This is a genomic window from Duganella rhizosphaerae, from assembly GCF_040364205.1.
Classification (GTDB): domain Bacteria; phylum Pseudomonadota; class Gammaproteobacteria; order Burkholderiales; family Burkholderiaceae_D; genus Rugamonas; species Rugamonas rhizosphaerae.
The window spans coordinates 1-56,743 of the sequence record NZ_BPWK01000008.1 but is presented as its reverse complement, the minus strand read 5'-3'; the positions used below and the strand labels follow the sequence as shown (position 1 = coordinate 56,743).

Here is a 56,743-nt window from a genome sequence, read left to right as displayed (position 1 = left end):
ACCGCCGTGTTGATGCTGGCGAAGCCGGTCAGCACCACGATCAACATTTCCGCGTCGTGCTGGTGCAGCATCTGCACGCAGGCCAGTCCGGACGAATTGCCCTTCAGCTTCAGATCCACCACCGCGTAGCCCGGCGAGTGATCGACCAGCAACGCACTGGCTTCATCCACGTTCTCGGCCAGCAGCACCTTGTAGCCGCGCCGCTCGAACGAGCGGCTCAAGGTACGGGCGAAGGCGGCGTCGTCCTCGACCAGCAACAGCACGCGTTCTTCTTCAGTAGTCATATTGATTAGTTTCCGGTTTGATTTCGATTTCCGACAGCGGCAGCGTCAGGCGCACCAGCGCCCCGCCCTGCGGCCAGTTCGACGCCGTCACCGCGCCACCCAGGGTGCGCGCGACGTTCACCACCAGGAACAGACCCAGGCCACCGCCCGGCCGTCCCTTGCTGGAGTTGTAAGGCTTGCCCAACTGCGCCAGGATCTCCGGCGCGAAGCCCGGCCCGGCGTCCATCACCTGCAGCACCAATTGGCCTTCCTCGACGCTCGCCTCCATGCGCAGCCATTGCGGCGACGCCTCCAGCGCATTGTCGAGCACATTGCAGATCATTTGTTTCAGTGTCGAGTCGGACACCACCGGATGATCCGGCGCGATGCGGTTGTCGAATTCAAACGCCACCACCGGCCGCCCCACCCGCCATTCCGCCACCAATTCCGCCAGGAAGGTGTTGATGGTGGTGGCCGCCGACGATTCGCCGCGCGTCTCGCCGGCCGACAGCAAGATCCCGCTGACGATGGACTTGCAGCGCTTGAGCTGGGTCTGCATCTCGACTATCTCCTCCAGCAGCACGGCGTTGGCCTTGAACTCGGGCATGTGCTTCCAGTCGCCCAGGATCACAGCCAGCGTGGCCAGCGGCGTGCCCAGCTCGTGGGCCGCGCCCGAAGCCAGCAGCCCCATGCGGATGATGTGGTCCTCTTCCGCTGCGCGCTGGCGCAGGTCGGCCAGCTTGGACGCCGTCACCCGCACGTTGCGCATGATGCGCGTGATAAACACGACCAGCAGCGCCGCATCCAGCACGAAGCAGATCAGCATGCCCTGCACATACAGGCTGAAAATGCCGCGTCCATGGTCCAATGGCAACGACAATGGTTCGGAGAACAAGGCCAGGCCGGCGATGCAGGTCCCGGTGACGCCGACGATGGTCCAGGTCGACCATGCCTCCAGCAACACCGCGCCCAGGATCACATGCAGCAGGTACAGGAACACAAAGGGATTGGTGGCGCCGCCGCTCAGGTAGAGCTGCGCCGTCAGGCTGGCGATATCGACCGTCAGCGCCAGCAGCAGCTCGCTGTTGGACACCACCTGGTTTTCCTGCCAGCGCAAGGTGCTGGCGATGTTGAAGGCGATCAGGCAGGCCAGCACGTTGAGCATGGCCGGCAAGGGCAGACGCACGTCGAACACCATGGTGGTGGCGAAGATGGTGGTGATCTGGCCCACCACCGCGATCCAGCGCAGCTGGATCAGCTGCTGCATGTTCTTGTGGCCGGCCGCGTGGGTGATGGTGTTGGCCGAAGCGTTCACCGCCGCCAGCGGCTCGATCACCGGGGCATTCGGCCTGCCCCGGTCGTACGGATTGTCGTTTTTCCTGGCCATTTACGCTTTAGTCTGTGATTTGCGCCCGTCGCGGACGACCCATACGGCGCCGCCGACGATCATCAGCGCCAGCGCGTACCAGGTGACAGCATAAACCAAATGGTTGTTGGCGAACGAAACCACGGTCAGGCCGCCGAGCGGCTCGCCCTCGACGACAGCGGCGTCGGCGTCGGCGTCGACGAAATACGGCGCCACGGCCGGCAGCCCGCGCGCGTGGGCGATGGCTTGCACGTCGCGCGTGTACCAGTAGTTGCGGCCCGGTTCATTCTGGCGCAGCCGGCCGGAGACTTCTCCCAGCCGCAGCAGTCCCGTGACCGCGACCGCATCGCCGCCTGCGGCGCAGGCATCGGCCTTGGCGGCCGGTGGTGCGGCCTGTGGCGCCCAGCCGCCGGAACCGGCGCGGATGAAGCCGCGATTGACCATGACGATGGCGCCATCAGCCGTGCACAGCGGCGTCAGCACCCAGTAGCCGATGCCACGGTCCAGCGAGGCCAGTACCTGCGTGTCCGAACCCTTCAGATAGTGGCCGCTGAGCCGCACGCGGCGATAATCGTCCGCCTCGGCGTTCAGCTGCGGCCACAGCGCCACGCCGGGCGCCTCCACCGGCGCCGCGTGCACGCGCTGCTCGACGCGTTCGATCAGCGCCAGCTTCCATTGCAGGCGGAATATTTGCCACGTCCCCAAAGCAAAAAACCCTGCAAACATCAGCCCGGCCGCAATGGCCAGGCTGATGCGCAGGGTGCGGGAACGTGGGCGCGATGCCCCTTCCATCATTGCATGTCGCGCATGTTGTGCACGTCCGTACCCATGGACGGCATCATATTGACGTTCATGTGGTACATGACCCAGATCGAACCGGCCAGTACGATCACCAGCAGCACCAGCGTGAACATGGTCGCCAGCAGCGACCAGCCGCCTTCGATCTTGCCGTTCATGTGCAGGAAGTACACCATGTGCACCACTACCTGAACCGCAGCGAAGGCCAGGATCACCGCGGCGGTGGTGCTGGACTTGTCGAAGGCCTTGTGCATCACCAGCCAGAACGGGATCGCGGTCAGGATCACCGACAGCACGAAGCCGATCGCGTAGTCCTTCAGGCTGCCGTGGGCGCCAGCTTCGTGGCCGTGGTCGTCATGACCGTGGTCGTGACCGTGGTGGTCGTGGTTGTGAGCGCTCATGGCAGGACTCCCATCAGATAAACAAAGGTAAACACGCCGATCCAGATCACGTCCAGGAAGTGCCAGAACATCGACAGGCACATCAGGCGACGATTGTTTTCCGGCGTCAGGCCGTGCTTGGCCAGCTGGAAGATCAGCGTGACCAGCCAGATCGAACCGAACGTCACGTGCAAGCCGTGGGTACCGACCAGCGCGAAGAACGAGGTCAGGAACGCGCTGCGCTGCGGACCGGCGCCTTCGTGGATCAGGTGAACGAATTCATCCAGTTCCAGGTACAGGAAGGCCAGGCCGAACAGGCCGGTGATGGCCAGCCAGACGATGGTGGCCTTCAGGTTCTTGCGCTGCGATGCGATCATCGCGAAGCCGTAGGTGATCGACGACATCAGCAGGAAGCCGGTGTTGAGCGCCACGGTCGGCAGGTCGAACAGCTCGGCGCCGGTCGGGCCGCCCGCGTAGTTGCGGCCCAGTACGGCGTAGGCGGCGAACAGGCCGGCGAACAGCAGGCAGTCGCTCATCAGGTAGAGCCAGAAGCCCAGCAGCGTGCCGTTCTCCGGGTGGTGGTCGCGCACGTAGTAGCGTGCGCTCGGGTCGGCGCTCACGGCGCCGTTAGCGATAGATTCAGACATGGGCTTCCAGCAAACGAGTATGCGCTTCTTCGGTGCGGATGACTTCTTCCGCAGGGATGTAGTAATCGCGCTTGTAGTTAAAGGTGTGCGTGATGATCGCGACCATCATGGCGATGAACGACAGGCCGGCCGGGATCCACATCTGCCAGATCATGCAGAAGCCCAGCGCGAACGACAGCGCCGAGATGATGAAGCCGGCAGCGGTGTTCTTCGGCATGTGGATGGCCACGAAGCCCTTGGTCGGACGCTGATAGTGATTGGCCTTCATGTCGGCCCAGCTGTCGCTCTCATGCACCACTGGCGTGAAGGCGAAGTTGTAGTCCGGCGGTGGCGACGAGGTCGCCCACTCCAAGGTACGGCCGCCCCATGGGTCGCCGGTGACGTCGCGCAGCGCGTCGCGGTTTTTCCAGCTGACGTAGAACTGCACCAGCATCGCGCCGATACCTGCGGCGATGATCAGCGCGCCGATGGCGGCGATCACGAACCATTTTTGCAGCGACGGATCTTCGAAGTGGTTCATGCGGCGGGTCACGCCCATGAAGCCCATCACGTACAGCGGCGTGAAGGCAACCCAGAAGCCCACCAGCCAGCACCAGAACGATACCTTGCCCCAGAACTCGTCGAGCTTGAAGCCGAACGCTTTAGGGAACCAGTAGTTCAGGCCGGCGAAGCAGCCGAACACCACGCCGCCGATGATGACGTTGTGGAAGTGGGCGATCAGGAACAGCGAGTTGTGCAGCACGAAGTCGGCAGGTGGAACGGCCAGCATCACGCCGGTCATGCCGCCGATGGTGAAGGTCAGCATGAAGCCGACGGTCCACAGCATAGGCACGTCGAAGCGCACGCGGCCCTTGTACATGGTGAACAGCCAGTTGAAGATCTTGGCACCGGTCGGGATCGAAATGATCATCGTCGTGATGCCGAAGAAGGAGTTCACCGACGCGCCCGAGCCCATCGTGAAGAAGTGGTGCAGCCATACCAGGTAGGACAGGATGGTGATCACGACGGTGGCGTACACCATCGAGGTGTAGCCGAACAGTTTCTTGGCCGAGAAGGTCGAGACGATTTCCGAGAACACGCCGAACACCGGCAGCACCAGGATGTACACCTCAGGGTGGCCCCAGATCCAGATCAGGTTGACGTACAACATCGGGTTGCCGCCGAGGTCGTTGGTGAAGAAGTTGGTGCCGACCATGCGGTCCAGCGACAGCATCGCCAGGGTGATGGTCAGGATCGGGAAGGTGGCGACGATCAGGGCGTTGGTGCACAGCGCGGTCCAGGTGAAGACCGGCATTTTCATCATGTTCATGCCTGGCGCGCGCATCTTGACGATGGTGGCGATCAGGTTGACGCCCGACAGCGTGGTCCCTACCCCGGCCACCTGCAGCGACCAGATGTAGTAGTCGACCCCGACGTCAGGTGACGCGGCGATGCCCGACAGCGGCGGGAAAGCCAGCCAGCCGGTGCGGCCGAATTCGCCGACGAACAGCGAGACCATGGTCAGCATGGCGCCGAAGGTGGTCATCCAGAACGAGAAGTTGTTCAGGAACGGGAACGACACGTCGCGCGCGCCGATTTGCAGCGGCACCACGTAGTTCATCAGGCCGGTAACCAGCGGCATCGCCACGAAGAAGATCATGATCGTGCCGTGGGCCGTGAAGATCTGGTCGTAGTGGTGCGGCGGCAGCATGCCGGCGTTGTCGCCGAAGGCGATCGCTTGTTGGGCGCGCATCATCAGCGCGTCGGCGAAGCCGCGCAGCATCATGATAATCGCCAGCACCATGTACATGATGCCGATTTTCTTGTGGTCTATGGAGGTGATCCAGTCGCGCCACAGCGGGCCCCACAGGCGGAATTTGAACATCGCGGCCAGGAAGGCCAGGCCGCCGATCGCCACCATGGCGAAGGTGCCGATCAGGATGGGCTCGTGGTATGGAATTGCTTCCAGCGACAGCCGCCCAAAGATCAGTTTGGTCAGGTTGAGATCAGACATGGTCATTCTTTACGGAGTGGTTGGGCCGTGGCGGTGGCGACTTTAGGCTCGCACACATCTTTCGGCAGTTCTTTCGCGGCGGCGGCAGCCTGCATGCGCATGGCGTCCTGCTCCATCTGCGCGTTCATGCAGACCGAGCCTTCGGCCACGCAACGGTTCAGCACCAGGTCGTACAGGCCTTTGTCGACGCTGCCGAAGTGCATGATCGGATGCTTGATGGTCGGCTTGTCCAGGTCCAGGTAGCCGGCGCGGGTCAGCGTGTTGCCGCCCTTGCGGGTTTTCTCGACCCAGGCGTCGAAGTCGGCCTGGCTGACGCCGTGGTACTTGAACTTCATGTCAGAGAAACCGGCGCCGCTGTAGTTCGACGAGAAGCCGTCGTACACGCCCACCTTGTTCATCACCGCGTTCAGCTGGGTCTCCATGCTGGGCATGGTGTAGACCATGCCGGCCAGCGCAGGGATGTAGAACGCGTTCATCACGGACGACGACGTCATTTTGAAACGGACCGGCACGTCGATCGGGGTCACCAGCTCGTTGACGGTGGCGATGCCTTGTTCCGGGTAGATGAACATCCATTTCCAGTCCATCGCCACGACCTGCACTTCCAGCGGCTTGACGCCGACGGCCACCGGACGGTTTTCGTCGATGCGGCTCAGTGGGCGGTATGGGTCCAGCAAGTGGGTGTAGATCCAGGTGATCAGGCCCAGCACGATGATGATCAGCAGCGGAGCGCCCCAGATCAGCAGTTCGAGCTTGGTCGAATGGTCCCAGTTCGGTTTGTATTCAGCGGCAGTATTTGACTTCCTGTAGCGCCAGGCGAACAGACAGATCAAAAACATAACGGGTACGATAATCAACAGCATCAGCAAGGTTGACACAACGACAAGGTGCGCCTGCTGGGCTGCGATATCACCGGACGGGTTCAACACGACCGTGTTGCAGCCTGCTAGCCACAACAGCGGTGCGAGGAACAGTCCACGACGCGCGAGAGGAGGAATCATGAGGTAATCTACGTTACAGTATGTGGATGATGTGTTACTGTACCAATCACGGAATGTTCTAGCCATTGGACACTTTGTCCTAGGAGCCGGGACATATACGTGATAAAAATATCAACGTAAAAGAGACAGAGATTATGGCCACTACGACTACACCAAACGGCGTGCATGTTGGCGCCCAAGAACCATCTCAGGCCGGTAATGATGCACGCAACATCAATGCACGGGACGACGATCACATCTCACCCGGCGAAATAGCGGTCGGCGTCGTCATCGGGCGCGCTTCCGAGTATTTCGATTTCTTTGTCTACGCGATTGCTTCCGTACTCGTGTTCCCTTCTCTGCTGTTCCCGTTCGACGGGCGGCTGGAAGGCACTCTGTACGCGTTCACCATCTTCTCTTTTGCCTTTATTGCAAGGCCTATCGGTACCGTGATCTCGATGGCCGTTCAGCGCCGCTACGGGCGTGAGGCCAAGCTGACCGGGGCGCTGCTGCTGCTGGGCTCGACCACCGCCGGCATTGCCTTCTTGCCATCTTACGCCGACAACGGCTTTTACTCCATCGTCATCCTGTCGGTGTTGCGCATCGGCCAAGGCCTGGCGCTGGGCGGCTCGTGGGACGGTTTGCCGTCGCTGCTGGCGCTCAACGCCCCTGAAAACAAGCGCGGCTGGTACGCCATGCTGGGTCAGCTGGGCGCGCCGGTCGGCTTCTTCATCGCCGCCGGCCTGTTCTGGTACCTGATCGGCAACCTGAGCGACCTCGACTTCATGGACTGGGGCTGGCGCTATCCGTTCTACGTGGCCTTCGCCATCAACGTGGTGGCGCTGTTCGCCCGCCTGCGCCTGACCTCGACCAGCGAGTACGCCAAGCTGCTGGAAGAGCGCGAGCTGCAACCAACCAGCGTGATCGAAATGGCCAGCTCGCAGGGCCGCAACCTGATCATCGGCGCCCTCGCCGCCCTGGCCAGCTATGCGTTGTTCCACCTGGTGACGGTGTTCCCGCTGTCGTGGATCACGATTTACTCGCCGCGCTCGGTGACCGGCTTCCTCGGCACGCAGATGGTGGGCGTGGTCTTGATGGCGGTGGGCGTGGTGGCTTCCGGCGTGATCGCCGACCGCATCGGCCGCCGACGCACGCTGGGCTCGCTGGCCATATTGATCGCGGTGTTCAGCGGCTTCGTGCCGATGCTGCTCAACGGCGGTGAAGGCGCGCAGGATGCCTTCATCATGCTGGGCTTCGCCTTGCTGGGCCTGTCGTACGGCCAGGCGGCCGGCGCGGTGACGGCCAACTTCCCGGCGCAGTACCGCTACACCGGCGCGGCCTTCACGTCCGACCTGGCATGGCTGGTGGGCGCGGGCTTCGCGCCGCTGGTGGCGCTGGGCGTGTCGTCGCAGTTCGGGCTGGCGTATGTGGGCCTGTACCTGCTGTCGGGCGCAGTCTGCTCGCTGGCGGCATTGAGCCTGAACCGCGCGCTCGACATCCGCAACTAATCAGTCGCCTCAGACGCCCCCCTAACCGCGGCGGGGTCTGACCCCGTACGGGGTCAGACCCCTGTGGCGCTTTGCGGGTCAGGCGCCGTACACGACGCATGTACTTCTGCTAAGCTTTCATTCTTTACCCCTCCCGGAGTATCGAATGAAGGTATGCATAGTAGGCGCCGGCGCCATCGGCGGTTTTATCGGCGCCCGCCTGGCTGCGGCGCAATCCAGTGATCTGAGCGCGTACGCGCGCGGTGACACGCTCGCCGCGCTGCGTCAGCACGGCTGGCGCCTGCAACAGGGCGACACGCTGATCCAGGCGCCCGCCCGCGCCAGCGACAGCGCGGCCGAACTGGGACCGCAAGATGTGGTGATCATCGCCGTCAAGGGCCAGGCACTGGCCGCCGCCGCCCGGCAGATCGCACCCCTGATCGGACCTGAAACCGTCATCCTTCCTGCCATGAACGGCGTGCCCTGGTGGTTTGGACAAGGCGTGGCCGCCATCGGCGACGAGCCGCTGGCCAGCGTCGATCCCGGCGGCCTGGTCGCGGCAGCGCTGCCCTACCGGCAAGTACTGGGCTGCGTGGTGCACGCCAGCACCTCCACACCGTCGCCGGGACTGGTCAGCCACAAGATGGGCAACGGCCTGATCATCGGCGAACCGGCCGGCGGCGACTCCGAGCGCGCGCAGAAGCTGGGCGCCCTGCTGCGCCTGGGCGGCTTCGACGTCAAGGTAGCGGCCGATATCCGTTACGACATTTGGTATAAATTATGGGGAAATATGACCCTGAATCCGGTGTCGGCCATCACCGGCGCCACGGCGGACCACATTCTGGACGACCAACTGGTGGCCGAATTCTGCCGCGCCGCCATGCGCGAGGCGGCCATCATCGGTGAACGTATCGGCTGCCGCATCGTCGAAACGCCGGAGCAGCGCCACCTCGTCACGCGCAAGCTGGGCGCCTTCAAAAGCTCCATGCTGCAAGACGCCGAGGCCGGCCGCATGCTGGAGCTGGACGCGCTGGTAGCCGCCGTGCGCGAGATTGGCCAGCGCTTGCAACTGGCCACCCCGCACATCGACGCCTTGCTGGGACTTACCCGGCTGTTCGGCCGCGTGCACGGCCTGTATCCGGCCTAGCGCTCTTCGCGGTTGCCCCGCTCATCGCGGCTGCCCGACTGGCGTTGGGCTGGATCGCTGTTTTCCTTGTTTTTCGTATCGCGGCTGGTGTCCACGCTCTGCTGCTGGCTGCCGCCGCGCGTACCGCTCTGCTGCGAGCCCGGCGTGCCGGATTGTTTGCTGGTGTCTTGTGGCTTTTGATTCTGAGTCATGATCATCTCCTGTCAAAGTGTGTAGACCGGCGTTGCCGGTGATGCATCATGTTCCAGGCGGCCGCGACGTGGTATAGGCGCGCCACCCCATCCCGTGTAAGACAGCGCTGAGTTCCCAGCGAACATAGCGTTGCGCAAATGCCTCAATGTTGCAAATGGGGCCATATCCGTTTCTCTCGTGATCACTCTGGATGACTCGCGCAGCCATGCGTTTGGCTTCCAAAGCCACTGCAAAATCGCCAGTCACTCCCCGGTTTCGCTCTAAGATCGGCTCATTGCAGTAATGACACCGTTTCTGAGAAGCCCCCTATGAAACCAGCATTGAACGTACACGCAGCACTGTCCGGTAAGCGCGTACTGATTACCGGCAGCACCGGTTTTCTCGCCAAGGTAGTGCTGGAAAAGCTCATCCGCAGCGTGCCGGACATCGGCCGCATCGTGCTGGTGATACGCGGCGGCCGCGGCAAGAAGAACGGCGACGCCCGCACCCGTTTCGAGCGCGATATCGCCACCTCCTCCGTCTTCGACCGCCTGCGCGCCGAACGTCCGGCCTTCCTGGCCGAGTTCTTCGCCGAGCGCATCGAGTGCGTGACCGGCGAAGTGACCGAGCCGTGCTTCGGCCTGTCGCTGGCCGAGTTCAACGCGCTGGGACGCCGCATCGACCTGGTGATCAACGCCGCCGCCAGCGTCAACTTCCGCGAAGCCCTGGACGTGGCGCTGTCCATCAACGCCCTCAGCGTGCAGAACGTGGCCGAACTGGCCCGTGCCGCCAATGCGCCGCTGGTGCAGGTATCGACCTGCTACGTCAACGGCTACAACCGCGGCGCCATGCTGGAGCAGAACGTCACGCCGGCGCGCGCCGCCATCCCGCGCCACGCCGACGGCCATTATGATTTATACGGTTTACTCAAACACCTGCAACACCGCGTCGCCGCCATCAAGGCCGAAACCACCGACGCCGAGCAGCTGACGCGGCGCCTGACGGAGCTGGGCATCGCCGAAGCCAACTACCATGGCTGGAACGACACCTACACCTTCACCAAGTGGATGGGCGAGCAGCTGGCGATGCAGGCCATGCGCGGCAAGACGCTGACCATCGTGCGCCCGTCCATCATCGAAAGCACCTTGCAGGAACCGGTGCCCGGCTGGCTGGAAGGCGTGAAGGTGGCCGACGCCATCATCCTGGCCTACGCGCGCGGCAAGACCAGCTTCTTCCCGGCCAAGCCGAACGAGATCGTCGACATCGTGCCAGCCGACCTGGTCGCCAACAGCATCATCCTGGCCGCCGCCGAGGCGCTGGCCGATCCGGGCGCGACCCGCATCTACCAGGCTTGCACCGGCTCCGCCAACCCGATCTCGGTCGGCCGCGTGATCGAATTGTTCCAGACCGAATCGCAGCGCAACTGGCGCAACTACGAGCGGCTGTTCTACAACGAGCCGAAACACGGCTTCCGCGTCGTCAGCCGTCCGGTCTTCCTGGTCCTGTTGAAGGCCATGAGCCTGGGCGCGACCGCCTGGAGCGGCGTGCGCCGCCTGCTGGGCGCGGGCGAATCGCCCAAACTCGAAGCACTGCGTACCACGCAGCTGCTGGCGTTGACGTTCTCGTTCTACACCGCGCCGCGCTACGTGTTCCATAACAAATCGCTGCTGGCGCTGGCGCAGCGCTTCGGCAGCGAAGACCGGGCGCGCTACATGGTCGACCCGACCGTCATCGACTGGCCGGACTACCTGTGCCGCATCCACATGACGGGCCTGAACCGCTATGCGTTGCGGCCGCGCTCACCCAAATCGCTGGAGGCGGCGGCGGCAGCGGCGCCGGTTCCAGAGCAGGAAACTGAAGCACGACCGGTAAAAATATAAACGGACGTCGACCAAGATTCGACGCCGTACCAGGAGACAGCATCACATGAGCAAACCCACTGCAGCACCGGCGGCAATGACACGTCGCGACTATGCATGGCATCGCATGGACACCGACAAGAACCTGATGGTCATCAACAGCATCCTGCTGTTCGAAGGCGCGGTCGACATGGAGCGGCTGATTTCCACCATCGGCCTGCGCCTGCCCAACTACCCGCGCTTCACGCAGAAGGTGGTGCAGCGGCGCGGCCGTCCGCACTGGGTGGAGGACGACCAGTTCAACATCGCCCAGCACATCAAGCTGGAACAGATGTCGCAGGAGGTAAGCCGCGAAGAACTGCAGGCCCACATGACCCGCATCGCCCACCTGCCGCTGGAGCGTGACCGGCCGATGTGGCACATGACGGTGCTGGACCGCGTCAACGGCGGCCACGCCATCGTGTTCCGCGTCCACCACTGCATCACCGACGGCCTGGGGCTGGTGCACGTGCTCAATCACCTGACCGACGATAACGGCGTGCATGGCCGCACGCCCTCGCCGGTCGGTCATCCGCACCGCGCCACGGTGGCGCACAACGCCGTGTGCTCGGCGGTGGCGCGCGGCGTCTCCTGGCTGAAGATTGCCTTCCACGTGGCGCGCCTGTCGGTGCTGTGGCCGGACGCGCCGAGCCAGTTCAAGGCGCCGATGACCGGCGCCAAGCAGCTGGTGTGGCTGCCGCCGCTGGAAATGGACCGCGTGCGCGCCATGTCCAAGCGCATGGGCGTGACCTTGAACGATGTATGGGTGGCGGCCGTTTCCGGCGCGCTGCGCCAGTACCTGGGCGAACGCGGACAGCGTCCCGATGGCCGCGCGCTGCGCGCCGCCGTCACCTTCAACCTGCGCGAGAAGGCCAACGCCTTCCAATTGGGGAACGAGTTCGGCCTGGTGGCGGTGGAGCTGCCGACCAACGTCGACGACCCGTGCGTGCGCCTGCGCCAGTCCAGCGAACGCATGACAGCCATCAAGCGCTCGCACCAGCCGCGCGCCACGATGGCCTTCCTGTCGATCGCCGGCTGCCTGCCGACCGCCCTGCAGCACTTTGCGCTGAACCTGTTCACCTCCAAGGGCTCGGTGGTGCTGACCAATATCGAGGGACCGGGCAGCCGCCGCTACCTGGCCGGCTCGCGCATGACGGACCTGATCTGCTGGGTGCCGCAGGCGGGCAAGCTGGGCGTGGGCCTGGCCTTCATCTCGTATGCGGGCCAGATCCAGCTGGCCCTGTTCGTCGACACCGACCTGGTGCCGGATCCGGAGCGCCTGATGGCGCTGACCTACGACGCCTTCGAGGAACTGGAGCTTGCCACTCGGGCAGTACCTGCCGAAGCGCCGGCGGATGCCACTGACACCGAACTGGCAAACGCCCGGATGGCCGCAGCCCGTTAATCACCGGCTGCCGCCACCATGTGCCTCGCTATAATTCCTCATAGGAAATTAACTTAATTTGCAAAACAAGTACCGCAAATGCACACGCAATAAGGATTGAATCGGGAAAACCAACCACAAATTTTTGATAGCGATTAAATAGTGCCGACGCAATGAGAAAAGCAGGAAATACGTAATTTGTTGCCTGCCTCTTGATTCTGAGTTTGCTTGCGCATACAGGGCATTGAATAGTCCTTCGACCAAAAGAGCTTAGGTGATCAAGAAGAGTAATCGCGTTATTTTTACAATGCGGACATTTATACATGGCTGCACAGTTAAAAATTGTCCCAGTCGATAAACTCCCTATCAACCTCCTCGTCCGGAGTGCTGATAAAGGATTCAATTTCCACCATCGCCAACCGGTACGCATCAACACCTTTCGCCGACTCACCCATCTGCGGGTCCACATACAGAGCATCGAGATGTTCCGCCAAGGCCGCAGCGCAAAGGCATTGGACGGCAAAGTCAACCGTAGTGCGGCCACTGGCAGTGCTGAAGCCAAAGCCATCTTCATCTGTCCAGAACTCAAAATATGCCGACGCAGCCACGTTGACGTCCAGCCGTGTAAGGCTGGCTGGCGAGGACAGCACTTTGATAATCAATACGCCAGTTTTACACTCGGATGAAAAGTCCGGCGGAAATTCTGCCGTTATGCCGCGCTTGGCTAAGGCAGGTATCCAAATCGCAGGCAAGTTGGCGGGGCGCAGGTTACTCTGAACTTCTAGTGAAAATGCCATCTCTGTTCCTAAATTAGTCTGATTGAAGAACTATACCGTGACGTCCAAATAAAAATGTCACACATTGTCACTTTTGACAATGTTGCCTTGGCCGTCGTCATACCTCCGTCATATTCGACAAGTACATTCAGCTACCGCGCGTGATGTATTCCGGCGCATTTTCTGAACCAAGGATTTATCATGCGACTGAATGAAACCGATTTGATGGAACGCGTACAGCGCGAACTGACCGACAGCTATGACGAAGAGCTGGAGATGGAACTGGAAGACCGCGAGATCGATCCAGTCACCCGCGAAGTGCTGGTGAACGAGCGCAGCGAAGAAGCCAAGGAAGCCCGCCGCCAGTACTTTCGCGAGCTGTTCCGCCTGCAAGCGGAGCTGGTCAAGCTGCAAGACTGGGTGGTCCACACCGGCCACAAGGTGGTGATCCTGTTCGAAGGCCGCGACGCCGCCGGCAAGGGCGGCGTTATCAAGCGCATCGTGCAGCGCCTGAATCCGCGCGTGTGCCGCGTGGCCGCGCTGCCGGCGCCGAACAACCGCGAACGCACGCAGTGGTACTTCCAGCGCTACGCCTCGCACCTGCCGGCGGCCGGCGAGATCGTGTTGTTCGACCGCAGCTGGTACAACCGCGCCGGCGTCGAACGCGTGATGGGCTTCTGCACCGACGACCAGTACGAGGAATTCTTCCAGACCGTGCCGGAGTTCGAGCGCATGCTGGCCCGCTCGGGCATCCAGTTGATCAAATACTGGTTCTCGATCTCGGACGAGGAGCAGAACGCGCGCTTCCTGGGCCGCATCCACGATCCGCTCAAACAGTGGAAACTGAGCCCGATGGACCTGGAATCGCGTCGCCGCTGGGAGGAATACACCAAGGCCAAGGAGATTATGCTGGAACGCACCCACATCCCGGAAGCGCCGTGGTGGGTGGTGCAAGGCGTGGACAAGAAGAAGGCGCGCCTGAACTGCATCCACCATCTGCTGCAACAGATGCCATACGTGGAAGTCGAGCATCCGACGATCCAGCTGCCGGAACGCGAATACCACGAAGACTATGTGCGCCGCCCGGTGCCGGCCGAAATCATCGTGCCGGAAGTGTACTGAGTGGCCCCTGTGTGCTAGAGTTGCCAGATTGTTCATGTGAGGAGATCGACATGCAACTCGGCGCATTTTCCATCAGCCTGGCGGTCAAGGACCTTGCCGCCTCGCGGGCTTTTTATGAAAAACTGGGCTTCAAGGAATTCGGCGGCAACGCCGCGCAGAACTGGCTGATCCTGAAGAACGGCGACCATATCATCGGCCTGTTCCAGGGCATGTTCGAGAAGAATATGCTGACCTTCAATCCGGGCTGGGACCAGGACGCCAAGGCGCTGGACGGCTTCACCGACGTGCGCGAGATCCAGCGCCAGCTGAAGGCGCAGGGTGTCGTACTCGCCGCCGAGGCCGACGAGAACACCACCGGTCCCGCCAGCATCATCCTCACCGACCCGGACGGCAATCCCGTCTTGATCGACCAGCACCTGTGACATCAGCGTGAGCAGAATCGATCACCTCACCGTTACGGCGCCGACGCTGGCCGCCGGCGCCGCCTTTGTTTTCAGAACGCTGGGCGTAACGCCGCAACCTGGCGGCGAGCATCCGCGCATGGGAACCCACAACTTGCTGCTGCGGTTAGGCGACGCGCTGTTCCTGGAAATCATCGCACCGAATCCGGCGGCGTCCTTGCCCGGACGTCCGCGCTGGTTCGCGCTCGACGACCTGGAGGCGAATGCCGAGCCGGCGCTACGCACCTGGGTGCTGAGAACCGACGGCATCAACTCGGCGACCGCCGTCAGCACCGAGGATCTGGGCCGGGTGGAGTCGATGTCGCGCGGACAGCGCAACTGGCTGATCACCATTCGGGCCGACGGTTCCATCGCGTTGGATGGTGTGGCGCCGGCGTTGATCGAGTGGGATGACCATCCGCACCCTGCCACCGGTTTGACAGACCAAGGCCTGTCGCTGGTAAAACTAGAGATTTTCCATCCCGATCCGCGGCGGGTCTCGGCCCTGCTGACTTCCCTCGCGCTGTCGGATGTGGTTGAATGCCGGCCTGGCGACCAGCCGCGCCTGGTCGCCCACATCAACACGCCGCAAGGTATGAAAGAACTTTCCATATGAGCCTTGGCCACGTCACCCCTATCCTGCGTATCCAGGATCCATCCGGCAACCGCCTGACGTTTGTCTCGACAGAGGGCGATCAGTAATGGCCTGGCTGATCATCAAATACCTATTAACGTCCCTGGTCGTCGTCGGCGTGTCCGAGTTCGCCAAGCGCAGCGACCGCATCGGCGGCCTGGTCGCCGCCCTGCCGCTGGTGACGCTGCTTGCGCTGATCTGGCTGTATATCGAAAAACAACCCGAACAGAAGATCGCCAATCACGCCTGGTACACCTTCTGGTACGTGGTGCCGACGCTGCCGATGTTCCTGGCGTTTCCGGCGCTGCTGCCACGGATCGGCTTCTGGCCGACTCTGCTGGCCTGCATCGTCATCACGATCGTCTGCTTCGGGTTGTTCGCACTGCTGGTGCGTCGATTCGGCATCGACTTGCTGTAGCGCTTAGAAACGGTGACGCAAGCCGACGGTGAGCTGGCGATTGCCGATGCCCGGTTCCTCGCTGTTGCCCTCCGTGTAACCGCCGCCGTTATGGTTGCGTATCATCGCGTACGACGTGTAGATGTCGGTACGGCGTGAGAACGCGTACATATAAGCCAACGCATACTGCTGCGCATCCTGGTTCCGTATCGTGCGGTCATTCTTGCGGATATAGGTCACCACCACGGTGCTGAAGCCAAACGGCGCCGACACGCCAAGCAGCATGTCCGTACTGTCGGTCGACGCGACCGGCGCCGGACCCGCGAAATTGACAATCGAGCTGTTGAGCGGCGCACTGTTCAAACCCCGGTCGACGCCATAACCGAACCAGGCCTTGGCCGGGCCGAAATCGTAGTTTGCGCCCAGCAGCGTATTGCGTGCCGTGCCGGTATTTTTCAGCGTCGCCGTGTCGTTGTTCTTGTTGTGGTAGGCCAGGCGCACATTCAGCGGTCCATTGCTGTAGCCGAATGAGCCGCCCAGTGCCCGGCTGGCGCTCTGGTCGCCCGCCACCTCGCCGGCCACATACATGGCGTCGGCGCTGAAGCCGTTGATGGTCGGCGTACGGTACAGCACCGAGTTACCGGCGCGGAAACCCGTCGACGCCATCAGATTGTTGGAGCGCGCGACGCCGTTACGCAACGGATCGACGATGGTATTGAGGGTCGTGAACAGCGGAGTGTCCTGCAGGCCGATGGAAACGGCGCCGTACTTGCTGCCCAGCCCGACGATGCTGGTGCGTCCGAACAGCGTGTTGTTCTGGGTGGAGCTACCGTTGTCGGCATGGATGCCGCCCTCGATCACAAAGAAGGCCGTCGCACCGCCTCCCAGGTCCTCGCTGCCACGGAAGCCCCAGCGGCTTTGGGTCGCCATGCCGCTGGTGGCGCGGGTTGAGGTGCCGGCGATACCGCCGCGGTCCTGGGAAATACCCATGTCCATCACACCATAGAAAGTCACGTTACTTTGCGCGAAAGCGGCGCCGTTGCAAGTGGTAAGGACGAGCGCACCCAGCGCATATATGCTTTTTTTCATTTTTTATCTCCAGGGATTTAAGCGCGTACGGGGTCGGGAATCGCTTCGATCTTGCCGAGTACGAATACAAACGAGACGATGCCAATCAACAAAATGACGCCTGCAACCATGAATGCGTTGGTGAAGGAGTTGGTGGCGCCGACGATCATGCCGGTGACGATAGGCGCAGCCGCGCCCATCAGATTGTTGGCGAAGTTCATGATGCCGCCGATGGTGCCGGCGCCGCCCTTGGGTGCGATCAGCGAAGGCAAGGACCAGCCCACCGGCGCCGCCGAAGCCAGGCCGCCCAGCGCGATCGAGATCCAGAAAATCGCCCAGACCGGATCGGTAGTCTGCGTGGCGCCGAACACAGCCAGGCCCAGCACCATGCCGCATACCAGCACGCCCTTGCGCACCAGCGATTCGTCCTTGCCGCGCGAGATCAGGTGATCGATCAGCCAGCCGCCGACGAACAGGTCAGCCACCGTCGCCACCAGCCACGGGATCGCGGCGAAACCTGCCGACTTGAGAATACTCATGTGCATGGTCTGCACCAGGTAGCCGGGCAACCAGGTCAGGAACAGGTAGAACGAGTAGCCATACGCCGCGAAGCCGATGGTCAGGCCCCAGATCTTGGATTTGGTCAGCAGATAGCCCAGCATGTTCAACGCGCCGGCTTCGGACGGGCCTTCCGGCGAAGCGCCGCCTTCCTGGATGTAGCGCAGCTCTTCCTTGCTCAACTTGGGATCGGCGCTGGGATCGCGGTACAGCACATAGAACGCGATGAAGTAGCTGAAGCTGAGCACAGCGGTCAGGCCAAAGCCCCAACGCCAGCCGAAGGTAACGATGGTCAGCGCCAGCAGCGGCACGCCGATCACGTTGGAGAACTTGGCGGCGGCGTCGAAGATGGCCGTAGCCATGCCGCGTTCATGGCGCGGGAACCAGTAGCCGGTGGCCTTGGCGCTGACCGGGAACGCGGGCGCCTCGGCGATGCCCAGCAGGATGCGGGCGGCGAAGATGCCGGCGAAGCCGCTGGAAAACGCGGTGATGGTCGCGGCCAGGCCCCACAGGAAAGCGCCCCAGCGGCCGACGCGGGTCGGACCGAAGCGGTCCATCACCATGCCGACCGGAATCTGCAGCAGCGAGTAGGACCAGGCGAAGGCGCTGAACAGCAGGCCCAGTTCTACCGGCGTCAGGTTGAACAGCTCCTTGATCTGCGGCGCGGCCACGGACAGGCCGATACGGTCGATGTAGTTGATCAATACGCCGACGCCCAGCAGCGCGCCGATGCCCCAGCGCCGTTTTGGAATCTTTGTGGTCATTGTTGTTTTCATGGTATCTCCAGATGAGTGTTGGATTGCCCGCTATTGCTGCGGCTATGGGTGCTGCAAAATAAGACTGACCAGCTGCCGTGGCGGCAAGGTCAGGTCCAGACGCAGGCCGGCTTCATCGGCCTGCAATGGTTCAAGGTCGCGCAACTGGCTGTCGAGCAGACTGGGTGGCATGTAATGGCCGGTGCGCGCTTGCATGCGGCCTTCGATGACGGCGCGTTCGCCGCTCAGGTGGGCAAAGCGCAAGTCCGGGTCGGCCTCACGCAGCAAATCGCGGTAGCGGCGCTTGAGGGACGAGCATGACAACACCAGCCCCTCGCCCCGCTGTGCCGCTTCGCGGATTTTGCCTTGCAGCGTCAACAGCCAGCCGGAGCGGTCGTCGTCATTGAGCGGTATGCCGGCCGACATCTTGGCGACGTTTTCCGCCGGGTGAAAACTGTCCCCCTCAAGGAACGGCAGGCCAAGTTCGGCGGCCAGGCGCGAGCCGATTTCGCTCTTCCCGCAGCCGCTGACACCCATGACTACCCACCGACTCACTGCACTACTGTTCATACTCGCCCCTTCGTTGTTAGCGCTAACATGTTGTGTAGTGTAGCGATTCATGAGGCGTTGTAAAGAATATTCCATGCTGCGTCGCAGCAAGTGTGGCGCCATGTGGACGCCGATATGATAGCGCTATCACTCCAAATTAAAAAAAAACGGCAAGTGCTATGTGCACTTGCCGGGCTAAAACGACTCAGTACGGTGTCTGCGTGTAGGGACGCGCCGCGCCGCCCTTGCCCCAATCGGTGTTGGGCTTGCTGGACATGGTGAATACCAGCTCGCCGCCCGCAGTGATCTGGTCATGGCGCAGGAAGCTTTGCGCCAGCGGCTTGCCGTTCAGCGTGACGCCGGCGACGTACACATTCTCCGCGCTCAGGCCCACGCTGCGGATGGTGAAGACCTTCCCGTTCGGCAGGTTCATCACCGCCTTGTCCAGGAACGGACGGCCGATCACGTACTCGTTGCTGCCCGGCGCCACCGGATAGAAACCCAGCGCCGTAAAGGCCAGCCAGGCCGACATCTGCCCCAGATCGTCGTTGCCGGACAGGCCGGCCGGCGTCGTGTTGTATTGCGACGCCACCACCTGCGTCAAACGCTTCTGCGTCTTCCACGGCGCGCCGGCGTAGTTGTACAGGTAAGCCACGTGGTGCGAGGGCTCGTTGCCATGCGCGTAGTGGCCGATCAGGCCGGAGATGTCCTCCATGTGGGCGTACACCTTCTCGTCCACCTTGGCGTCGAACATCATGTCTATCTTGTTCTGCAAGCCGGCATCGCCGCCCAGCATCTTGATCAGGCCCGCGTTATCGTGCGGCATATACCAGGAATACTGCCACGCGCTGCCTTCCGTGTAGTCGCTGCCGAAGTTGGACAGCACCGGATCGAACGGCTCGCGGAAAGTGCCGTCGGACTTCTTCGCGCGCAGGAAGCCGGTCTTGGTGTCGAAGGAGTTGCGGTAGTTCTGCGCCCGCTTGTAGTAGCGCGCGGCGACATCCTTCTTGCCCATCTTCTCCGCCATGCGGGCGATGGTCCAGTCGTCGAAGGCGTATTCCACCGTCTTCGATGCGGCCTCCGGTTCCAGGTCGATCGGCACATAGCCCAGCTTCATGTAGTGCTGAAGGCCGCCGTAGGGACCATATTCCGCGCTGCTGGTCATCGCCTTCAAGGCCTCTTCGGCGTCGAAGCCCTTCAGGCCCTTCATGTAGGCGTCTGCGATCACCGGCACGGCGTGATAGCCGATCATGCACCAGGTCTCAAGCCCGTGGAACTGCCACACCGGCAGGATGCCGTATGGGCTGGCCTTCTGCGATTCGATCAGCGAGCGCACGAAGTCCACATTGCGCTGCTCCGGCTGGATCAGCGTCAGCAAGGGATGCAGCGCGCGATAGGTATCCCACAGCGAGAAGGTGGAGTGGAAGCGGAAGCCCTGCGCCTGGTGCACTTCGTTGTCCGGCCCACGGTAGCGGCCATCGCGGTCCATGAACAGGCTCGGAGCCAGCATGCTGTGATACAGCGCCGTGTAGACCATCTTGCGCATGTCGGGCGCCGCTTCGATAACCACCGCGCCCAGCGCCTCGTTCCAGGCGGCGGAGGCCTTGGCGCGTTCGGCGTCGAAATCCCAGCCCGGCATTTCGCCCAGGTTGGCGATCGCGCCCTCCTCGCTGACGGCCGAAATGGCCACCTTCACTTCCAGCTGGCCGTCGGCCGGCACGCCGAAGTCGAGCGCGCCGACCAGCGCCTTGCCCTCGACCATGGCCTTGTCGCCAGGACCGCTGCCCGGACCGGCGAAGCCCTTGTACTCGACGTCCGCCTCCATATTGCGCAAGGCGCGCGATGTCAGTGGATGCGAGAACGCGATCGCGAAGTAGAGCTGGCGGCCCGCAGCCCAGCCGCGCGTTTCGCGCATGCCGGTGATCAGCGTGTTGTCGCGCACGCGCAGGCGTGACCACAGGTTCTTGGCCTTGTAGTCGTAGATGCTGCTGCGCAGGTCCAGTATCACCTTGGCTTCCGCACCCTTGGCATAGCGGTAGCGGTGCAGGCCTACGCGCTCGCTGGCGGTCAGCTCGACATCGACCTCGTTGTCCATCAGCTTGACGGCGTAGTAGCCCGGCTCCGCGTGTTCATCCTGGTGCTTGAAGCGCGAGCGGTAGCCGCTGAAGGGACGTTCCGGATAGCCCGGTTCCAGCTTGGTCTCGCCGCTGTATGGCATCAGCAGCAGGTCGCCCAGGTCGGAGTGGCCGGTGCCTGAGAAGTGGGTATGAGAGAAGCCCAGTATGCTGTCGTCCTCGTAGCGGTAGCCGGCGGCCCACGGATAGCTTTGGCGGAACGGTCGCACCTGCGTGTCGGGACTCAGCTGGATCATGCCGAACGGCCGCGCCGCGCCGGGGAAGGTATGGCCGTCGCCGCCGGTGCCGATGAACACATCGACGGCGGCGGCAGGACTCGACGGCTGCGCGGCAAGGGCAGGAAGGGCCAGCGCCAGCGCGAGTGCGCCGGCAGGTATCAGTTTAGTGGCGTACATTCGGCTTCCAGAGGTAGGGACGATCCAACTTTATAGCGCTGGACGCCGCACCGGTCAACCGCATGGCTTCATGCAAGCCGTTTGTTTAGCGTATCCGCTAAACAAACGCCCTATTTGTACCAGGGACGCGTTATTTGCAGCGGCCGCACATCGAGCCGCAGGTTCAGGATCGAATAGGCCTCCGAGCTTGCAGACGCGTAGCCGACGCTGTCCACCAGGCGGCTGAACTTGAACTCGAAGCCCAGATCCTGGCGCGGCTGGCCAGGCGCGGCGGTGGCGATGCCGATCGCCTCTGCCTGCGAATTGTCGATCAGCTTTTCCATCATCACCAGCACGGCGTTGTGGCCGAGGATATCGGCGGAATACACCGGCTCCCTCAAGGCCGGCTTTTGCGGATCGACCTTGCCGTCCACCTTGTCGGCCGACGGCGTGAACTGGCCCGTCCGCAGGTTGTAGCGATCGCCGCGATCGAGATAGCTGATGCGCACATTCGAGATATTGAAGTCCTTGCCGCCATCGCTGGCCGCCTGCGACAGGTCGAGCAGCAGCGCGCCCTGGTAACCCAGCACCTCGACCTCCCGCGCCGGATTGATCACCATCGCGGTATTCTCGTCGATGCCCAGGCCAAGCTTGTAGCCCTTCTTCAGCATGGCCGGCAGCATGCGGGCGAAGCGGCCGCGCGCCAGCAGGTGCTGGTCGACGAAGACATCGCTGCCGACGAAACCCAGTCCCGGCGCCAGCTCGCGGCCATCGTTGACGCCCTGCGCGAGCGTGCCGAACACGGTCTTGGCGTTGTAGTACATGGTGCTGCTCATGATCGCGGCACCGGCGCTGCTGCCGGCGATGACGCCGCCGCGCCGGTAGACATCCCAGATCGCCTCCAGCACCGCCGTGCGGCTGCCATCCGGACGGACCAGCGCCTGCGTGATCAGCGCCTGGTCGCCGCCAGTGAAATAGACCCCGCCGGCCGCGCGGATCGCCCCGGCCAGCGCGGCGTCGTCGGCGTCGCGGCGATAGTCGCGATCCTTCAGGTTGACCGACACCGGCACCACGAAGGCGGACGCGCCGTAACGATTCAGATAATTGGCCAGGTTGGCGCCGGAACGCTCTGGATTGGCCGCGGCGCTCGGCAGCACCGCGATACGCGCGCCCGCGCCACCCGCCAGCTGCACCACGCGCTGCCAGACCACGGTGTTGTCGGCCCGCAGCGCACCGCCGACGATCACCAGAGAGCCTTGGGGCGCAACGTCCGCCGCGACTACCTGTGTGCACCACATGACGGCAGCCGCCAGCAAACCAAGAAAACGAACCATACGATATTCCCAATTAATACCGGCGGCGTCGGAGCGGCGCCGCCGGTAAAGCCAGATTACTTGAAAGCGTAATTTACACTGACAAACGCGCTTCTTCCACGTGGATCGGTGTAGGTGGGATCATACCCGGCCAGGAAGTAGTATGCCTGATTGGAGTACGGCGGCGCCGTATCGGCCAGGTTAAGAATCCCCGCCCGCACTTTGAACTGCTTGCTCACGGTCCAACTACCGGTCAGGTCCCACAGGGAGTACGGCTTCACGCGGCGCGACGGCAGCACCGTATCGCTGACCGGATCGTAGGTGGTGTTCTGATCCACGTAGCCGGAAGAGAACTGATTCGCCAGCGTCAGGCCGAACGGGCCGCGATCCCACCCAAAGCTGATCCTGTGGCGCCACTTCTGTATCACCTGATCGTTCAGGAACGAGCCCAGGTTGCTGCGCAGCGGCTCCAGCGGACCAAACTGGCGCTCATACTGCAGGACCAGCGTGCCGGTCATATTGACGCTGAAGCGCCCCGCGGCGCCGGCCGCACTCTTGTAGTCGATCCCCAGATCCAGGCCGGAGGTATTCAACTTCCCCTGGTTTTCCTTTTGCAGAACAATGTTGGTGATGTAGCCGTCGGCGTCCCGCTGGATGTACTTCCCTTCGTATTTGGCGGCATTGTCGACGATGATTTGTTCGCCCAGCGTGCTGATAACGTCGCTCTTGCGGATGTCCCAGTAGTCCAGCGTGAGATTGAGCTCGCGGCTTGCCTCGAACGCCACGCCGAGCGAGAACTGGCGCGACTTCTCGGGCTTCAGATTCGGATTGGAGCGGCGTTCGACCGGATACTGGTCGGTACAGCCGTCGATGCTGTCCAGGCCCGTTTTCACGCACACCGGATCGGTCAGGAAGCTCGACGCGCTGCCATAGGTGGTGGGACGCTTCAAGTCCGACAGCGACGGCGCGCGGAAGCCGGTGCCGGCCGAGCCGCGCAACACCAGCTGCTTCACCGCCGCCCAACGCACGCCCAGCTTGGGATTGGTGGTGGAGCCGACTTCGCTGTAATGGTCGTAGCGCAGCGCCGCCTGCAGTTCCAGGTGTTTGGTCAACGGCGCATTAATCTCGCCATAAACCGAGTACACGGTGCGGCTGTCGTCGGTGGCCTTCAGATCGGTGGTCGAGCCGGCAGCCAGGCCGGAATCGCGGTCGCCGGCGATGTTATTCGACAGCAGCAGCGCCGACGGCGTGAACGTGGTGTTTTCGCGGCGGCCTTCGGCGCCGATCGCCAGTCCCAGGTCGCCGCCTTCCAGGCTGGCCAAGGTGGTCGAGACCTTGCCATCCACCTGCGTCGACGTCCCCCTCGATCTACGCGCCTCGTCGTTGACCTTGATGCTGTTGATCAGATCCCGCCCCGCCTGCGAAGAAGGGCCGAAGGGGTTGATGGCGCCTGAACGCACGCCGGCGTCGAATTTATCGTACAGCACATAACCGTCGACGTACTTGTCGACCGCCTTGTTCTCCGCGCGCGACAAGCCGGCGTCGTAGTCCCACCCGGCCACCGTGCCCGTCGCGCCCAGCACCATGCGCTGCGCGTCGCTGGTCACCTGATTGGTGCGATTGCCCGCCTCGGTCATCCGGTAGCGGATACCGCTGAAGGTCGCCGGCAAGCCCGGCGCGCTCAACGCCGCCCGGTAGAGGGATGGCAGCAGGCTGACCGGCAGGCTGCGGATGCGCTGCGGATTCGGGCTCAGGACATAATCGGATTTCGCCTCGGACTGCACCAATTCCAGGAACACCTGATGGTCGGGATGCACCTGGAACGTGGCGCGGCCGATGAAGCCGATCTTGCTCGCTTCCGGATAGATCTCGGTATCTTCCATGTAGTCATAGCTGCAGCCCAGCGCCCCTCCCGGCCCCTTGGGCGCATACACCGTTGCCGGCGGCGCGCAATTGGGCGCACTGGGGTTGATGCGGGTGGCTGTGGCGCCCTTGGGCAGCACGCCGGCGGCGATCAGCGCATTGCGCTGCGCGCCATTGATGTCGATATTGGCCGGATAGGTGTTGCTGGACATGAGGGCCGGCAGATTGGCCGCCAGCGGGCGGTTCTTGATGAAGTCGCGCTGGCTGGAGCGCAAGGAATCGAGCTGCTGCACGTCCAGCACGCCGAATACATTGAAGCGGTCCGTGGTCAGGTCGCCATGGCCGGCGCTGATGCTGGCGGTGCGCTTGCCGGCGCCGCCCTGCTGCGTGCCGGCCATCGACCCATTCAGCTCAACCCCGGTATAGTCCTTGCGGGTGATGAAGTTGATCACGCCGCCGATCGCATCGGTTCCATAGATCGCCGAAGCGCCGTCCTTGAGCACCTCCACCCGCTGAATCGCGCCCGCCGGAATATTGTTCAAGTCGACGCCGGCGTTGTCGCCGGGCGAAGCAAAGTTGGCGAGGCGCCGCCCGTTGAGCAGCACCAGCGTGGACGACACGCCGATCCCGCGCAGATTGGCGCCATTGAATCCGCGCTGTCCCGACGTGCCGTCGGTGATGCTGGCGCCGTCCGACAGCGGCGCGGTATTGGCGCTGATGTTCTTCAGCAGTTCGGCGGCGGTGGTGACGCCGCTCTTGTCGATATCCTCGCGGCGAATGACCTGCACCGGCAGCGCGGTTTCCGCGTCGATGCGTTTGATGGAAGAACCGGTAATCTCCACGCGCTGTATTTTCTGGCCCAGGTCCGAGGACTGGGCGTGCGCGACCTGGCCCGGCAGGCCGATGGCCGCCGTCATGCCGAGCGCCAGCCGGATCGCTCCCGCCAGCTTGTTATACCGTTGCGCCTGCGGCGCCGTTCCTATCTGATGCAGACTCATTCCCAACTCCCTGTTGAAGTTTTGATGCGGTTATGTGGCTCCGCTTTTCGCGGTGCGCTTCTTCACCTTTGTAGTACCGGCGCGGCCGGCGTTCCTGGTGTTCTTGCTGCCTGCGGGGCCGTACAGGTAGGCGGATATCGCCTCCGTCAAGCGCGCGGCTTTTTCTACGTTGTCCTTGTTCGAAACCATCAGCGATACCGCCAGCGCCTCGATCACCGCAACCGCCGCCGTCGAGCTGCTCGGCAGCACGGCATGGCCGCTGTTGGCGTACAACACATGTTCCGAAACTTCCACCAGCGGCGACGCCGGCGCATCGGTAATCGCGATCACGCAGGCTTTGTGATCGCGTGCATACTGCGCCAGGCGGATCACGTCCAGCGCATAGCGCGGGAAGGAGATCACCACCAGCACATCGTTGGCGCCGATGTTGGCCAGGTGGCCGGCGGCCACCTCGGTGCCGCCCTGTCCCGCAGCTTCCACCACATGCGCGCAAAACGGCTGCAGATGCAGCGACAGCAGGCCGGCCAGGTAAGACGACAGGCCGAAACCCAGCACATACACGGTGCGCGCCCGGCTGAGCTTTTGCACCGCCTGCACCATCTCCGACTGCGACTGCGCATTGCGCGTGGCGGTGATGTTGGCCAGCGCGTACTCCATGCTCTGATCCCCCGGCCATACCGAGCCTTCGCGGTTCTCTATCGTGTGACGCAGCTTGTCGACCGGCTGCATCTCCGAATGCAGCGTCTCGGCCACGGCGCTGCGCATCGCGGCGTAGTTGGCGAAACCGATATCGCGCGCAAAACGGCTGATGGTGGCCGTCGACACCTGGCATCCCTCCGCCATCTCGTCGATCTTCAACGCAGTCACCCGCATCGGATTGCGCAGCACGAAGTCGGCGATGCTGCGGTTCGAGGTCGAGCCTTCGGCCAACACCCCGGACAGCGTGTGGCCAATCGACGACTGGGCGAAAGCGACATCCGCCGACGAACTGCGCGCTGCCATCACGGTTTTGTTTGCTGATTTACTGTTAGTCATACAGCTCTCCTTTTCCGAAAGACCGTAAGCATACTTACATTTTCGAAAAATTTGGAATCCTATTTTCAGGCAACTGTAGCAACGGGAAAAACAAAACTCAACCATTTTCTGAAAACTGGCTTACATTTATTTACTTTGTGAAAATTACGATACATAATCGACCGCAATCCAACAACCTGCCCACGCCGGGCATACCATCGCCATGAGAACGCAAACACACGCCATATCGGCGCAGCACAGCAGTGCCGCCTTCGAGCTTCACAGCTTCCACTTCGGTCCCGCCGGATGTAAGCGGGCTTACATCCAGGCCTCGCTGCACGCGGACGAAGTGCCGGGAATGCTGGTGGCGCAACACCTGCGGAACCGACTGAAAGCCCTGGAGAGCGCCGGCAAACTGCGCGGCGAGGTGGTGCTGGTCCCCGCCGCCAACCCGATCGGCTTGTCGCAAGCCATCCATGGCATGCCGTTCGGGCGCTTCGACCTGGCGACCGGCGCCAACTTCAACCGCGCCTATCGGCACGTGGCGGAAGAATTGAAGCTCTCGCTGGAGGGACAGCTGGGCCAGGACGCGGAGGCGAATATCCGCGTCATTCGCCGGCACGCCGCTGCCGCCCTCGCCGCCTGGCTCCCCGCCACCGACAGCGAGAGCCTGAAGAAAACCTTGCTGCAATTGGCAATTGAGGCCGACATCGTGCTCGATCTGCATTGCGACAACGAGGCTGTCATGCACGTCTACGCGGGCACGCCGCTGGCCGCCGCCATCGCTCCGCTGGCCGCGCTGATCGGCTCCCAGGCCACGCTACTGGCCATGGCCGCCGGCGGCGAGCCGTTCGACGAGGCATGCAGCCGGCTGTGGTGGGATCTGGCGGCGCACTTCGGCGAACGCTATCCGATCCCGCCCGCCTGCCTGGCAGCGACCATCGAGCTGCGCGGCGAGATGGACGTTTGCCACCAGCTGGCGCAAGGCGACGCGGAGGCCTTGCTGCGCTTCCTGGCCCTGAACGGCATCATCGACTGCCCGGACCTGACGGCGGCGCCGCTGCCGCAGGCGCTGTGCGCGCCGTCGCCGCTGGAAGCAGTGGAGCCCTTGCTGGCGCCGCATGCGGGCGTCCTGGTCTACCGCCAGCCGCTGGGCGCGCGCGTCGAAGCGGGCGCCGTGCTGGCGGAACTGATCGATCCGGTCACCGGCGAAACCACCGAATTGCGCTGCAAGGTCGCCGGTATATTTTTCGGCCGCAGCGCGCACCGCCACGTCCTGCGCGGCATGAATGTCGGCAAAGTCGCCGGCCACACGGCGTTCCGCGTCGGATCTTTACTGAGCCTGTGACCATGAAACTCAAACTACCGCACACCTTTGTGCTGCTGTTCGCGATCCTGATGCTGATCGCCGCCGCCACCTGGCTGGTGCCCGGGGGCCAGTACAACACCCACGCCGTCGACGGCAGGCAGCTGGTCGACCCATCCAGTTTCCATGTGGTGGCCGGCCATCCCCAAGGCCCGGTGCAGTTGCTGATGGCGCCGATCAAGGGTTTCACCGAGGCGGCGCTGATCATCGGCTTCGTCCTGATCGTCGGCGGCGCCTTCGCCGTGCTCCAGAAGACCGCGGCGATCGACGCGCTGATCGGCACCATCGCCCGGGCACATGCCGATTCACCGCTGGTCAGGGCGATGCTGATACCCATGTTCGTGACGCTATTTTCGCTGGGCGGCGCGACCTTCGGCATGAACGAGGAGGCGATCCCTTTCATCCTGATCTTCGTGCCGTTGGCGCTTGCGCTGGGCTACGATTCGATCGTCGGCGTCGCCATCCCGTTCCTCGGTTCGCAGGTCGGCTTTGCGGCGGCCTTTCTCAATCCCTTCAATGTCGGCATTGCGCAGGGCATCGCCGGCGTGCCGCTGTTCTCCGGGATGGCCTATCGCCTGCTGGTATGGGCCGTCGCCACCGCCGTCACGATCGGCTTCCTGATGTGGTACGCGGCCAGGATCAAGGCAACGCCGGCGAGCAGCCCGACCTACCGTCTCGATCTGCAAAAACGCGTTGAACCGACACCGCAGACCGCGACGGAGCAAGTGCCGGACATGTCGGGCACCCACAAGGCAGTGTTGTGGATCTTCGCCGCCACGCTGGCGGCGATGGTGCTGGGCGTGGTGCGCTACGGCTGGTTCATCGAAGAGATCGCGGCGCTGTTCCTGGCGATGGCCATCGTCGTCGGACTGGCGGGGCGCCTGACTTCAGACCAGTTGACCGAGGCCTTCATCCACGGCGCCCGCGACCTGGTGGGCACGGCGCTGGTGATCGCGCTGGCGCGCGGCGCCATGGTGCTGGCGCGGGACGCCCATATCATCGACACCATGCTGCACGCGCTGATGCCGCTGGTGTCGTCCAGCAGCCCGGTGTTCGCCGCGCAGAAGATGTTTGTCATGCAAAGCGTGATTAATTTCTTCATCCACTCCGGCAGCGGCCAAGCCGCGCTGACCATGCCCATCATGGCGCCGCTGGCCGACCTGGTGGGCATCTCGCGCCAGACCGCGGTGCTGGCCTACCAGTTCGGCGAGTTCACCACGCCGATGATACCGACATCGGGCATCACGGTCGGCGTGCTGGCGCTGGCCCGGATTCCGTGGCTTACCTGGGCCAGGTGGATGATACCCTTGCAACTCGCTTACGCGGCGCTGGCGTTGCTGTTGCTAATCCCCCCCTGCCTGAATGGCTGGCAGTAGGCGCCGAATTGGACTACCATGGTAAAAAACCAACACGGAAAGAGATCATGGTATCGAGCATTTCATCGGGCAGCGCACACCGGGCGGAATTAAGCGCCAGCGCGCAGGACCAGATCAGCACGATCCTCAAGAGCATCAAGACGTTGCGCAAGAAAGTGGCCCTGCTCCAGAAACAGCTGATGAATACCACCGATCCGGCGACGCGCCTGACACTGGCGAAGGAAATCGAAGACCTGCAGCGCACCATCCAATTGCTGGAACGGCAGATCGTCCAGATCGAAGAAGCGGAAAAGCGCCGCGCCAGGAACAGGCAGGAGGCCAGGCACGCCATGGCAATCGAGAGCGCCACCGGTGATCAGCACAGCAAGCCTAAGATTTGACCTGACAACCTTTGTGAGATGGGTTAAAGTTTTCTTCTGATCCCGCTCATGGATGATCGACCTATGGAATCGACGATTCAAAGTGAAGAGTTCATCAGGTTGAATTTCCCCAGGCTGGCGGCTGCGCTGGAATACATGCCGGTTGGCGTCACCATTGTTGACTGCGACTTGACCATCAGGTTCTGGAACCCCGCCTTTTGTCAATTGCAGGGGTTTCCGGTTGAGGTGATGCATCCCGGTGTCACCATGGCCGAAGTGTTCCGTTTCATCGCGATGCGCGGCGACTATGGGCCGGGCGATATCGACGCACTGGTGGCCACCCGGGTGGAACTCTGTCTGAAGTTCCAGCCTCACAATTTCACTCGCACCAGGGTGGATGGCGTTGTGCTGAATATCATAGGCCGCCCCATCTATGGCATCGACGGTGCGATCAGTGGTTTCGTCACTATCTATCACGATGTGACCTCTGAAAAGCACTACGAGGAACAGCTCGAGGCCAAAAACAAGGAGCTGCAGCAGGCCAAGCAACTGGCCGAGGCGGCGAGCGTAGCCAAGGGGCAGTTCCTGTCCAATATGAGCCACGAAATCCGCACGCCGCTGAACTGCGTGATCGGCATGGCCCATCTGGCCTTGAAGACCGAGCTGGACCCGCGCCAGCGCGACTACCTGGAAAAAATCCGCTTCGCCGGCGAGCACCTGCTGGGCATCATCGACGACATCCTCGATATTTCCAAGATCGAGGCCGGCAAGCTGGATATCCAGCACATCGACTTCTCATTGGACCAGGTGGTGCAAACGCTGACCACGGTGGTGGCGCCAAAGGCGGCTACCCGCAACCTGGAACTGGTGTTCGACCTGGACCCCACGTTGCCGCCGATGCTGGTGGGCGATCCGCTGCGGCTGGGACAGGTGCTGATTAACTACGCCAACAACGCCATCAAGTTCAGCGAGCAAGGCAGGATAGAGATCCGCGTGCGCAAGATGGTCGGCGACGCCAACGATTGCCTGGTGCGCTTCGAAGTGAGCGACCAGGGCATCGGCCTGTCCAAAGCGGAAATGGACAAATTGTTTATCTCCTTCCAGCAGGCCGACACGTCGACCACGCGGGAATACGGCGGCACCGGCCTCGGCCTGGCGATCTGCAAGGAGCTGGCCCAGTTGATGGGCGGCGATGTCGGCGTCCTCAGCCAGCCGGGGGTTGGCAGCACGTTTTGGTTCACGGCCCAGCTTGGCGTGTCGTACCAGACCGTGCCTGCGCTGATCAACCAGATCGGCGACGCCGCCGGCGAGCTGCTGGCCAGCGCCTGCACGTCGGCCATGATGATGGCATTGAAGGCGGCCCGCATACTGCTGGTCGAGGACAATATCTTCAACCAGCAAATTGCGCAGGAAATGCTGGAAGAAGCCGGCGTCACGGTCAGCCTCGCCAGCAACGGCGCCGACGCGCTGGAACTGCTGCGCACATCCGATTTCGACTGCGTTTTGATGGACTTGCAAATGCCGCTCATGGACGGACTGGAAGCGACCCGCCACATCCGCACCGACCCGCAACTGAGCCATATCCCGGTATTGGCGATGACGGCCACCGCCACCACCGAAGCACGGATGCGCTGCATCGATGCCGGCATGAACGATTTCATTTCGAAGCCCGTCCAGCCGGCCCTGATGTACCAGACCGTCGCCAATTGGCTGCCTGCGCGTGTGCCGTCGGCAGAGCCGCGGCGGCCGCAGCCGGCCTTCGAGTCCCGATTCGGTGGCGACTCGGCCGTGATCGATTTATCGGTGCTGGCCGAGCTGCTCGGCGACGACCTGGGCAAGGTGCGCAAATTCGCCTTTAAATTCCTGCTCAGTTCGCAGGAGGGTATCCGCGAGATAGAGGCCGCGCTGGCGCGTGGCGATGTGCAGAGGGTGCGCGAACTGGGTCACCGGTTCAAGTCGGCCGCACGCAGCGTCGGCGCTTTCCGCATGGCCGATCTGAGCGAGGATCTGGAGCAACTGCCACAGACTGAGGCGGCCAGCGAGGTGACGGCCGCCCTCTCCATCGTGACGCAACTGAAAGACTTGTTGCAACAAGTGACGCAGCAAGTCGTGCAGAACACCGCCTGTTCCACTGAGGATTGAGCCGCTGTGTTGGAAACTTTGGTAATATGAGTGATTGCTTTTTACATCACTTTCATGCGCGAACACCTGCTTACTCCTTCGTTGTCCGCTTCAGGGCCGCCGGTCTCGCTGTATTCGATTCGATCGAGCTTTTTCGTCGCGTTTCTCGGTGGTCCAGCCGCACTCATACTGTACTCGACGCTTAATTCGTGGCGGCTGCGCCGTACGCTGGATATTCCAGCCTACCTGGTCGCCATCGTGCTGCTCATGCTGCTGATCTATGGCGCTCGCGACGACGTCAGCTATTTCGCATGGTTACGCCAGGAGCTGGGGAGCGACGCCGGCAAATTCCTGTCGCGCGCCCTCGCGCTGGGACTGTGCGGGGTGTTTTACCTGCTGCACAAGAAACAGCATCGATCGGCCTCGCTGTTCAACAGCACAGCGCCCTCGCCGTGGATACCGGCCATCGTCTGCATGGCGCTCGGTTACGGCGCCACGATGGGTCTTGCCGCCATTCTGTTCCAGGTTCAGCCATGAGCGACCTGACCTTGCTGTCGCCGCGCGATTACGTCGCTCAACTGAACGGGCTGACAGAGCGCCGGCGCTATCAACAGGCGCGCGCCCTGCTGTCGGAAGCGCTTCAACAATATCCTCAGGACAGTCAACTGCTGTTCGTCTCGGCCCACATTGACTACCTGACCGACGACAAGGAGTCAGCGCGGCAGACGCTGCATACGATCCTGGCCCAGGACCCGCTGCACTACGCGGCCCGTTCGCTGATGATCAACGTGCACGAAGACAGCGAAGAGCTGGAACAGGCCGAACTCATCATCATTGAACTGCTCCGGGAATATCCGGAGGACGCATTCCAATATGCCCGCTACGCGATGCTGATGTATCGCACGCTGCACATCGACAAGGCCAAGGAGCTGGCGCGCGAGGCGCTGCGCCTGGAACCGGAAGACGAACTGGCGCTGACCGCCTGCCTGATCGGCGACATCATCGACGGCCGCCGCGGCGCCGAAGCGGCCAGCCTGGCCAATCTGATGCGCGGCCATCCCGATAGCCAGACCACGGCGCGCATGCTGGTCAGCTATCTGGTGAGCCGGGGGCGCTACCGCGCAGCCAAGCGCATCGCCGTCGAGCTATTGCAGCTTTACCCGCACTCCCAGGAGATCCTGGAGCTGGTGGTAAAGCTAGATGCCCTCAGCCACTGGAGCATGCTGCCCCTGTGGCCATTGAATCGCTGGGGCTGGGGTGCGTCGGCGGCGTTTTACTTCATCACTTTGCTGGCGATGAACCTGATCCGCAAGGACGCGCCGACGATTGCGGGCATCGCCACCTGGACCATTCTCGGATATTGCGCCTACTCCTGGGTCTATCCTCCCCTTTTAACGCGCTGGCTGAAACGCCGCGCAGGAATTTAAACAGCATGGCACTGAAACGCGAAGAACTTGAATCCGCCCTCGTCACCGATCCTTTCAACCTCGGTCACCGTCTCGCCTACGCCCATCTGCTGCTGAACGAGGAAGACGCGCAAGCGGCACTGACCCAGTTCGAGCTGGCGGAGCGCCAGCGCATGGACGCAGACACCCTGAGCGGCAAAGCGCAAGCGCTGCTGGCGCTCAAGCGCGAGAACGAGGCCCTGAGCGCCTATGTGGCGGCGCGCCAGCACACCGGCTTTGAACCGATCGAAGCGCTGGAGCAGCTGGCGCAACGCGCGCAACCGGCGTCTGCCCCGGCGCTGTCGCTGGTGCGGCCGGCGCAGAACGTCGCCGCGCTGCGCCCGCAATCCCCGCTGCAGGTGCGGTTTGCCGACGTCGGCGGCATGGAAGACCTGAAGAAGACGCTGCGCCTGCACATTATCGAGCCGTTCCTGCGTCCCGGCCTGTTTGCCAAATTTAAGAAGAGCGGCGGCGGCGGCATCCTGCTGTACGGCCCACCCGGCTGCGGCAAGACCATGATCGCCCGCGCCATCGCCAGCGAATGCAACGCGTCGTTCGTTTCGGTCGGCATCAGCGAAGTGCTCAACATGTGGATGGGCGAAAGCGAACGCAATCTGGCGCAGCTGTTCGAAAAGGCCCGCGCCCAGAAACCTTGCGTACTGTTTTTCGACGAACTCGATGCCCTGGCCTTTTCGCGCTCCAAGGCGCAGAGTGAGCATAGCCGCACCATCGTCAACGAGTTCCTGTCTCAGCTCGACGGCTTCGAACGTGACAACCGCGATGTACTGTTCCTGGCCGCCACCAATATGCCGTGGGATGTCGACCAGGCGATGAAACGCACCGGCCGTTTTGCCCGTCAGCTGTTCGTGCCGCCACCGGACGAGGAAGCGCGCAAGCACATCATCGACCTCAAGCTGCGCGACATTCCGGTCGAAGGCATCGACGTGGCGGCCCTGGTGACGGCGACCCCGCACTATTCGGGCGCCGACATCGATGGGCTGATCGATCTCGCCAAGGAAAGCACGCTGCACGATATCCTGGCCGGCAATCCGGAACGGCCTATCGGCCCAGCCGACATGGCGTATGCGCTCGACCTGATGCAGCCATCGACGGTCGAGTGGTTGAAGACCGCCCGCAACCTGGTACGCTATTCCGGCGGCGACGACAGCTATCGCGATGTGGAAAAATACCTGAAGAAGACCAAGTTTCTTTAGCCTGAGCCGCCAATGCGGGCCATATGGAGTTCGTCATGACATGTACACGCCTGAAAAATCTGGCCCTGACACTGGCCTTCACCGTATCCGGCGCCGCCTCCGCCACCGACTTCTACAACAAGGGCAACGAGCCGGGGCGGCCGTTCTCGCTGGCGGTGCGCGCCGGGGACTATGTCTTCGTCTCCGGTCAGCTGGGCACCGGTCCCAATGGCCTGGTCAAGGGCTTCGACGCGCAGGCTCGCCAGGCCATGGACAATATCGTCACCATCCTCAAAGGCTACAACCTCGGCATGAACGACGTCGTCAAGTGCACCATCATGATCGCCGACATGGCCAGGTGGGACGATTTCAACAAGGTCTACGTCACCTACTTCAAGCCCGAACGCCTGCCGGCGCGCAGCGCGTTCGGCGCCAGCGCCCTGGCGCTGGGCGGCGAAGTGGAGGTGGAATGCATGGCTTACTCGCCGCGCCGGTGAGCGCGATTTTCCGTTCCACCGCGCCGCTTTTGCTTTAGAATCGGCGTCTTTGCTTACCACTCAGGGGATCCGATGGCAGATGGGAAGAATGAACTCAAACGTGGCCTGAAGAGCCGGCACATCCAGCTGATTGCGCTAGGTGGCGCCATCGGCACCGGCCTGTTCCTCGGCATCGCGCAGACCATTCAGATGGCCGGGCCTTCCGTGCTGCTGGGCTACGGCGTGGCCGGGCTGATCGCCTTCTTCATCATGCGCCAGCTGGGCGAAATGGTGGTGGACGAACCGGTGGCCGGCTCGTTCAGCTACTTCGCCGACAAATACTGCGGCCACCTGGCCGGCTTCATGTCGGGCTGGAACTACTGGGTCTTGTACGTGTTGGTCAGCATGGCCGAGCTGTCGGCGGTCGGCATCTACGTGCAGTACTGGTGGCCGGCGATACCGACCTGGATGTCCGCGCTGGCCTTCTTCGTCATTATCAACGCTATCAGCCTGTCCAACGTCAAAGCCTTCGGCGAGATGGAATTCTGGTTCGCCATCATCAAGGTGGTTGCCATTGTCGGCATGATCGTGTTCGGCGCCTGGCTGCTGATCTCCGGCGACGCCGGTCCGGAAGCCACGGTGGCCAACCTGTGGCAGCACGGCGGCTTCTTCCCCAATGGCCTGGGCGGATTGGTGATGGCGATGGCCGTCATCATGTTCTCCTTCGGCGGCCTGGAACTGATCGGCATCACCGCCGCCGAGGCGGACGATCCGTCGCGCACCATTCCCAAGGCCACCAACCAGGCCATCTACCGCATCCTGATTTTCTACATCGGCGCGCTGGGCATCCTGCTGTCGCTGTACCCATGGCAGAAAGTGGTCACCGGCGGCAGCCCCTTCGTGCTGATCTTCCACGCGCTGAACAGCAACCTGGTGGCGCATGCGCTCAATGCCGTGGTGCTGACGGCCGCGCTGTCGGTGTATAACAGCGGCGTCTACTCCAACACCCGCATGCTGTACGGCCTGGCCAAGCAAGGCAACGCGCCGCAGCTGCTGCTGAAGGTGAACCAGCGCGGCGTGCCGCTGGCCGCGCTGGGCGTCTCGGCGCTGGCGACCGGCGTCTGCGTGGTCGTCAACTACTTCATGCCCGGCAAAGCCTTCGGTTTCCTGATGGGCCTTGTCGTCTCGGCGCTGATCATCAACTGGGCCATGATCAGCTGGATCCACCTGCGCTTCCGCGCGCAGAAACAGGCCGAGGGCAAGACCACGGCGTTCCGCAGCCTGGGCTACCCGCTGACCAACTATCTGTGCCTGGCCTTCCTGGCGGGTATCCTGGTGGTGATGTACATGACGCCGGACCTGCAGTTGTCGGTCTACCTGATTCCGGTGTGGCTGGCGGCGTTGGGCGCGGGCTATCTGGTACGCCAGAAAAACGCCGTCACCGCCTGAGGCGACCGGCGCTGCAACGCTCACCCAGGACTACGCCTGCGCGAGCGTTGCAATGGCTTGCACCAGCCGGTCGAGCTGGCGCGGTTGGGTGAACAGCGCCGGCGTCACGCGCACGCAGCTGCCGCCCAGCGGACCGTTGCGCGACACCGTGAAGATTCCATGTTCGTCCATCAGCCGTTTGGCCAGGCGCTGGTTGTCTTCCTTGCTGGTCTTGCCGGCGAAGCGGAACGAGGTGCTGGCGCCGTACATGGCGGGATCGTCGGGCGTCAGTATCTGCAAGCCCTTGACGTTCCGCACACGCTCCACCCAGTAGTTGCGCAGGTATTTGAGCCGGGCGGACTTGTTGGCCACGCCGATCTGCTCATGGAAGCGGAACGCCGCCGGCACCGTCATGATGTTGGCCGTGTTGACGGTCCCCGAATGGACACGCGAGCGGATGTCGGTGGCCGCATAATCCTGGTCCGACATGTGCACGCCGATATCCGCCAGCCGCGTCTTGCGGATGTACATAAAGCCCACGCCCAGCGGCGCCCCCAGCCACTTGTGCAGGTTGAAGCCGATGAAGTCCGCCTTCAGGTCGGCCACCATGAAGTCGGTCTGCCCCCACGACTGGGCGGCGTCGGCGATGACGTCGATGCCGCGCTGGCGCGCCATCTGCACCAGTTCCGCCACCGGCAAGGTCAGGCCGGTGCGATGGCTGATGTGGGTCAGCAGCAGCAAGCGCGTGCGCGGATGGCGCTGCATCGCCTGCGCGTAGGCATCCAGGATGGCTTGCCGGCTGGGCGGCTCGGGGATGCGCACCACGGCCACATCGGCGCCGCGCCGCAAGGCCAGCTCGTTCATCGCGTATTGGGTCGCGTCGTAATCCAGGTCGGCATACATGATCGTGTCGCCGGCCTTGACCTGCTTGTAGTTGACGATCAGGTTTTGCAGCGATTCCGTGGCGCCGCGCGTGATGGCGATCTCCGACACATCGGCGCCGACGGCCGCCGCGATCTGCGCCCTTATTGCATCGATGCCCGCGCCGTCGAATTGCTGGCGCAGGAAGCGCGAGCTGTGCGCGTTCAGGTAGTCGATATTGCGCTTGTAGTCTTCCGCCACCGGGCGCGCCATCATGCCGAAGTAGCCCTGCTCCAGATTGATGAAGTCCGGCGCCGGATCGTACTGCGCGGAGACCTTGGCCCAGTAGGCTTCGTTCTGAGGCAACGCCTCGGCGATGGGCGGCAACTCCGCCATCGCAGGCGGAGAGATGAGCGATCCGCCGGCAACCCCGGCTGCAACATGAAAGAAACTGCGGCGTGTGAGCATGCATACTCCTGTCGGCGATTGGTGCGTCTAATCTGGTGCGCCCAATATAGCACCGGCCAGCGAAGCTTAGGATAGAATCGCACGCATGAATTCACCCAACCATACCTCGCTGTATTGCTATCCGTGGGATGTCGCGGATGTGGACCGTTTTGTGGACCAGGCGCGCGGCCTGGGCATGAACGGCGCGACGCTCGCCGTCAGCTACCATGCCGGGAAATTCCTGCGTCCGCACGCGGCCAGCGGGCCGCGCGTCATCTTCCCCGAGGACGGCGTGGTCTATTTCGAGCCGGACCTTGCGCGCTACGGCGAACTCACACCGCAAGCCCATTCCGACCCGGCGCTGCGCGCTGTCCTGCCGCAACTGATCGCCAACGGCGGCGTCGCCGTACACGCCTGGACTGTACTGCTGCACAACAGCCGCCTTGGCGCCGCACACCCACAGTACACCGCACGCAACGCTTACGGCGACGGCTACCTGTACAGCCTATGCCCGATGCAGCAACCGGTGTTCGACTATGCCGTCGCGCTGAGCGCCGACGTGGCCGCGCGCGGCGTCGCCAGCGTGGTGATCGAAACGCCGGGTTGGCTGCCCTATGCCCACGGCTACCATCACGAATTCGCCCAGGTCCGCAGTAACCTCTGGCTCGACTCCATGCTCGGCCTGTGCTTCTGCGACGCCTGCATGGCCGCCGGCAAGGCCGCCGACATCGACATGGACGGCCTGCGCCAGCGCATCCGCCGCGACATCGACAGCTATCTGGAGGCTCCGGTCGATGCCACGCCGACCCAGGCCGCGGCGTGGCTGGCCGCGGACCTGCTGGAGAACGACGACCTGGCCGCCTTGAACCGTTTGCGCCAGCGGCGCGTTACGCAACTGGTCGGCGCCATCCGCGCCGCCATGGCGCCGCAGGTGCAGTTGTCCGTGGTGGCGACGGTGCAGCGCCCTACCGCCCAGAGCTGGTTGGAAGGCACAGACCTGCGCGCGCTGTCCGGCGTGGCGGACTGGCTGGAGATACCGTTCTACGAGGCCGATGCCGCAGCTGTCGGCAGCGACGCGTGGGACTGCATCCGCCGCATCGGCGCACCGGACCGCATCCGCGCCATCCTGCGTCCCGGTCCGCCGGACTTGGCCGACGGCGCGCAACTGCCGCAAGCGCTGCAAGGCTTGTGGGAACTGGGCATCCGTCATTTCGGATTCTATAACTACGGCATGCTGCGCCGCGACCGCCTTCAGGCGCTGGGCGCGACGTTGCACGCTTTCGATCGCAGGAGCCATACTTGAACCGCACCGCCGCAATGATGAAACTGGAAGATCAACTGCTCCACCCCGGCGTCAAAGGCCTGCCGATCACGCGGCCGCTGCGCCAGGGCGACATCGGCTCCCGGCAATGGAACGTGCTGCGCGCCGACACCAGCTTCCCGGTCGCGCTGCTGAAGACGTCCGCGCTGGAGCACAATCTGCAATGGATGCGCGGCTTCTGCGAGCAATACGGCGTGCAGCTGGCGCCGCACGGCAAGACCACCATGAGTCCCCAGTTGTTCGACGCCCAACTGGCCAACGGCGCCTGGGGCATGACGCTGGCGACGGCGGCGCAGGTGCAGATCGCCTACCGCTACGGCGTGCGCCGCGTGCTGCTGGCGAACCAGCTGGTGGCGCCCGCCGACATCAAGGCCGTACTGGCGCTGATGCACAACGATCCTTCGTTCGAGTTCTACGCACTGGTCGATTCCAGCGCCGGCGTGGCGCGGCTGTCGAAGGCGGCGCACCAGCAAGGCATGGCGCGGCGCCTGCCGCTGCTGGTGGAGCTGGGCCTGGCCGGCAAGCGCGCCGGCTGCCGCAGCATGGACGAAGCCCTGGCGTTGGCGCGCGAAGTGGCCGCCGCGCCGGGACTGGAACTGGCCGGCATCGAAGGCTACGAAGGCCTGCTGGTCGGCCCGGACCGCGACAAGGACCACGAGGCGGTTCGCCACTTCGTCACCCAGCTGTCCGACCTGCTGCGCCAGGCGGACGCCGAGCAGCTGTTCAAGCGCGCCGAGATCCTGCTGTCGGCGGGCGGCTCGGCCTATTTCGATTTTGTCGCCAGCGGTTTCGCGCAGGTGAAGAATTTGTCCCGTCCGGTGCTGCCGGTGCTGCGCAGCGGCTGCTACCTGACCAATGACCATGGCTTCTATCACGGCCTGATCGAGCAGCTGAACGCGCGCGAAGGCCTGGCTCCTGGACAGGGTCTGCGGCCGGCGCTGGAGGTCTGGAGCATGGTGCTGTCGCGGCCCGAACCGACGCTGGCGATCCTCGGCATGGGCAAGCGCGACGCCTCCTACGACATGGAGCTGCCGCGCGCGCTGGTGTCGCACCGCCCCGGCGCCAACGCGCCAACAGCGCTGCCGGAAGGATGCCGCATCGAGAAGATGAACGACCAGCACGCCTACCTGCGGCTGCCGGCGGAGCATGCGATCGGCGGCGAACTGGCGGTCGGCGACCTGATAGGCTGCGGCATCTCGCACCCCTGCACCACGTTCGACAAATGGCCGCTGCTGCTGGCCGTGGACGACGACTACAACGTGCGCCGCGCCGTCAACACCTTCTTCTAATTCCGCAGCCCGGCCGACACGTCACGCTGGTCTTCGTCGCGGAATACATTCGGTGCGCACCCTATCAGCTTTCGAAAGGCTGCAATGTAGGCCGCCGACGTGGCGAACTGCATGGCATGGGCCGTGGATTTTATGGAACAGTTCGCCGCCAGCATGTCGAGTGAAGCAATGATGCGGGCGCGTTGTCGCCAGGCCCGGAAGCTCAGGCCGACATCGGCATTGAAATGGCGACTGAAGGAGCGCTCGGACATGGCGGCATATCCTTGAGCAACGACGATGCCACCACGGCGTGCACTTCCGACCGGCGGAGGAAGCCCTCGCATTCCGCAATCAGCCCAGGGTGAAAATAGACAGTTCGCATCTCCACCGGCGACAGCATCTCGATCGTGTGCAGATCTCCGGCCGGAACCCACAACGCACGCTGCGGTGGCACCGACCAGAGCATGGAGCCGGTCCGCACCAGCATCACACCGGAGAGCGCAAAGACCAATTGACCGGTTTGATGTTTATGCTCCGGCAGGACCGAGCCCGGCTCATGGCGCTTTGCCAGCACGCGCCACTGCGCTTCAATATTTTGGCGCTTGGGCGATATGGTTTGGCGAATCGGTGTCATGTAGCCAATATATCATCTCGACATCGAACTTTGAACGGGATAAAACATGTCAACTCTTGCACCGGCAACGGCCGCCAAACGGATACCGGTATTTTTCTACGGCAGCTTCATCCGCCGGGATGTCATGGCGCGTGCTGGTTTTCAGCCGGAAAAGATTGAAGTGGTGCGCCTCCACGGATTCGACATCGCGTTCTGCCCCCATGCCTGCATCAGCCGTTCTGACCAGCACTCAATCTACGGCATTCTGGTGCATGCGACGCATCAGGAGCTCGATCGCCTGTACTCGATGAGCGGCGTGGGCATCTTCCTTCCGGAAGCTGTATTGGTGGAGTCCCGGCTCGGCGGCCTGCTGCCGGCCATGTGCTACATCCCGCCGTCGCGCGGTGACCAGCCTGCGGATACCGAATATGTTGGCCATTTGATTGCCGCCGCCCGCGACTACGGCTTTCCTGACTGGTATGTCGCGCGACTGGGCGCCGCCTGACGCCGATGTTTTGCGATGGTGGCGAACATCTGCTCCACGTCGACCGGCTTGCCGATGAAATCGTCCATGCCGGCGGCGATGCATTGTTCGCGCTCGGACTCCATCACGCCGGCCGTCATCGCGATCACCGGCAACGTCAAGCCCAGTTCATCGCGGATCGCACGGGTGGCGGTAAAGCCGTCCATGACCGGCATCTGCACGTCCATCAGTACGAGGTCGCAGCGCAGGTCCCCGCGCAGCAGCTGAAGCGCCTTCTCGCCATGTTCCGCCAGCGTGACCGTGGCGCCGGCCAGCTCCAAGATGCCTTTCGCCACCTGCTGGTTGATCGGATTGTCCTCCACCAGCAGCACTCGCACGCCGGCCAGCGCCTTGGCGCCTGCCACGGCCGGAACGTCGGCGACATCTTCCTGGCGATGCGCCAGCGCGGTCTGCACCGCGTCATACAGGCTGGACGCCGTCACCGGCTTGGTCAGGAACACCGGCGCGCTGACGCCGGCCATGTCCTGTACCAGCTTGCTGCGGCCGTAGGCGTTGACCATGCAGATCACCGGCATGCCGGATTCCTCCTGCAGCGCGCGCATGACGGCCGGGCCGTCCATGCCCGGCATCTGCCAGTCGACCAGCGCCGCATCGTAGACGCGGCCCGAGCGTATCAACGCCAGCGCTTCCGGCCCCGAGGCGACCACGTCGCAGCTCCAGTTCCAGGCCTGGATGGTCTTGGCGAGGAAGTCGCGGCTGGTCGAGTTATCGTCCACCACCAGCAGATGCCGGCGCCGGCCGGTCCTCGGCGCCTCGGCCTCGTCGGCACGCTTCATCGGCAGCGTAAAGGTGAACGCGCTGCCCGTGCCGACCGCGCTGCGCACTTCGATGGCGCCGCCCAACAGTTCGATCAGCCCTTTGGAAATGGTCAGTCCCAATCCGGTGCCGCCGTAGCGCCGTGTGGTGGACAAGTCGGCCTGCGTGAACGGCGAAAACAGCCGCGCCAACTGTTCATCGTTCATGCCGATGCCGGTATCGCGCACGGTAAAGCGCAGCAGCACCGAAGCGCCCTCGCCGCCGGCGCGCTCCACCAGCACCGCGACTTCGCCCTGCTCGGTGAACTTGATGGCGTTGCCGGCCAGGTTGACCAGGATCTGCTGCAGGCGCAGCGCATCGCCGACCAATGTGCGCGGCACATCCGGCTCAACGCCCAGGCATAGTTCCAGGTTCTTCTCGCCGACGGTGACGCTCATGATGCTGGCCAGCGAATGCAGCACCTCCTCCAACACGAAACGCACCGGATGCACTTCAATCTTCCCGGCTTCCATCTTGGAGAAATCGAGGATGTCGTTCAGTATGCCGAGCAGGGATTGTCCCGAAGCCCGTATCATTTCCAGGTAGCGGCCCTGCTCCGGCGACAGCCCGGTGGTGTTGAGCAGGTGCGCCATGCCCAGCACCGCATTCATCGGCGTGCGCAGCTCATGGCTCATGTTCGCCACGAAGACATCCTTGGCGGCGCTGGCGATCTGCACCTGCTCCATCGCCAGCCGCAGCGCGCTCTCCGCCTGTTTGCGTTCCGTAATGTCGCGCACGATGCCGACAAACAGATGCTGGCCGTCGACCAGCAGCGCGCGTATCGACAATTCCAGCGCAAACGTGGCGCCGTCCTTGCGCAGGCCCTGCAGTTCAACGTTGTTCTTGCCCACCACGGTGGGCAGGCCGCCGGCGAGGTAGCGCGCCATGCCGGCATGGTGGGCGCCGCGCAGGGTGGCCGGCATCATGCGCATGATGTTGGTGCCCACCGCCTCCTCCGGCGTGTAGCCGAAGATGCCGCAAGCGGCGTGGTTGAAGGCTTCGATGACGCCATTGGCGTTGATGGTGATGATGCCGTCGCCGACATTGTCCATCACGGTACGGGTGCGCAGCTCCTTGTTGATCGCTTCGCGCTGCGCCGATTGCAGCTGCAAGGTGCGCTCTTCGATCACGCTTTCAAGGCGGTTGCGATACTGCTGGAGTTCAGCCTCCACCGCGCGCAAGGTCTGGATGGCGTCGTCGGCTTCGCGGAACACCGGCCGCGCATCTTGCAGCCGCATGTCGCCATTTTTTCCCAAGGCGCTGGCGGCGTGGGACAGCGCGCCGACCGAATGGTTGATGCGGCGCGCGAAATACCACGCGGCGGCCAGGCCCATGCCGAGCAGGCCGGCGAGCACCAGGATGATCCATTGGATCGAGGCCAGCATCTCGGACAGCACCGTGCTGCGCGGCACGCCTATCGCCACCGCCCAGCCGGACAAGCGGGAATGGCTGTACATCGAATACACCTTCGTGCCGTCGAGCGTGACCGAGTCCAGCATCCCCTCGCCGCCGCCGGCCATTCCGGTCCGCAGGATGGCGGAACCGGGCCTGCCTACATATCTGTCCGCGTCCTTCGAACGGGCCACAATCACGCCGCGCGAATCGAAGATCCCGGCGACGCGGTCGCCGGGCAGGTTCTGCTCCCGCAGCACCGCGCCCAGGCGCTCCGGCACGAAGGCCACCGACAGGCAGTAAATCACTTTGCCGTCCCTGACCACCGGCACATGCACCGCGACCAGCGGCCGCTTCAGGGCGCCGCCGATGAAGACGTCGGAGATCACCGGCCGGCCGGTGTCGAACACTTTCCTGATCCGTTCCAGGCTGGCGGGATCGGGTAGCGCCGGACCGAAAGGGCGCACCGTGTTCAGCAACTGGACCGAATCGCGACCGCTCAGCACAAAATTAAAGCCGGGGAATTCAGGCCGCAGGGCCTTGCTGGCCAGGGTGTAAAACCCCGCCAGGTCGCCATCGTCGAGGCTGGGCGCATTGGCCAGCGCCATCGCCATGCTGATACCGGTATTGAGGTCGCGGTCGACCGCCTGGATCAATGCGCGCGCCGTGACCAGCGATCCTTGCTGGATCTGGGCCCGTTCCCGCTGATAGAAGTGATTCGCCAGCAGCGCGACCCCGACCACGGCCGGCAAAGCGCAGGCCCAAACCAGCGCATAGATTTGCACTCGGATCGATGGCAGGGGGCGATGGACTACTGGCTTCATTCTCGGCGTCGGTGACTGGGACGAGAACGACTCTAGCACAGATGGGCGGCCCTTAGCGCCGCCCGTTCTACAGCCTGGCGCCCAGGCTGAGGATGGCCGCGATATTGCGGGCGGCGCTGCGCACGTTCTGCGCCGCCTCGGCCAGCGCCTGCTCGACCGTGCACGGCCGGCTGACCGCGCCGAACACCGCATGGATGCCGTGCTGGTGCACCACGGCCGCGCCAGGCGCCAGGCAGCCGGCGATCGCGATCACCGGCTTGCCGTGCCGCTGCGCCACGCGGGCCACGCCGATCGGCGTCTTGCCGTGTATCGATTGGCTGTCGATGCGGCCTTCGCCGGTGATGACCAGGTCGGCGTCGGCCACCGCCGCGTCCAGGCCCACCGCGGCCGTGACGATCTCGCTACCGGGACGCAAGCTGCCCCCCAGGAATACCAGCATCGCCGCGCCGATGCCGCCGCCCGCGCCGGCGCCCGGCACGTCGGCCACCTGCTGGCCCAGCTCGCGGGCGATGACGTCGGCGTAGTGGCGCAGATTGGCGTCCAGCTGTTCGATCATCGCCGGGGTGGCGCCCTTTTGCGGGCCGAAAATATGGGAGGCGCCCTGCGGCCCCACCAGTGGATTGCTGACATCGCAGGCGATGTCGAACACGCAGTCCTTGATGCGGGCGTCCAGGCCGGACAGGTCGATATGCTGCAGGCCGTCCAGCGCGCCGCCGCCGGGCTGCAAATCGCGGCCGGCCGCGTCCAGCAGGCGTCCGCCCAGCGCCTGCACCATGCCGGCGCCGCCGTCGTTGGTGGCGCTGCCGCCCACGCCCAGCACGAAACGGCGGGCGCCGGCGTCCAGCGCGTCGCGGATCAGCTGGCCGGTGCCGTAGCTGCTGGTCCGCAGCGGATCGCGCTGTGCCGTGGGCACCAGTTCCAGGCCGCTGGCGGCGGCCATTTCGATCACCGCCGTCGCGCCGTCGCCCATCAGGCCGTAGAACGCCGCCACCGGCTCGCCCAGCGGGCCGGACACCTGCAATTCCACGCGGCGGCCGCCGCTGGCGTCTATCATCGCCTGCACCGTGCCTTCGCCGCCGTCGGCCACCGGCAGCTTGACGTATTCCGCGTCGGGAAAGAACTCGCGGAAGCCGGCCTCGATTTCGTTGGCGACCGCCAGCGCGGTCAGGCTTTCTTTAAACGAATCGGGCGCTATGACTATTTTCATCGAAGAACTCTATCAACGGTTGACCAGTTTGGCGGGTACGCGCAGCACCAGTATCGCACCAAGCAGCAGCACGCTGGACAAAATATACAGCGCCGTATCGGTGCTCTGGGTGGCGTCCTTGATCCAGCCGACCAGGAAGGGGCTGACGAAGCCGGCGATCTGGCCGAGCGAGTTGATCAGCGCCAGGCCGCCGGCCGCCGCCGCGCTGCCGAGGAACGCGGACGGCAGGGACCAGAACATCGCCAGCCCCGCCAGCGCGCCCATGGTCGCCATGCTCAGGCCGACCATGACGACCAGCGCGTTGCTGGAGAAGTTAGCCGCCAGCATCAGGCCAATGAGACCCATCACCATCGGCAGCGACACGTGCCAGCGGCGTTCGCGGCGCTGGTCCGCCGAGCGGCCGGCCCACACCATGAACAAGGCGGCGCACAGGTAGGGAATCGCACTCAGCCAGCCAACCGTGCCGGAGTTCTGGTAGCCCAGCGACTTGATGATGGACGGCAGCCAGAAGTTGATCGCATACACGCCCATCTGGATGCAGAAGTAGATCACGCCCAGCATCCACACGCTGCCATTGCGCAGCACGGCCGAGAAGGTTTGGCCGACATCGCTGCTGGCCTGGCGCTGTTGCTCGTCGCCGGCCAGCGCGGCTTGCATCGCGGCTTTTTCGTCGGCAGTCAGCCACTTGGCCTGGGCGATGCCGTCGTTCAGGTAGAAGTACACCGCCACGCCGAGGATCACGGTCGGCAAGCCTTGCAGCAGGAACAGCCACTGCCAGCCGGCCATGCCGCCCTGCCCGGCCGAAAAGTGTTGCAGCATCCAGCCCGACAGCGGACCGCCGACCAGGCCGGAAATCGGTATCGCCGACATGAACAGCGCCATCACCTGGCCGCGCTTCTGCGCCGGGAACCAGTGGGTGAAGTACAGCACCATGCCGGGGAAGAAGCCGGCCTCGGCCACGCCGGTGAAGAAGCGCAGCACATAGAACGAGGTCGGGTTGTGCACGAACAGCATGCAGGCCGACAGGGCGCCCCAGGCCACCATCATCGTCGCGATCCAGCGGCGGGCGCCGATCTTGTGGAGGATCAGGTTGCTCGGCACGCCGCTCAGCACGTAGCCGATGAAGAAGATGCCCGCGCCCAGTCCGTAGACGGTATTGCTCAGATGGAGGGCGTCCAGCATCTCCAGCTTGGCGAAGCCGACGTTGACGCGGTCCAGGTAGTTGAAGAAGTAGCAGATGAAGATAAACGGTATCAGATGCCAGCTGGCCTTCTTGTACGCGCCGTCGAGGACGGTCGCCGCCGGCCACGGCGTGGCGGTGGTAGTGGTGTTCATGCGTGTCTCCTTGGTTTTTATAGGTAGTCTGTGCAGACGATTATCTGGAATCGACTCCGAAAAAACATCGGCCAAATGCACGATAATTCCGGCACAGTTCAGGCATTTGTTGGGCGTTTGCACAATAAATGCTTTTACAAGCGCAGAATTTATGCGGATTCCTTGTTATTTGGCACAATGAAGGACGAGGAGAATCGCCCATGTACATACTCAGCACCGAGCTGGCCCAGGACATCGTCAGCCGGACCATGAAAATCATCCCCTACAACGTCAACGTGATGGATGCCAACGGCACCATCCTGGCCAGCGGCAATCCGGCGCGCATCGGCGAGCTGCATGCGGGCGCCATGCTGGCCTTGGCCAAGCGGCTGACGGTGGAGATCGACAGCGCCAGCGCCCGCAATATGCACGGCGCCCAGCCCGGCATCAACCTGCCGCTGACGGTCAACGGCCAGGTGTGCGGCGCGGTCGGCCTGAGCGGCGTACCGGATCAGGTGCGCCAGTTCGGCGAGTTGGTGCGGCTGACGGCCGAGATGATCCTCGAACAGGCCCACCTGGCCGGCGAGTTGCAGCGCGACTCGCGCTATCGCGAAGCCTTCGTGCTCAACCTGATCCGCCATGACGCGGCGCGCGAGGCCGACCTGGCGGCCTGGGCGCGGCGGCTGGGCGTCAATTTCGAGCGCAGTCACCTGGTGTTCCTGCTGGAGCTGGACGACAAGGCGATGGGCACCGACCAGGCGCTCAGCGAGCTGCAGCGCCTGCAACTGCGCATGCTGGCCCGGCTGCCGTCGGCGCTGACGGCCTCCGCCGGCGCGCACCAGCTGGTGCTGCTGGACTTCTACGACGCCCCGCCCGCCCACGACGTCCATTGGCCGCAGCGCCAGCTGCAGGCGCTGGCCGCCATCCTGCAGCAGGAATGCCAGCAGCCGCACACGCTGACGATGGGCATCGCCCAGTCCGGCATGGCCGGGGTGGCGATTTCCTACCAGAGCGCGCAGACGGCCGCCCGTATCGGCCGCGCCCGCCATCCGCGCCGCTCGCGCTTCAGCTACTACGAGCAAACCCTGCCGGTGCTGCTGTCGGGACTGGGTTCGGGCTGGGAGGCGGCCCAGCTGCGCCTGCCCATCGCCCGGCTGAAAGCGCAGGATAAAAACAAAGAGTTACTGCAACGCACGCTCAATGTGTGGTTTGAACACGACGGTCACCCGGCCGCCACCGCCGAAGCCCTGCACGTGCACCGCAATACGCTGGATTACCGGCTGCGCCGCATCGGCGAGATCACCGGCCTGGACTTGGGCAAACTGGAGGATCGTTTCCTGCTATATATCTCATCGTTATTAACAACATAACGCTCTCGGCATAGCCAGAAACTTACTGTATTATTTGCCGTCGCCCGAGCGCCCACAAGGCACATGCTCGGGTACGGAGATAACCAAAATAAAACTGGAGCCATTTTGAGCCTTTTTCGCACTAAGAACCTGGACGATATGATCGCCAACAGCCGCAAACCCGGCGGCCTGGCGAAAGTACTCGGTCCCTTCGACCTGATTCTCATGGGCATCGGCGCCATTGTCGGCACCGGTATTTTCGTACTGACGGGCACCGGCGCGGTGACGGCCGGCCCGGCGCTGACCCTGTCCTTCGTGGTCGCCGCGATCGCCTGCGGCTTCGCCGCCCTGTGCTACGCCGAATTCGCCTCCACCGTGCCGGTGGCCGGCTCCATCTACACCTACACCTACGCCACGCTGGGCGAACTGGCCGCCTGGATGATAGGCTGGGACTTGCTGCTGGAATACGGCCTGGCCACCTCGGCCGTGTCGGTCGGCTGGTCCGGCTACTTCCAGTCGCTGATCGCCGGCTTCGGCATCAACCTGCCGGTCGAGCTGACGGCCGCGCCCGGCGCGCTGCCCGGCGTGCATACGCTGATCAACCTGCCGGCGCTGTGCATCATGCTGATCCTGACCGCCATGCTGAGCTGGGGCGTGCGTGAATCGGCCCGCCTGAACAACATCATGGTCGCCATCAAGATCGGCGTGGTGATACTGTTCATCGTCGTCGGCGCGCGCCACGTCGAGCCGGCCAACTGGAAACCGTTTTTACCGTTTGGCTACAACGGCATGCTGAGCGCCGCCGCGCTGGTGTTCTTCGCCTTCATCGGTTTCGATGCGGTGACCTCGGCCGCCGAGGAAGTCAAACGTCCATCGCGCGACCTGCCGATCGGCATCATCGGCTCGCTGGCCGTCTGCACCGTGCTGTATGTGATCGTTTCGGCCATCATGACCGGCATCGTGCCCTACAAGCAATTCCTGGGCATCGACCATCCGGTGTCGCTGGCGTTGGAAGTGGCCGGTGAAAAATGGTTCGCCGGCTTCGTCAATCTGGGCGCCATTCTCGGCATGACCACCGTGATCCTGGTGATGGCCTACGGCCAGACCCGCATCATCTTCGCCATGTCGCGCGACGGCCTGCTGCCGAAACGCCTGTCGACCGTGCATCCGCGCTTCCATACGCCGTTCTTCGCCACCTGGCTGGTCGGCATCGTGTTCGGCCTGATCGCCGCCGTGGTGCCGCTGAACGTGCTGACCGAGCTGATCAACATCGGCACGCTGGCCGCCTTCAGCCTGGTCTCGATCGCCGTGGTCATCCTGCGCAAGACGCGTCCGGACCTCAAGCGCGCGTTCCGTTGCCCTGGCGTGCCGGTGATTCCGGCGCTGGCCGTGATCTTCTGCGTCATGCTGATGACCTACCTGAGCTGGTTCACCTGGGTCGCCTTCGTGATCTGGCTGGCGATCGGCCTGGTCATCTACTTCAGCTATGCCCGCAAGCATTCCCTGCTGAAATAAATCCGCTGTTTGCCCGGCGAGGCCCTGCGCCTCGCCGGCGCCCTTCCAACCCTGCCGATACGCGCAGGGTGCTCTACCCCACAGACCACAACCGCAAACTCGCCTAGCCTTTGACTCGTCACTGCAAAGGAAAGCGTGTGAACACCACTCAATGGTTCCTGCTCGTCGGCTGCCTGATGCTGGCGCGCGGACTGGCGGCCAGCACGATCTCGAAGTCGCCCTTTACGTCCGCCATCGTCTACCTGGGCGCCGGCATTCTGCTGGGGCCGACCGTCCTCAACATCTTCGGTTTCGATCCCAAGCTGCAATCGGCCCTGCTGGAAGTGTTGACCGAGGTCGCGCTGCTGATCTCGCTGTTCTCGGCCGGGATCAAGATGCCGGTGCCGTTCAAGCGCCAGCGCTGGGACGCGCCGTTACGGCTGGCCTGGTTGTCGATGTCGCTGACGGTGGGGCTGGTGGCGCTGTTCGGCTATTACGTGTTGCACCTGCCGGCAGGCGCCGCCGTCCTGCTTGGCGGCATCCTCGCCCCCACCGATCCGGTGCTGGCCACCGACGTCCAGGTGCGCCATGCCGGCGACAAGGACCAGCTGCGCTTCACGCTGACCTGCGAGGCCGGCATGAACGACGGCAGCGCCTTCCCTTTTGTCATCCTCGGCCTCGGCATGCTGGGCGTGGTCGACACCGGCGAGCACCATCTGCGTTGGCTGTTGGTCGACGTGCTGTGGGCGACGGCGGGCGCGGTGCTGGTCGGCGTGGCGGCCGGTGCGCTGGTGGCGCGCCTGAGCTGGAGCCTGCGCGGCTGCGATCCCAAGCACGAAATCATGGACGACCTGGTGGGACTGGGCATGATCGCCGTGGTGTATGGCGTGGCGACGCTGTGCAAGGCATCGGGCTTCCTGGCGGTGTTCTTCGCCGCCGTGGCCTTGCGGCAGACCGAATTGGTGCTGGCTGGCGCGCCCAAAGACCGCCACGGCATGATGGAACCGGACACGGCCAAATCCGAAGCGGCCAAAACCAGTGAAACCCACGAAGCGCCGTTGATCGTCAGCGCCGGGGCGCTGGTGTTCAAGGAGCATCTGGAGCGGCTGTCGGAGCTGACCTTGGTGCTGCTGCTCGGCGGCATGATCTCGCTGAAAAGCATGCAGTGGGATGCGTTGTGGATGGGCTTGTTCCTGTTCGTGGTCGCCCGGCCGCTGAGCGTGTTCGCCGGCCTGATCGGCAGCGACACCAGCCTGCGCATGCGCGCCATGACCGGCTGGTTCGGCGTGCGCGGCATCGGTTCGATCTATTACCTGATGTTCGCCATCGAGGCGGGCCTGGCGCCGGAACTGGCGGCGCAACTGACGCGTATCTCGCTGTTTGTCATCATGCTGTCGATACTGGTGCATGGCTTCAGTGTCAAGCCCTTGATGGACACAGTGTGGCGCCGGCGCCGCTGATCGCATCGCTTCGACTTGCATCAAGGAGCGGCGGCGCCGGATGTGGGATCGTCTTGCGACCATGCCCAACGATATCTACCTCATTGAAGACGCCAGCGACCGCATCGGCGACAGCGACCTGCTGCAGCGCTGGCGCGAACTGCTGGCCGAGAGCGAAAGTCACGAACGCGTGTATCAGAGTCCGGAGTTCTTCGACTATCTGCGCAGCACGCCAGATCGACACACGCCGCCGCAGCTTTTTACAATCCTGGAGCGCGCCAGCCGGACCGTAATCGGCGTGGTGCCGTTGGTGCTGCGGCACCACAGTTTTGAATTTAGCGCTGGCCGCTTGCGCTTGGGCTCACTGCCGGCGTTCAGCGTGGTCCTGCTCGGCAGCGTGCCGTTGATGTCCGCAAGGCCGGGGGTGCCGGAGTTGCTGTTTGAATTCCTGCTGGAGCAGTTCCCAAAATGTCACGCGATCTCGCTGACGTCGTTGCCATCGGATAGCAAGCTGTGGCGCGACATAAGCGACGACATCGGCAACGCACATGGTTATCGCAAGCATTTGCTGAACAACTGGCGCGACTGCCATCAGATTCCCTTACCGGCCAGCTTTGAAGCCTTCATGGCCCAATTCAGTTCCAAGCGGCGCTACAACCTCAAGCGGCAGCAACGGCAGTTGCGCGATCATGGCGGCGGCCAGTTGGCTTTGCATCGCATTGAACGGCCGGAGCAAGTGGCGCCCATGCTGGAGGCGTTGGCCAGGCTGATCACGCCTGAGCATCGCGCGCAGCTATGGACAGCGGAGGAAATGCAGGGGCTGGCACAACGCGGCATGCTGCTGTGCTACCAGATCGATTGCGGCGGCCAACCCTGTGCGTTGATACTCGGCTTGCAATCGAACGACACGCTACACCTGTCCAACATCTTCCACGACAGCGCACTCGACCATCTGTCGGTCGGGACAACGATACTGCACATGGCCATCGAAGACCTGTGCGGCCACCTTTTTACCTGCATCGATCTCGGCTACGGCACGCCAGGCCACAGCTACCAATCCAGCAATGTCACGGTGCAACGCGCGCACGTGTTATTGATGCGGGCGGGAGTTAGAAACCGCCTGATCTGCGCGCTACACAGCGGCTTCGTTACCGCCACCGCAGTGGCCCGCCGGCTTATCAAACAGCGGTCGGCGGGACGTTTGAATAGCTAAGCAGCCTTGGCTTCCGATTCCGTACGACGCTCATTGTTGGAAATAAGGATACCGTCTGCACCAGCATAAACTTTTCTAAATCGAAGGTATCCACCACGCAGCGTCAGCAGCAGGAATTTTTTCGATTCACGTCCACTCGTCAACATGATCGGCGTCTGTTTAGTTTGAGCGTACTCCTGCGCTGCCCGGCGCTGATCTGGCGTCAAGCCGTCGTTCTGAGGCGCGCCTTGAGATTCGCCGTAGCTGCGGCCATTACTCGCGCGCGCGCCCTCGCGCTGGGCAAGGGCGTTCAAGCGCTTTTGCTCCCACTGAATCAATTTCTTCTGCAATTCAGGTTCGTTGTCGGGATAATCGTCACTCAACTTGAACCAAGCATGCGAGTCATGCACGTAATTATCAAAGAAGTTCAATGCGGCCTCCGACAACGGCGGGGCGGTTTTCCACCAAGTCGCGATCTCCTCCCATTCGTGCTCGTAGTCATTTCCAAACCCTGGCTTTTGCTTCTGGGGCTTGAATCCTGGTCCTTTGGCAGCGAGCCATGCTTCAAAGTCCTTAATTTCGTCCTCAAATTCCAGATTCGCGCTGTGCAGATCGTTCTTGTCGAAATTTGTGGCGCGCTTGTAGCTTTCGGTCTTTTCCAGCGGCGTGGGGCCATTCACGCGCCGCGCCAGATGCCACAGAATCTGATTCTTCCCTTGCTCCCGCATGATGTCGGTCAGCGTGCCGCTGGTTACCGTGCATGTAGCCAGATAGGCATTCACCGCTTTGATCGTGGTCGGTGAAATTTTAAATTTATCTTTAACGTTGGGAGGAGCCAGGTCCAACTTTAATGGAACGCCCGCCAGTCGTGCCTCGTGATACATGTAAAGCAAGGGAACCCGCGCAAGCATATCCGAGCCCAGTTCGTCTTCACCGCGCCCTTGCTCTTTCGGACAGTAACCGGAACCCAGGTCCGAGTGCACGCCAGGGAAAATCATTTCCTCCGCGTTGGCCGGCGTGCTCTGTCCAATCGAAATGGAATCGACTGGAAAACTGCGGCGCACCTCATGCGCCGACACCAAATGCAGGCATCGCAAGCCGCCATGTATGCGCAAGCTGTCCTCTGCATCGGCCCAGGCTCCGTGGCCGTCAAATCGCCCAAGAAGAGTACTGTCGCCCATCGTATTCGCGATTCCCACAGAGGCGACGGTGTCAAACAATCCCAGGAAATCGAACTCCACCTCAAATCCGCCCAGGCTTTGAGCATGGCCGCGGCCACTGAGACGAGCGTCAAGTTCGCACAAGGACATCAACCAATTGGCAAAAGCACGCGCCTGTGCCGAGCCGCGTGAAAAACCGAACATGGAAATGTAGATCTTCTGAACGTGCGCGGGATCCTTTTTTTTCGGTTGACACGTGGCCGGGTCTGGCCAATGAATCGAGACCTGTGAGTGCAAGCGCTTCAATAGCTCTTCAAACACTTCCTTGGTATCTTTGCCCTGATTCTCTGCGTCGCTATAGCTCTGAATGTGACGGGACTGCATTTTCTTCCGCTGCCACTTCGTCAATTCGATACGCCCCATCTCCGATCGGGTCTCCTCCGGGAAGAGTAGCGGTGAACCGTGAAAATAGACATGAACATTATTTATCGCCTGAATCAATGCCCACTTGATGCGGTCCTCTCCGCGAGCGCCGAACCCCGCCCCCGTCGTCAGATCCTTGCCTTTGCCGGTATCTTTCACCGCTTCAAACGGCGAACCTACGCCTGGCACATATACCCTGAAAAAATGCTTATAGTCGTCAGGCTTATACGTCCATTTTGAATCATCTGGCAAAACGTCGGGAACACTTCGCCCAGGGAAACAGTCATATAGGCGCGCGACATTGGATTGATTTTTTGCCGCCGCACCCAAGACATAGTTATTCTTGGTTCCATCGAAGAAGAAGCCAAAGAACAAATTGGTTTGACATGGCAGTTCCAATGCCTCTCGCTCCTCACGTTTCCCTAATATCTTTTGCTCTTCTACATCAAAAAACTTCTTCAAATCTCCCGCATCGTTAAAACTATCCGGGATCACCGGACATAGACGGGCGCTCATGGGCGACGCTCCTGCACTTGTCGAATTTTTTTCTCAGAATTGCGTTTCATTTCCTCAAATCCTTGCCGAACGAATTCCACATACCTCACGTCATCCGGTCCACTAAATCCTTCCACTGACTTTGCATAGTACTTTTGATCGAGTTCCCATGATCTCGCGACTATTTTTTGCGGAGATTTTTTTAACTCTGCCAAGGCCTCGTTGGCGGTATCAAGCGCATCTTGTGCCAATTTCATGTGTTGGCCCCATCGCTGCCTTCTATACTCCACAGATGGTACCGGCCATCCCTTGACGGCGCCTGGCCATTTGGCATGATCGGGCTGAAAGTTGCTAGAGACCACGCTCAACGAACCATCGGCGGCACGAACCACCCATAACTCCCCTGCCTTGCCATCGACATACTCAGGCACTTCGACGATTTTTGTTTCAGCGATATCTGGCCCGGATTTATCGGGCGAAAGCCGGGCACTGTGGACGGCTTGTACTTTGATTTGAATACCGCGACGCCATGTCTGCGGCAGCCTGTAGCAACACATAATCCCGCCAGCTTCGTAGGGCCCGACGCTCTCCCCGCCCCCCTTGTTCGAACTATCCAGCGGGTCTTCGACGATGTAAGAAAAGTCGTCGCCGCTATAGTTCACTCCGTGGATACTGACAGGCACACTTTCCGTCCCGCACAGGCCGATCGACGGCAACACGAACAAGCCTGTCACCAGCAAGCTTCTGGAACCGCGCAGCAGGCGCTGAGTTATCAACTTCATGTCTTTCCCATTTCTATTCAACAGCGGCAACACTTTGTCGCCACTCGATCATTCTCTTAGCCATGTCTATCTCATCCGGCAGCACGGAATGTACCAGACACTCCTCACACCAATCGATCAGTAAGTTCTCATCCAGCGTCTGCGCCTCTGCAACACGCAACGCCAAAGAGATCGTAGCGTGCAAATGGGACGGTTTTTCATCAGGCAAATGCTGCCGGCGAGAGATACGAACCAGCATCGAATCTACCTCGTTATCGCTGACCATCATCCCGAACTGGTCGTCGTCGAGCTCGGGGCGATCCTGGACAACAGGACTATCCACCATCGGGACATGCAACTCCTTCCATCCCCCCTCGCGATCGATGTACGCCCATCGCGTTGCCGGGCCGACCAATTGTGCCCGCTGATCGGCGCGCAGGGCCGAGAAAATTCCCGGCAGTCGGCGCGTATCCGGAAAGCGGAAATTAAACCTTTGCCCGTCCGAGTAGACCACACACCAGGCAGCCAGCCGTTCTGTTAGCTGCGCCAGTGTCTCTTCGGTCTCGATCGCGCTAACCATCGGCGAGCCACTGCATAGCCCCAATACTTTGTCGAGACCAGTTACCGTTGCGTCGTACCGCACTAGAAATGGCGACACATCGCGCACCTTGTCAGAGCAGGCAGGCAGAGTCTCAAACAGCAGCGTCACCTCCGGTGCCGGTACTGCCTTTCGAACTTGACGATACAGACCGGGGACAAACACTCCATCGATCAACAGGTAGATTTGCGTACGGCCGCCAAGCTGGCTTGTCCGTTCATGCAAGTCAGATAGCCAGTTTTCGTGATAAGTATCGATGAGCATATTTATTCAACAACAGTAAAGGCAGACCCTGCGGCGAGTGACTTCTTCAGGCACTCAACACAGATGCTGTTTGGCAGACCTGGCATTGGATACGGCATTTTCTCTGGCCCAGAAAAATTCTTGGTACCCGCATGAATCGTGATCTTGCCGGGGCACTGCACCGTAATATTGCCGCCTTCGATAGTGATATTGGCGCCGCCCGCCGTCGACAGCGTGATGCTCTTGGCCGCCGCCCAATCCACGAAGCCATTGGCGCTGACGAGATTAACCTCATCTCGCGCCTGCACCTTCAGCAAATCCGCTTGCGCCTGGATATCGACGGCATCCTTGGCAGCGATCATTTGCACGCCGATATTGTTCTCGCCCGCTTTGACCGAGCCGCCCAGCACGCCGATGGCCTGCTTGGTTTGCACGCGCAACTGACCACCACTGACGAACTGTGTGTCGGCGCCGCTCATCAAGGCGATCGTTTCCCCGTTGGACATCTGCATCGCCTGTCCTGCGGTCACACTCAAACCAGCCTTACCGCTGACGGCGATAATCGGCGAGCTGGCGTGCGGCAGTTGATCGTCGCCTGGCGCTGTCTTCTTCTCTCCTGCATCGGCCTTGGCCGCATCCAGGCTGGCATTGCCCACCATGCCCGACACCGCAGCCAACATCGCCTTCAACGGTGCCGACTTGTCATCCAGCGCGCTCTCATCTGCCTTG

50 protein-coding genes (1 of these 50 cut by a window edge) are annotated in these 56,743 nt (G+C 62.7%); 24 read left to right on the top strand and 26 right to left on the bottom strand.

Annotated elements, in window-relative coordinates; all coding sequences use genetic code 11:
• The 7 genes in view from RUGAMON1_RS18135 to cyoA are tightly spaced (at most 2 nt apart) and all read right to left on the bottom strand, a layout consistent with a single transcriptional unit that may run on beyond the window.
• Nucleotides 1-284, bottom strand: partial view of a response regulator transcription factor gene (locus tag RUGAMON1_RS18135; protein WP_116989097.1) — the 5' portion only. 259 nt of this gene lie to the left of the window's left edge; 284 of the gene's 543 nt are visible here — the first part of the coding sequence; the start codon lies at nucleotides 282-284; its stop codon lies beyond the left edge, outside the window.
• On the bottom strand, nucleotides 274-1,650 hold the full coding sequence (locus RUGAMON1_RS18130; protein WP_445231821.1) for an ATP-binding protein: 1,377 nt from the start codon (nucleotides 1,648-1,650) through the stop codon (nucleotides 274-276). Before RUGAMON1_RS18130 ends, RUGAMON1_RS18135 begins: the two co-directional genes overlap by 11 nt.
• Nucleotides 1,651-2,424 carry an SURF1 family protein gene (locus RUGAMON1_RS18125; protein WP_445231820.1) on the bottom strand — a complete coding sequence of 258 codons (774 nt, stop codon included), beginning with the start codon at nucleotides 2,422-2,424 and terminating at the stop codon, nucleotides 1,651-1,653.
• Nucleotides 2,421-2,828: a cytochrome o ubiquinol oxidase subunit IV gene (cyoD, locus tag RUGAMON1_RS18120; protein WP_445231819.1), complete on the bottom strand. Its 408-nt coding sequence runs from the start codon at nucleotides 2,826-2,828 to the stop codon at nucleotides 2,421-2,423. Before cyoD ends, RUGAMON1_RS18125 begins: the two co-directional genes overlap by 4 nt.
• Nucleotides 2,825-3,454: a cytochrome o ubiquinol oxidase subunit III gene (cyoC, locus tag RUGAMON1_RS18115; protein ID WP_445231818.1), complete on the bottom strand. Its 630-nt coding sequence runs from the start codon at nucleotides 3,452-3,454 to the stop codon at nucleotides 2,825-2,827. Before cyoC ends, cyoD begins: the two co-directional genes overlap by 4 nt.
• Nucleotides 3,447-5,447, bottom strand: a complete 2,001-nt coding sequence (gene cyoB / locus RUGAMON1_RS18110; protein ID WP_445231817.1) for a cytochrome o ubiquinol oxidase subunit I — start codon at nucleotides 5,445-5,447, stop codon at nucleotides 3,447-3,449. The genes cyoC and cyoB overlap by 8 nt, the downstream gene beginning before the upstream one ends.
• Nucleotides 5,448-5,449: 2 nt before the next feature.
• Nucleotides 5,450-6,448: a ubiquinol oxidase subunit II gene (gene cyoA, locus RUGAMON1_RS18105; RefSeq protein WP_445231816.1), complete on the bottom strand. Its 999-nt coding sequence runs from the start codon at nucleotides 6,446-6,448 to the stop codon at nucleotides 5,450-5,452.
• A gap of 134 nt (nucleotides 6,449-6,582) precedes the next feature.
• On the opposite strand from cyoA, the gene RUGAMON1_RS18100 reads away from it, so the two are divergent.
• Both RUGAMON1_RS18100 and RUGAMON1_RS18095 read left to right on the top strand, forming a co-directional pair.
• Nucleotides 6,583-7,935, top strand: a complete 1,353-nt coding sequence (locus RUGAMON1_RS18100) for an MFS transporter (protein ID WP_445231815.1) — start codon at nucleotides 6,583-6,585, stop codon at nucleotides 7,933-7,935.
• 145 nt (nucleotides 7,936-8,080) lie between these two features.
• The gene (locus tag RUGAMON1_RS18095) at nucleotides 8,081-9,061 is read left to right on the top strand and encodes a 2-dehydropantoate 2-reductase (RefSeq protein ID WP_445231814.1); all 981 of its coding nucleotides are present in this window, start codon (nucleotides 8,081-8,083) and stop codon (nucleotides 9,059-9,061) included.
• On the opposite strand, the gene RUGAMON1_RS18090 is transcribed toward RUGAMON1_RS18095, so the two are convergent.
• Entirely contained in the window at nucleotides 9,058-9,252 is a 195-nt protein-coding gene (locus RUGAMON1_RS18090; RefSeq protein WP_445231813.1) for a hypothetical protein, read from the bottom strand. The two genes, RUGAMON1_RS18095 and RUGAMON1_RS18090, sit on opposite strands and share 4 nt — an antisense overlap.
• A 309-nt stretch (nucleotides 9,253-9,561) precedes the next feature.
• Between RUGAMON1_RS18090 and RUGAMON1_RS18085 the strand changes: the two genes are divergently transcribed.
• Nucleotides 9,562-11,112: an SDR family oxidoreductase gene (locus RUGAMON1_RS18085; RefSeq protein WP_445231812.1), complete on the top strand. Its 1,551-nt coding sequence runs from the start codon at nucleotides 9,562-9,564 to the stop codon at nucleotides 11,110-11,112.
• A 46-nt stretch (nucleotides 11,113-11,158) separates the two neighbouring features.
• Nucleotides 11,159-12,535: a wax ester/triacylglycerol synthase family O-acyltransferase gene (locus tag RUGAMON1_RS18080; protein ID WP_445231811.1), complete on the top strand. Its 1,377-nt coding sequence runs from the start codon at nucleotides 11,159-11,161 to the stop codon at nucleotides 12,533-12,535.
• A 314-nt stretch (nucleotides 12,536-12,849) separates the two neighbouring features.
• Here the strand turns inward: RUGAMON1_RS18080 and RUGAMON1_RS18075 are convergent, their stop codons facing one another.
• On the bottom strand, nucleotides 12,850-13,311 hold the full coding sequence (locus RUGAMON1_RS18075; protein ID WP_445231810.1) for a hypothetical protein: 462 nt from the start codon (nucleotides 13,309-13,311) through the stop codon (nucleotides 12,850-12,852).
• Between the two features lie 180 nt (nucleotides 13,312-13,491).
• On the opposite strand from RUGAMON1_RS18075, the gene ppk2 reads away from it, so the two are divergent.
• From ppk2 to RUGAMON1_RS18055, 4 genes are all read left to right on the top strand, one after another.
• Nucleotides 13,492-14,412 carry a polyphosphate kinase 2 gene (gene ppk2 / locus RUGAMON1_RS18070; protein WP_445231809.1) on the top strand — a complete coding sequence of 307 codons (921 nt, stop codon included), beginning with the start codon at nucleotides 13,492-13,494 and terminating at the stop codon, nucleotides 14,410-14,412.
• Nucleotides 14,413-14,462: 50 nt separating this feature from the next.
• Nucleotides 14,463-14,834 (top strand): VOC family protein, encoded by a 372-nt coding sequence (locus RUGAMON1_RS18065; RefSeq protein ID WP_445231808.1) that lies wholly within the window; start codon nucleotides 14,463-14,465, stop codon nucleotides 14,832-14,834.
• A 7-nt stretch (nucleotides 14,835-14,841) separates the two neighbouring features.
• Nucleotides 14,842-15,468, top strand: a complete 627-nt coding sequence (locus RUGAMON1_RS18060; RefSeq protein ID WP_445231807.1) for a VOC family protein — start codon at nucleotides 14,842-14,844, stop codon at nucleotides 15,466-15,468.
• An 85-nt stretch (nucleotides 15,469-15,553) separates the two neighbouring features.
• Nucleotides 15,554-15,904 (top strand): DUF3147 family protein, encoded by a 351-nt coding sequence (locus tag RUGAMON1_RS18055; protein WP_445231806.1) that lies wholly within the window; start codon nucleotides 15,554-15,556, stop codon nucleotides 15,902-15,904.
• Nucleotides 15,905-15,907: 3 nt separating this feature from the next.
• Here RUGAMON1_RS18055 and RUGAMON1_RS18050 read toward each other — a convergent pair whose 3' ends face one another.
• The 7 genes from RUGAMON1_RS18050 to RUGAMON1_RS18020 all read right to left on the bottom strand — a co-directional run bounded on the left by RUGAMON1_RS18050 (nucleotide 15,908) and on the right by RUGAMON1_RS18020 (nucleotide 26,531).
• Nucleotides 15,908-16,972: a porin gene (locus tag RUGAMON1_RS18050; protein WP_445231805.1), complete on the bottom strand. Its 1,065-nt coding sequence runs from the start codon at nucleotides 16,970-16,972 to the stop codon at nucleotides 15,908-15,910.
• A 17-nt stretch (nucleotides 16,973-16,989) separates the two neighbouring features.
• Nucleotides 16,990-18,285 (bottom strand): MFS transporter, encoded by a 1,296-nt coding sequence (locus RUGAMON1_RS18045; RefSeq protein ID WP_116989079.1) that lies wholly within the window; start codon nucleotides 18,283-18,285, stop codon nucleotides 16,990-16,992.
• 42 nt (nucleotides 18,286-18,327) lie between these two features.
• Nucleotides 18,328-18,801 carry a gluconokinase gene (locus RUGAMON1_RS18040; RefSeq protein WP_445232077.1) on the bottom strand — a complete coding sequence of 158 codons (474 nt, stop codon included), beginning with the start codon at nucleotides 18,799-18,801 and terminating at the stop codon, nucleotides 18,328-18,330.
• A 217-nt stretch (nucleotides 18,802-19,018) separates the two neighbouring features.
• The gene (locus tag RUGAMON1_RS18035; RefSeq protein WP_445231804.1) at nucleotides 19,019-21,343 is read right to left on the bottom strand and encodes a GH92 family glycosyl hydrolase; all 2,325 of its coding nucleotides are present in this window, start codon (nucleotides 21,341-21,343) and stop codon (nucleotides 19,019-19,021) included.
• Between the two features lie 110 nt (nucleotides 21,344-21,453).
• Nucleotides 21,454-22,656, bottom strand: a complete 1,203-nt coding sequence (locus RUGAMON1_RS18030) for a cyanophycinase (protein WP_445231803.1) — start codon at nucleotides 22,654-22,656, stop codon at nucleotides 21,454-21,456.
• Nucleotides 22,657-22,712: 56 nt separating this feature from the next.
• The gene (locus RUGAMON1_RS18025; RefSeq protein ID WP_445231802.1) at nucleotides 22,713-25,496 is read right to left on the bottom strand and encodes a TonB-dependent receptor; all 2,784 of its coding nucleotides are present in this window, start codon (nucleotides 25,494-25,496) and stop codon (nucleotides 22,713-22,715) included.
• Between the two features lie 30 nt (nucleotides 25,497-25,526).
• A complete protein-coding gene (locus RUGAMON1_RS18020; RefSeq protein WP_445231801.1) occupies nucleotides 25,527-26,531 on the bottom strand; it encodes a MurR/RpiR family transcriptional regulator in 1,005 nt (334 codons plus the stop codon).
• A gap of 202 nt (nucleotides 26,532-26,733) precedes the next feature.
• On the opposite strand from RUGAMON1_RS18020, the gene RUGAMON1_RS18015 reads away from it, so the two are divergent.
• From RUGAMON1_RS18015 to RUGAMON1_RS17975, 9 genes are all read left to right on the top strand, one after another.
• Nucleotides 26,734-27,858, top strand: a complete 1,125-nt coding sequence (locus tag RUGAMON1_RS18015; RefSeq protein ID WP_445231800.1) for a succinylglutamate desuccinylase/aspartoacylase family protein — start codon at nucleotides 26,734-26,736, stop codon at nucleotides 27,856-27,858.
• 2 nt (nucleotides 27,859-27,860) lie between these two features.
• Nucleotides 27,861-29,252 carry a YfcC family protein gene (locus RUGAMON1_RS18010; RefSeq protein ID WP_445231799.1) on the top strand — a complete coding sequence of 464 codons (1,392 nt, stop codon included), beginning with the start codon at nucleotides 27,861-27,863 and terminating at the stop codon, nucleotides 29,250-29,252.
• Nucleotides 29,253-29,299: 47 nt separating this feature from the next.
• Nucleotides 29,300-29,632, top strand: a complete 333-nt coding sequence (locus tag RUGAMON1_RS18005; protein ID WP_445231798.1) for a hypothetical protein — start codon at nucleotides 29,300-29,302, stop codon at nucleotides 29,630-29,632.
• Between the two features lie 63 nt (nucleotides 29,633-29,695).
• Nucleotides 29,696-31,753, top strand: coding sequence for a response regulator (locus RUGAMON1_RS18000; RefSeq protein ID WP_445231797.1), 2,058 nt, complete (start codon nucleotides 29,696-29,698; stop codon nucleotides 31,751-31,753).
• A gap of 30 nt (nucleotides 31,754-31,783) precedes the next feature.
• Nucleotides 31,784-32,269 carry a hypothetical protein gene (locus tag RUGAMON1_RS17995; protein ID WP_445231796.1) on the top strand — a complete coding sequence of 162 codons (486 nt, stop codon included), beginning with the start codon at nucleotides 31,784-31,786 and terminating at the stop codon, nucleotides 32,267-32,269.
• Nucleotides 32,266-33,159, top strand: coding sequence for a tetratricopeptide repeat protein (locus RUGAMON1_RS17990; RefSeq protein ID WP_445231795.1), 894 nt, complete (start codon nucleotides 32,266-32,268; stop codon nucleotides 33,157-33,159). Before RUGAMON1_RS17995 ends, RUGAMON1_RS17990 begins: the two co-directional genes overlap by 4 nt.
• 5 nt (nucleotides 33,160-33,164) lie before the next feature.
• Nucleotides 33,165-34,391: an AAA family ATPase gene (locus tag RUGAMON1_RS17985; protein ID WP_445231794.1), complete on the top strand. Its 1,227-nt coding sequence runs from the start codon at nucleotides 33,165-33,167 to the stop codon at nucleotides 34,389-34,391.
• Nucleotides 34,392-34,426: 35 nt separating this feature from the next.
• Nucleotides 34,427-34,867 carry a RidA family protein gene (locus RUGAMON1_RS17980; RefSeq protein WP_445231793.1) on the top strand — a complete coding sequence of 147 codons (441 nt, stop codon included), beginning with the start codon at nucleotides 34,427-34,429 and terminating at the stop codon, nucleotides 34,865-34,867.
• Between the two features lie 72 nt (nucleotides 34,868-34,939).
• Entirely contained in the window at nucleotides 34,940-36,295 is a 1,356-nt protein-coding gene (locus tag RUGAMON1_RS17975; protein ID WP_445231792.1) for an amino acid permease, read from the top strand.
• Nucleotides 36,296-36,325: 30 nt separating this feature from the next.
• Here RUGAMON1_RS17975 and RUGAMON1_RS17970 read toward each other — a convergent pair whose 3' ends face one another.
• The gene (locus RUGAMON1_RS17970) at nucleotides 36,326-37,603 is read right to left on the bottom strand and encodes an aminotransferase class V-fold PLP-dependent enzyme (protein ID WP_445231791.1); all 1,278 of its coding nucleotides are present in this window, start codon (nucleotides 37,601-37,603) and stop codon (nucleotides 36,326-36,328) included.
• A gap of 85 nt (nucleotides 37,604-37,688) precedes the next feature.
• On the opposite strand from RUGAMON1_RS17970, the gene RUGAMON1_RS17965 reads away from it, so the two are divergent.
• A complete protein-coding gene (locus tag RUGAMON1_RS17965; RefSeq protein WP_445231790.1) occupies nucleotides 37,689-38,885 on the top strand; it encodes a hypothetical protein in 1,197 nt (398 codons plus the stop codon).
• Nucleotides 38,882-40,192: an amino acid deaminase gene (locus tag RUGAMON1_RS17960; RefSeq protein ID WP_445231789.1), complete on the top strand. Its 1,311-nt coding sequence runs from the start codon at nucleotides 38,882-38,884 to the stop codon at nucleotides 40,190-40,192. The genes RUGAMON1_RS17965 and RUGAMON1_RS17960 overlap by 4 nt, the downstream gene beginning before the upstream one ends.
• On the opposite strand, the gene RUGAMON1_RS17955 is transcribed toward RUGAMON1_RS17960, so the two are convergent.
• Nucleotides 40,189-40,443, bottom strand: coding sequence for a helix-turn-helix domain-containing protein (locus tag RUGAMON1_RS17955; protein WP_445231788.1), 255 nt, complete (start codon nucleotides 40,441-40,443; stop codon nucleotides 40,189-40,191). The two genes, RUGAMON1_RS17960 and RUGAMON1_RS17955, sit on opposite strands and share 4 nt — an antisense overlap.
• Nucleotides 40,395-40,805 carry an AraC family ligand binding domain-containing protein gene (locus RUGAMON1_RS17950; protein ID WP_445231787.1) on the bottom strand — a complete coding sequence of 137 codons (411 nt, stop codon included), beginning with the start codon at nucleotides 40,803-40,805 and terminating at the stop codon, nucleotides 40,395-40,397. Before RUGAMON1_RS17950 ends, RUGAMON1_RS17955 begins: the two co-directional genes overlap by 49 nt.
• A gap of 46 nt (nucleotides 40,806-40,851) precedes the next feature.
• Between RUGAMON1_RS17950 and RUGAMON1_RS17945 the strand changes: the two genes are divergently transcribed.
• Entirely contained in the window at nucleotides 40,852-41,289 is a 438-nt protein-coding gene (locus RUGAMON1_RS17945) for a gamma-glutamylcyclotransferase family protein (protein WP_445231786.1), read from the top strand.
• Here the strand turns inward: RUGAMON1_RS17945 and RUGAMON1_RS17940 are convergent.
• The 3 genes from RUGAMON1_RS17940 to RUGAMON1_RS17930 all read right to left on the bottom strand — a co-directional run bounded on the left by RUGAMON1_RS17940 (nucleotide 41,244) and on the right by RUGAMON1_RS17930 (nucleotide 46,881).
• A complete protein-coding gene (locus RUGAMON1_RS17940) occupies nucleotides 41,244-44,339 on the bottom strand; it encodes a response regulator (protein WP_445231785.1) in 3,096 nt (1,031 codons plus the stop codon). The genes RUGAMON1_RS17945 and RUGAMON1_RS17940 overlap by 46 nt on opposite strands.
• Nucleotides 44,340-44,406: 67 nt before the next feature.
• Complete coding sequence (locus RUGAMON1_RS17935) at nucleotides 44,407-45,546, bottom strand: glycerate kinase (protein WP_445231784.1); 1,140 nt, start codon at nucleotides 45,544-45,546, stop codon at nucleotides 44,407-44,409.
• A gap of 12 nt (nucleotides 45,547-45,558) precedes the next feature.
• Nucleotides 45,559-46,881 (bottom strand): MFS transporter, encoded by a 1,323-nt coding sequence (locus RUGAMON1_RS17930; protein WP_445231783.1) that lies wholly within the window; start codon nucleotides 46,879-46,881, stop codon nucleotides 45,559-45,561.
• A 200-nt stretch (nucleotides 46,882-47,081) separates the two neighbouring features.
• Here RUGAMON1_RS17930 and RUGAMON1_RS17925 point away from each other — a divergent pair, with 200 nt between their 5' ends.
• From RUGAMON1_RS17925 to RUGAMON1_RS17910, 4 genes are all read left to right on the top strand, one after another.
• Entirely contained in the window at nucleotides 47,082-48,230 is a 1,149-nt protein-coding gene (locus RUGAMON1_RS17925; RefSeq protein WP_445231782.1) for a sugar diacid recognition domain-containing protein, read from the top strand.
• Nucleotides 48,231-48,335: 105 nt separating this feature from the next.
• Nucleotides 48,336-49,724, top strand: a complete 1,389-nt coding sequence (gene bcaP, locus RUGAMON1_RS17920) for a branched-chain amino acid transporter BcaP (RefSeq protein WP_445231781.1) — start codon at nucleotides 48,336-48,338, stop codon at nucleotides 49,722-49,724.
• A gap of 137 nt (nucleotides 49,725-49,861) precedes the next feature.
• The gene (locus tag RUGAMON1_RS17915) at nucleotides 49,862-51,163 is read left to right on the top strand and encodes a cation:proton antiporter (protein WP_445231780.1); all 1,302 of its coding nucleotides are present in this window, start codon (nucleotides 49,862-49,864) and stop codon (nucleotides 51,161-51,163) included.
• Between the two features lie 61 nt (nucleotides 51,164-51,224).
• On the top strand, nucleotides 51,225-52,355 hold the full coding sequence (locus RUGAMON1_RS17910) for a GNAT family N-acetyltransferase (protein ID WP_445231779.1): 1,131 nt from the start codon (nucleotides 51,225-51,227) through the stop codon (nucleotides 52,353-52,355).
• On the opposite strand, the gene RUGAMON1_RS17905 is transcribed toward RUGAMON1_RS17910, so the two are convergent.
• The 4 genes from RUGAMON1_RS17905 to RUGAMON1_RS17890 form a co-directional block, all read right to left on the bottom strand.
• Complete coding sequence (locus tag RUGAMON1_RS17905) at nucleotides 52,352-54,433, bottom strand: Tle1 family T6SS lipase effector (protein WP_445231778.1); 2,082 nt, start codon at nucleotides 54,431-54,433, stop codon at nucleotides 52,352-52,354. The genes RUGAMON1_RS17910 and RUGAMON1_RS17905 overlap by 4 nt on opposite strands.
• The gene (locus RUGAMON1_RS17900; RefSeq protein WP_445231777.1) at nucleotides 54,430-55,194 is read right to left on the bottom strand and encodes a DUF3304 domain-containing protein; all 765 of its coding nucleotides are present in this window, start codon (nucleotides 55,192-55,194) and stop codon (nucleotides 54,430-54,432) included. Before RUGAMON1_RS17900 ends, RUGAMON1_RS17905 begins: the two co-directional genes overlap by 4 nt.
• A gap of 13 nt (nucleotides 55,195-55,207) precedes the next feature.
• Nucleotides 55,208-56,035 (bottom strand): DUF4123 domain-containing protein, encoded by an 828-nt coding sequence (locus RUGAMON1_RS17895; RefSeq protein ID WP_445231776.1) that lies wholly within the window; start codon nucleotides 56,033-56,035, stop codon nucleotides 55,208-55,210.
• A gap of 2 nt (nucleotides 56,036-56,037) precedes the next feature.
• On the bottom strand, nucleotides 56,038-56,743 hold a 706-nt coding region (locus RUGAMON1_RS17890; RefSeq protein ID WP_445231775.1), incomplete at its 5' end, for a DUF2345 domain-containing protein.

What these genes read in the sequence shown, in the direction of transcription:
- RUGAMON1_RS18130 (WP_445231821.1), bottom strand. Translation starts at nt 1,650, where the DNA reads ATGGCCAGGAAAAACGACAATCCGTACGACCGGGGCAGGCCGAATGCC.
- RUGAMON1_RS18125 (WP_445231820.1), bottom strand. Translation starts at nt 2,424, where the DNA reads ATGATGGAAGGGGCATCGCGCCCACGTTCCCGCACCCTGCGCATCAGC.
- cyoD (WP_445231819.1), bottom strand. Translation starts at nt 2,828, where the DNA reads ATGAGCGCTCACAACCACGACCACCACGGTCACGACCACGGTCATGAC.
- cyoC (WP_445231818.1), bottom strand. Translation starts at nt 3,454, where the DNA reads ATGTCTGAATCTATCGCTAACGGCGCCGTGAGCGCCGACCCGAGCGCA.
- cyoB (WP_445231817.1), bottom strand. Translation starts at nt 5,447, where the DNA reads ATGTCTGATCTCAACCTGACCAAACTGATCTTTGGGCGGCTGTCGCTG.
- cyoA (WP_445231816.1), bottom strand. Translation starts at nt 6,448, where the DNA reads ATGATTCCTCCTCTCGCGCGTCGTGGACTGTTCCTCGCACCGCTGTTG.
- RUGAMON1_RS18100 (WP_445231815.1), top strand. Translation starts at nt 6,583, where the DNA reads ATGGCCACTACGACTACACCAAACGGCGTGCATGTTGGCGCCCAAGAA.
- RUGAMON1_RS18095 (WP_445231814.1), top strand. Translation starts at nt 8,081, where the DNA reads ATGAAGGTATGCATAGTAGGCGCCGGCGCCATCGGCGGTTTTATCGGC.
- RUGAMON1_RS18090 (WP_445231813.1), bottom strand. Translation starts at nt 9,252, where the DNA reads ATGACTCAGAATCAAAAGCCACAAGACACCAGCAAACAATCCGGCACG.
- RUGAMON1_RS18085 (WP_445231812.1), top strand. Translation starts at nt 9,562, where the DNA reads ATGAAACCAGCATTGAACGTACACGCAGCACTGTCCGGTAAGCGCGTA.
- RUGAMON1_RS18080 (WP_445231811.1), top strand. Translation starts at nt 11,159, where the DNA reads ATGAGCAAACCCACTGCAGCACCGGCGGCAATGACACGTCGCGACTAT.
- RUGAMON1_RS18075 (WP_445231810.1), bottom strand. Translation starts at nt 13,311, where the DNA reads ATGGCATTTTCACTAGAAGTTCAGAGTAACCTGCGCCCCGCCAACTTG.
- ppk2 (WP_445231809.1), top strand. Translation starts at nt 13,492, where the DNA reads ATGCGACTGAATGAAACCGATTTGATGGAACGCGTACAGCGCGAACTG.
- RUGAMON1_RS18065 (WP_445231808.1), top strand. Translation starts at nt 14,463, where the DNA reads ATGCAACTCGGCGCATTTTCCATCAGCCTGGCGGTCAAGGACCTTGCC.
- RUGAMON1_RS18055 (WP_445231806.1), top strand. Translation starts at nt 15,554, where the DNA reads ATGGCCTGGCTGATCATCAAATACCTATTAACGTCCCTGGTCGTCGTC.
- RUGAMON1_RS18050 (WP_445231805.1), bottom strand. Translation starts at nt 16,972, where the DNA reads ATGAAAAAAAGCATATATGCGCTGGGTGCGCTCGTCCTTACCACTTGC.
- RUGAMON1_RS18045 (WP_116989079.1), bottom strand. Translation starts at nt 18,285, where the DNA reads ATGAAAACAACAATGACCACAAAGATTCCAAAACGGCGCTGGGGCATC.
- RUGAMON1_RS18040 (WP_445232077.1), bottom strand. Translation starts at nt 18,801, where the DNA reads ATGGGTGTCAGCGGCTGCGGGAAGAGCGAAATCGGCTCGCGCCTGGCC.
- RUGAMON1_RS18035 (WP_445231804.1), bottom strand. Translation starts at nt 21,343, where the DNA reads ATGTACGCCACTAAACTGATACCTGCCGGCGCACTCGCGCTGGCGCTG.
- RUGAMON1_RS18030 (WP_445231803.1), bottom strand. Translation starts at nt 22,656, where the DNA reads ATGGTTCGTTTTCTTGGTTTGCTGGCGGCTGCCGTCATGTGGTGCACA.
- RUGAMON1_RS18025 (WP_445231802.1), bottom strand. Translation starts at nt 25,496, where the DNA reads ATGAGTCTGCATCAGATAGGAACGGCGCCGCAGGCGCAACGGTATAAC.
- RUGAMON1_RS18020 (WP_445231801.1), bottom strand. Translation starts at nt 26,531, where the DNA reads ATGACTAACAGTAAATCAGCAAACAAAACCGTGATGGCAGCGCGCAGT.
- RUGAMON1_RS18015 (WP_445231800.1), top strand. Translation starts at nt 26,734, where the DNA reads ATGAGAACGCAAACACACGCCATATCGGCGCAGCACAGCAGTGCCGCC.
- RUGAMON1_RS18010 (WP_445231799.1), top strand. Translation starts at nt 27,861, where the DNA reads ATGAAACTCAAACTACCGCACACCTTTGTGCTGCTGTTCGCGATCCTG.
- RUGAMON1_RS18005 (WP_445231798.1), top strand. Translation starts at nt 29,300, where the DNA reads ATGGTATCGAGCATTTCATCGGGCAGCGCACACCGGGCGGAATTAAGC.
- RUGAMON1_RS18000 (WP_445231797.1), top strand. Translation starts at nt 29,696, where the DNA reads ATGGAATCGACGATTCAAAGTGAAGAGTTCATCAGGTTGAATTTCCCC.
- RUGAMON1_RS17990 (WP_445231795.1), top strand. Translation starts at nt 32,266, where the DNA reads ATGAGCGACCTGACCTTGCTGTCGCCGCGCGATTACGTCGCTCAACTG.
- RUGAMON1_RS17985 (WP_445231794.1), top strand. Translation starts at nt 33,165, where the DNA reads ATGGCACTGAAACGCGAAGAACTTGAATCCGCCCTCGTCACCGATCCT.
- RUGAMON1_RS17980 (WP_445231793.1), top strand. Translation starts at nt 34,427, where the DNA reads ATGACATGTACACGCCTGAAAAATCTGGCCCTGACACTGGCCTTCACC.
- RUGAMON1_RS17975 (WP_445231792.1), top strand. Translation starts at nt 34,940, where the DNA reads ATGGCAGATGGGAAGAATGAACTCAAACGTGGCCTGAAGAGCCGGCAC.
- RUGAMON1_RS17970 (WP_445231791.1), bottom strand. Translation starts at nt 37,603, where the DNA reads ATGCTCACACGCCGCAGTTTCTTTCATGTTGCAGCCGGGGTTGCCGGC.
- RUGAMON1_RS17965 (WP_445231790.1), top strand. Translation starts at nt 37,689, where the DNA reads ATGAATTCACCCAACCATACCTCGCTGTATTGCTATCCGTGGGATGTC.
- RUGAMON1_RS17955 (WP_445231788.1), bottom strand. Translation starts at nt 40,443, where the DNA reads ATGTCCGAGCGCTCCTTCAGTCGCCATTTCAATGCCGATGTCGGCCTG.
- RUGAMON1_RS17950 (WP_445231787.1), bottom strand. Translation starts at nt 40,805, where the DNA reads ATGACACCGATTCGCCAAACCATATCGCCCAAGCGCCAAAATATTGAA.
- RUGAMON1_RS17945 (WP_445231786.1), top strand. Translation starts at nt 40,852, where the DNA reads ATGTCAACTCTTGCACCGGCAACGGCCGCCAAACGGATACCGGTATTT.
- RUGAMON1_RS17940 (WP_445231785.1), bottom strand. Translation starts at nt 44,339, where the DNA reads ATGAAGCCAGTAGTCCATCGCCCCCTGCCATCGATCCGAGTGCAAATC.
- RUGAMON1_RS17935 (WP_445231784.1), bottom strand. Translation starts at nt 45,546, where the DNA reads ATGAAAATAGTCATAGCGCCCGATTCGTTTAAAGAAAGCCTGACCGCG.
- RUGAMON1_RS17930 (WP_445231783.1), bottom strand. Translation starts at nt 46,881, where the DNA reads ATGAACACCACTACCACCGCCACGCCGTGGCCGGCGGCGACCGTCCTC.
- RUGAMON1_RS17925 (WP_445231782.1), top strand. Translation starts at nt 47,082, where the DNA reads ATGTACATACTCAGCACCGAGCTGGCCCAGGACATCGTCAGCCGGACC.
- RUGAMON1_RS17910 (WP_445231779.1), top strand. Translation starts at nt 51,225, where the DNA reads ATGCCCAACGATATCTACCTCATTGAAGACGCCAGCGACCGCATCGGC.
- RUGAMON1_RS17905 (WP_445231778.1), bottom strand. Translation starts at nt 54,433, where the DNA reads ATGAGCGCCCGTCTATGTCCGGTGATCCCGGATAGTTTTAACGATGCG.
- RUGAMON1_RS17900 (WP_445231777.1), bottom strand. Translation starts at nt 55,194, where the DNA reads ATGAAGTTGATAACTCAGCGCCTGCTGCGCGGTTCCAGAAGCTTGCTG.
- RUGAMON1_RS17895 (WP_445231776.1), bottom strand. Translation starts at nt 56,035, where the DNA reads ATGCTCATCGATACTTATCACGAAAACTGGCTATCTGACTTGCATGAA.